This is a genomic window from Agromyces sp. NPDC004153 (assembly GCF_053603635.1).
Map to the genome: position 1 here is coordinate 283197 of NZ_JBSGFY010000002.1, position 56291 is coordinate 339487.

At 70.7% G+C, this 56291-nt stretch carries 54 protein-coding genes, 1 tRNA gene and 2 pseudogenes (2 of these 57 cut by a window edge); 26 read left to right on the forward strand and 31 right to left on the reverse strand.

The window, feature by feature from the left end:
• Nucleotides 1-522 carry the 5' portion of a DUF3043 domain-containing protein gene (locus tag ACWEOH_RS15270; protein WP_452032417.1) on the reverse strand. Its footprint begins 66 nt before the window's first position, so 522 of the gene's 588 nt are visible here — the first part of the coding sequence; its start codon is at nucleotides 520-522; its stop codon lies off the left edge, out of view.
• 36 nt (nucleotides 523-558) lie between these two features.
• Between ACWEOH_RS15270 and ACWEOH_RS15275 the strand changes: the two genes are divergently transcribed.
• From ACWEOH_RS15275 to ACWEOH_RS15295, 5 genes are all read left to right on the forward strand, one after another.
• Nucleotides 559-1983 carry a M20/M25/M40 family metallo-hydrolase gene (locus tag ACWEOH_RS15275; RefSeq protein ID WP_452032419.1) on the forward strand — a complete coding sequence of 475 codons (1425 nt, stop codon included), beginning with the start codon at nucleotides 559-561 and terminating at the stop codon, nucleotides 1981-1983.
• Between the two features lie 98 nt (nucleotides 1984-2081).
• The gene (erpA, locus tag ACWEOH_RS15280; RefSeq protein WP_148735037.1) at nucleotides 2082-2432 is read left to right on the forward strand and encodes an iron-sulfur cluster insertion protein ErpA; all 351 of its coding nucleotides are present in this window, start codon (nucleotides 2082-2084) and stop codon (nucleotides 2430-2432) included.
• 199 nt (nucleotides 2433-2631) lie between these two features.
• Complete coding sequence (gene ctaC / locus ACWEOH_RS15285; protein WP_452032422.1) at nucleotides 2632-3534, forward strand: aa3-type cytochrome oxidase subunit II; 903 nt, start codon at nucleotides 2632-2634, stop codon at nucleotides 3532-3534.
• Nucleotides 3531-5267 (forward strand): aa3-type cytochrome oxidase subunit I, encoded by a 1737-nt coding sequence (ctaD, locus tag ACWEOH_RS15290; RefSeq protein ID WP_452032424.1) that lies wholly within the window; start codon nucleotides 3531-3533, stop codon nucleotides 5265-5267. Before ctaC ends, ctaD begins: the two co-directional genes overlap by 4 nt.
• Complete coding sequence (locus ACWEOH_RS15295; RefSeq protein ID WP_148735034.1) at nucleotides 5268-5690, forward strand: cytochrome c oxidase subunit 4; 423 nt, start codon at nucleotides 5268-5270, stop codon at nucleotides 5688-5690.
• Nucleotides 5691-5798: 108 nt separating this feature from the next.
• Here ACWEOH_RS15295 and ACWEOH_RS15300 read toward each other — a convergent pair whose 3' ends face one another.
• The 6 genes from ACWEOH_RS15300 to ctaE are packed head-to-tail and all read right to left on the reverse strand — an operon-like array spanning nucleotide 5799 to nucleotide 11627.
• On the reverse strand, nucleotides 5799-6488 hold the full coding sequence (locus ACWEOH_RS15300; protein WP_452032426.1) for a methyltransferase domain-containing protein: 690 nt from the start codon (nucleotides 6486-6488) through the stop codon (nucleotides 5799-5801).
• Between the two features lie 55 nt (nucleotides 6489-6543).
• Entirely contained in the window at nucleotides 6544-7389 is an 846-nt protein-coding gene (locus ACWEOH_RS15305) for a methyltransferase domain-containing protein (protein ID WP_452032428.1), read from the reverse strand.
• Nucleotides 7390-7421: 32 nt separating this feature from the next.
• A complete protein-coding gene (gene qcrB / locus ACWEOH_RS15310; RefSeq protein WP_452032430.1) occupies nucleotides 7422-9035 on the reverse strand; it encodes a cytochrome bc1 complex cytochrome b subunit in 1614 nt (537 codons plus the stop codon).
• Nucleotides 9032-10108, reverse strand: a complete 1077-nt coding sequence (gene qcrA / locus ACWEOH_RS15315; protein WP_452032432.1) for a cytochrome bc1 complex Rieske iron-sulfur subunit — start codon at nucleotides 10106-10108, stop codon at nucleotides 9032-9034. The genes qcrB and qcrA overlap by 4 nt, the downstream gene beginning before the upstream one ends.
• A 36-nt stretch (nucleotides 10109-10144) precedes the next feature.
• The gene (gene qcrC / locus ACWEOH_RS15320; RefSeq protein WP_148735029.1) at nucleotides 10145-10939 is read right to left on the reverse strand and encodes a cytochrome bc1 complex diheme cytochrome c subunit; all 795 of its coding nucleotides are present in this window, start codon (nucleotides 10937-10939) and stop codon (nucleotides 10145-10147) included.
• A 49-nt stretch (nucleotides 10940-10988) separates the two neighbouring features.
• Entirely contained in the window at nucleotides 10989-11627 is a 639-nt protein-coding gene (gene ctaE / locus ACWEOH_RS15325; RefSeq protein ID WP_148735028.1) for an aa3-type cytochrome oxidase subunit III, read from the reverse strand.
• A gap of 131 nt (nucleotides 11628-11758) precedes the next feature.
• Between ctaE and trpD the strand changes: the two genes are divergently transcribed.
• On the forward strand, nucleotides 11759-12811 hold the full coding sequence (trpD, locus tag ACWEOH_RS15330; protein WP_452032434.1) for an anthranilate phosphoribosyltransferase: 1053 nt from the start codon (nucleotides 11759-11761) through the stop codon (nucleotides 12809-12811).
• Between the two features lie 91 nt (nucleotides 12812-12902).
• Here trpD and glpK read toward each other — a convergent pair whose 3' ends face one another.
• Together glpK and ACWEOH_RS15340 are read right to left on the reverse strand one after the other, a co-directional pair.
• Nucleotides 12903-14423, reverse strand: a complete 1521-nt coding sequence (glpK, locus tag ACWEOH_RS15335; RefSeq protein ID WP_452032436.1) for a glycerol kinase GlpK — start codon at nucleotides 14421-14423, stop codon at nucleotides 12903-12905.
• Between the two features lie 113 nt (nucleotides 14424-14536).
• Nucleotides 14537-15262 carry an MIP/aquaporin family protein gene (locus tag ACWEOH_RS15340; RefSeq protein ID WP_238476485.1) on the reverse strand — a complete coding sequence of 242 codons (726 nt, stop codon included), beginning with the start codon at nucleotides 15260-15262 and terminating at the stop codon, nucleotides 14537-14539.
• A 288-nt stretch (nucleotides 15263-15550) separates the two neighbouring features.
• On the opposite strand from ACWEOH_RS15340, the gene dhaK reads away from it, so the two are divergent.
• The 3 genes from dhaK to dhaM are packed head-to-tail and all read left to right on the forward strand — an operon-like array spanning nucleotide 15551 to nucleotide 17928.
• The gene (gene dhaK, locus ACWEOH_RS15345; protein WP_452033888.1) at nucleotides 15551-16552 is read left to right on the forward strand and encodes a dihydroxyacetone kinase subunit DhaK; all 1002 of its coding nucleotides are present in this window, start codon (nucleotides 15551-15553) and stop codon (nucleotides 16550-16552) included.
• A gap of 12 nt (nucleotides 16553-16564) precedes the next feature.
• Entirely contained in the window at nucleotides 16565-17212 is a 648-nt protein-coding gene (dhaL, locus tag ACWEOH_RS15350) for a dihydroxyacetone kinase subunit DhaL (protein WP_452032438.1), read from the forward strand.
• Between the two features lie 2 nt (nucleotides 17213-17214).
• A complete protein-coding gene (gene dhaM / locus ACWEOH_RS15355; protein ID WP_452032440.1) occupies nucleotides 17215-17928 on the forward strand; it encodes a dihydroxyacetone kinase phosphoryl donor subunit DhaM in 714 nt (237 codons plus the stop codon).
• Between the two features lie 56 nt (nucleotides 17929-17984).
• On the opposite strand, the gene ACWEOH_RS15360 is transcribed toward dhaM, so the two are convergent.
• Complete coding sequence (locus ACWEOH_RS15360) at nucleotides 17985-18749, reverse strand: SDR family NAD(P)-dependent oxidoreductase (protein ID WP_452032442.1); 765 nt, start codon at nucleotides 18747-18749, stop codon at nucleotides 17985-17987.
• 66 nt (nucleotides 18750-18815) lie between these two features.
• Here ACWEOH_RS15360 and ACWEOH_RS15365 point away from each other — a divergent pair, with 66 nt between their 5' ends.
• Nucleotides 18816-19211, forward strand: a complete 396-nt coding sequence (locus ACWEOH_RS15365) for a hypothetical protein (RefSeq protein ID WP_452032444.1) — start codon at nucleotides 18816-18818, stop codon at nucleotides 19209-19211.
• A 29-nt stretch (nucleotides 19212-19240) separates the two neighbouring features.
• Here the strand turns inward: ACWEOH_RS15365 and ACWEOH_RS15370 are convergent.
• A pseudogene (locus ACWEOH_RS15370) lies at nucleotides 19241-19369 on the reverse strand (AraC family transcriptional regulator); the annotation flags it as partial.
• A 103-nt stretch (nucleotides 19370-19472) separates the two neighbouring features.
• Here ACWEOH_RS15370 and ACWEOH_RS15375 point away from each other — a divergent pair.
• Entirely contained in the window at nucleotides 19473-20117 is a 645-nt protein-coding gene (locus ACWEOH_RS15375) for a patatin-like phospholipase family protein (protein ID WP_452032446.1), read from the forward strand.
• A gap of 33 nt (nucleotides 20118-20150) precedes the next feature.
• Here the strand turns inward: ACWEOH_RS15375 and ACWEOH_RS15380 are convergent, their stop codons facing one another.
• Nucleotides 20151-20783 (reverse strand): TetR/AcrR family transcriptional regulator, encoded by a 633-nt coding sequence (locus ACWEOH_RS15380; protein WP_452032448.1) that lies wholly within the window; start codon nucleotides 20781-20783, stop codon nucleotides 20151-20153.
• A gap of 102 nt (nucleotides 20784-20885) precedes the next feature.
• On the opposite strand from ACWEOH_RS15380, the gene ACWEOH_RS15385 reads away from it, so the two are divergent.
• The gene (locus ACWEOH_RS15385) at nucleotides 20886-21467 is read left to right on the forward strand and encodes a dihydrofolate reductase family protein (protein ID WP_452032450.1); all 582 of its coding nucleotides are present in this window, start codon (nucleotides 20886-20888) and stop codon (nucleotides 21465-21467) included.
• 255 nt (nucleotides 21468-21722) lie between these two features.
• On the opposite strand, the pseudogene ACWEOH_RS15390 reads toward ACWEOH_RS15385, so the two are convergent.
• The 7 genes and pseudogenes from ACWEOH_RS15390 to ACWEOH_RS15420 form a co-directional block, all read right to left on the reverse strand.
• Nucleotides 21723-22274 (reverse strand): annotated as a pseudogene (locus ACWEOH_RS15390) (maleylpyruvate isomerase N-terminal domain-containing protein); the annotation flags it as partial.
• Between the two features lie 109 nt (nucleotides 22275-22383).
• Nucleotides 22384-22812: a cupin domain-containing protein gene (locus tag ACWEOH_RS15395; RefSeq protein WP_452032452.1), complete on the reverse strand. Its 429-nt coding sequence runs from the start codon at nucleotides 22810-22812 to the stop codon at nucleotides 22384-22386.
• A 98-nt stretch (nucleotides 22813-22910) separates the two neighbouring features.
• Entirely contained in the window at nucleotides 22911-23849 is a 939-nt protein-coding gene (locus tag ACWEOH_RS15400) for a hypothetical protein (RefSeq protein ID WP_452032454.1), read from the reverse strand.
• Between the two features lie 26 nt (nucleotides 23850-23875).
• A complete protein-coding gene (locus ACWEOH_RS15405; protein ID WP_452032456.1) occupies nucleotides 23876-24322 on the reverse strand; it encodes a hypothetical protein in 447 nt (148 codons plus the stop codon).
• Nucleotides 24323-24459: 137 nt separating this feature from the next.
• On the reverse strand, nucleotides 24460-26835 hold the full coding sequence (locus ACWEOH_RS15410) for an ATP-binding cassette domain-containing protein (protein WP_452032458.1): 2376 nt from the start codon (nucleotides 26833-26835) through the stop codon (nucleotides 24460-24462).
• Nucleotides 26836-26926: 91 nt separating this feature from the next.
• Nucleotides 26927-27337, reverse strand: a complete 411-nt coding sequence (locus ACWEOH_RS15415) for a VOC family protein (RefSeq protein WP_148735012.1) — start codon at nucleotides 27335-27337, stop codon at nucleotides 26927-26929.
• Nucleotides 27338-27347: 10 nt separating this feature from the next.
• Complete coding sequence (locus ACWEOH_RS15420; RefSeq protein WP_452033890.1) at nucleotides 27348-27842, reverse strand: helix-turn-helix transcriptional regulator; 495 nt, start codon at nucleotides 27840-27842, stop codon at nucleotides 27348-27350.
• A gap of 180 nt (nucleotides 27843-28022) precedes the next feature.
• Between ACWEOH_RS15420 and ACWEOH_RS15425 the strand changes: the two genes are divergently transcribed.
• Both ACWEOH_RS15425 and ACWEOH_RS15430 read left to right on the forward strand, forming a co-directional pair.
• A complete protein-coding gene (locus tag ACWEOH_RS15425; RefSeq protein WP_452032459.1) occupies nucleotides 28023-28925 on the forward strand; it encodes a TerC family protein in 903 nt (300 codons plus the stop codon).
• A 125-nt stretch (nucleotides 28926-29050) separates the two neighbouring features.
• On the forward strand, nucleotides 29051-29668 hold the full coding sequence (locus ACWEOH_RS15430) for an HdeD family acid-resistance protein (RefSeq protein WP_148735009.1): 618 nt from the start codon (nucleotides 29051-29053) through the stop codon (nucleotides 29666-29668).
• Nucleotides 29669-29744: 76 nt separating this feature from the next.
• On the opposite strand, the gene ACWEOH_RS15435 is transcribed toward ACWEOH_RS15430, so the two are convergent.
• A complete protein-coding gene (locus ACWEOH_RS15435; RefSeq protein ID WP_452032460.1) occupies nucleotides 29745-30512 on the reverse strand; it encodes an SDR family oxidoreductase in 768 nt (255 codons plus the stop codon).
• A 142-nt stretch (nucleotides 30513-30654) separates the two neighbouring features.
• Between ACWEOH_RS15435 and ACWEOH_RS15440 the strand changes: the two genes are divergently transcribed.
• The 4 genes from ACWEOH_RS15440 (at nucleotide 30655) to ACWEOH_RS15455 (ending at nucleotide 33296) form a co-directional block, all read left to right on the forward strand.
• A complete protein-coding gene (locus ACWEOH_RS15440) occupies nucleotides 30655-31122 on the forward strand; it encodes an NfeD family protein (RefSeq protein WP_452033892.1) in 468 nt (155 codons plus the stop codon).
• On the forward strand, nucleotides 31119-32087 hold the full coding sequence (locus ACWEOH_RS15445) for an SPFH domain-containing protein (RefSeq protein ID WP_452032461.1): 969 nt from the start codon (nucleotides 31119-31121) through the stop codon (nucleotides 32085-32087). The genes ACWEOH_RS15440 and ACWEOH_RS15445 overlap by 4 nt, the downstream gene beginning before the upstream one ends.
• 5 nt (nucleotides 32088-32092) lie before the next feature.
• Complete coding sequence (locus ACWEOH_RS15450) at nucleotides 32093-32845, forward strand: glycerophosphodiester phosphodiesterase family protein (RefSeq protein ID WP_452032462.1); 753 nt, start codon at nucleotides 32093-32095, stop codon at nucleotides 32843-32845.
• Between the two features lie 85 nt (nucleotides 32846-32930).
• Nucleotides 32931-33296 carry an RNA polymerase-binding protein RbpA gene (locus ACWEOH_RS15455; protein ID WP_452032464.1) on the forward strand — a complete coding sequence of 122 codons (366 nt, stop codon included), beginning with the start codon at nucleotides 32931-32933 and terminating at the stop codon, nucleotides 33294-33296.
• On the opposite strand, the gene lnt is transcribed toward ACWEOH_RS15455, so the two are convergent.
• The 9 genes from lnt to ACWEOH_RS15500 form a co-directional block, all read right to left on the reverse strand.
• A complete protein-coding gene (gene lnt / locus ACWEOH_RS15460; protein WP_452032466.1) occupies nucleotides 33293-34849 on the reverse strand; it encodes an apolipoprotein N-acyltransferase in 1557 nt (518 codons plus the stop codon). The genes ACWEOH_RS15455 and lnt overlap by 4 nt on opposite strands.
• A 30-nt stretch (nucleotides 34850-34879) precedes the next feature.
• Nucleotides 34880-37312, reverse strand: a complete 2433-nt coding sequence (locus tag ACWEOH_RS15465) for a DEAD/DEAH box helicase (protein WP_452032468.1) — start codon at nucleotides 37310-37312, stop codon at nucleotides 34880-34882.
• A 9-nt stretch (nucleotides 37313-37321) separates the two neighbouring features.
• Nucleotides 37322-38074 (reverse strand): twin-arginine translocase subunit TatC, encoded by a 753-nt coding sequence (tatC, locus tag ACWEOH_RS15470; protein ID WP_452033894.1) that lies wholly within the window; start codon nucleotides 38072-38074, stop codon nucleotides 37322-37324.
• 50 nt (nucleotides 38075-38124) lie between these two features.
• A complete protein-coding gene (tatA, locus tag ACWEOH_RS15475) occupies nucleotides 38125-38403 on the reverse strand; it encodes a Sec-independent protein translocase subunit TatA (RefSeq protein ID WP_148735001.1) in 279 nt (92 codons plus the stop codon).
• A 119-nt stretch (nucleotides 38404-38522) separates the two neighbouring features.
• On the reverse strand, nucleotides 38523-39518 hold the full coding sequence (locus ACWEOH_RS15480; protein WP_452032470.1) for a helix-turn-helix transcriptional regulator: 996 nt from the start codon (nucleotides 39516-39518) through the stop codon (nucleotides 38523-38525).
• Nucleotides 39518-40537, reverse strand: a complete 1020-nt coding sequence (locus ACWEOH_RS15485; protein WP_452032472.1) for a helix-turn-helix transcriptional regulator — start codon at nucleotides 40535-40537, stop codon at nucleotides 39518-39520. The genes ACWEOH_RS15480 and ACWEOH_RS15485 overlap by 1 nt, the downstream gene beginning before the upstream one ends.
• Before the next feature lie 49 nt (nucleotides 40538-40586).
• A complete protein-coding gene (locus ACWEOH_RS15490; RefSeq protein WP_452032474.1) occupies nucleotides 40587-41534 on the reverse strand; it encodes an FKBP-type peptidyl-prolyl cis-trans isomerase in 948 nt (315 codons plus the stop codon).
• Between the two features lie 44 nt (nucleotides 41535-41578).
• Complete coding sequence (locus ACWEOH_RS15495; protein WP_452032476.1) at nucleotides 41579-42640, reverse strand: tRNA (adenine-N1)-methyltransferase; 1062 nt, start codon at nucleotides 42638-42640, stop codon at nucleotides 41579-41581.
• Nucleotides 42637-43311, reverse strand: a complete 675-nt coding sequence (locus ACWEOH_RS15500; RefSeq protein WP_452032478.1) for an HAD family hydrolase — start codon at nucleotides 43309-43311, stop codon at nucleotides 42637-42639. The genes ACWEOH_RS15495 and ACWEOH_RS15500 overlap by 4 nt, the downstream gene beginning before the upstream one ends.
• A gap of 76 nt (nucleotides 43312-43387) precedes the next feature.
• Between ACWEOH_RS15500 and ACWEOH_RS15505 the strand changes: the two genes are divergently transcribed.
• The gene (locus tag ACWEOH_RS15505) at nucleotides 43388-44329 is read left to right on the forward strand and encodes a PAC2 family protein (RefSeq protein WP_238476436.1); all 942 of its coding nucleotides are present in this window, start codon (nucleotides 43388-43390) and stop codon (nucleotides 44327-44329) included.
• Between the two features lie 88 nt (nucleotides 44330-44417).
• On the opposite strand, the gene ACWEOH_RS15510 is transcribed toward ACWEOH_RS15505, so the two are convergent.
• Together ACWEOH_RS15510 and ACWEOH_RS15515 are read right to left on the reverse strand one after the other, a co-directional pair.
• Nucleotides 44418-45236, reverse strand: coding sequence for an undecaprenyl-diphosphate phosphatase (locus ACWEOH_RS15510; protein ID WP_452032481.1), 819 nt, complete (start codon nucleotides 45234-45236; stop codon nucleotides 44418-44420).
• 67 nt (nucleotides 45237-45303) lie between these two features.
• Nucleotides 45304-46638 carry a M20/M25/M40 family metallo-hydrolase gene (locus ACWEOH_RS15515; RefSeq protein ID WP_452032482.1) on the reverse strand — a complete coding sequence of 445 codons (1335 nt, stop codon included), beginning with the start codon at nucleotides 46636-46638 and terminating at the stop codon, nucleotides 45304-45306.
• A gap of 106 nt (nucleotides 46639-46744) precedes the next feature.
• Between ACWEOH_RS15515 and ACWEOH_RS15520 the strand changes: the two genes are divergently transcribed.
• The 7 genes from ACWEOH_RS15520 to ACWEOH_RS15550 form a co-directional block, all read left to right on the forward strand.
• A tRNA-Leu gene (locus ACWEOH_RS15520) sits at nucleotides 46745-46828 on the forward strand.
• 268 nt (nucleotides 46829-47096) lie between these two features.
• Nucleotides 47097-47819, forward strand: coding sequence for a hypothetical protein (locus ACWEOH_RS15525; protein ID WP_452032483.1), 723 nt, complete (start codon nucleotides 47097-47099; stop codon nucleotides 47817-47819).
• On the forward strand, nucleotides 47816-49351 hold the full coding sequence (locus tag ACWEOH_RS15530) for a DNA polymerase Y family protein (RefSeq protein ID WP_452032485.1): 1536 nt from the start codon (nucleotides 47816-47818) through the stop codon (nucleotides 49349-49351). Before ACWEOH_RS15525 ends, ACWEOH_RS15530 begins: the two co-directional genes overlap by 4 nt.
• Nucleotides 49351-52794 carry an error-prone DNA polymerase gene (locus ACWEOH_RS15535; RefSeq protein ID WP_452032487.1) on the forward strand — a complete coding sequence of 1148 codons (3444 nt, stop codon included), beginning with the start codon at nucleotides 49351-49353 and terminating at the stop codon, nucleotides 52792-52794. The genes ACWEOH_RS15530 and ACWEOH_RS15535 overlap by 1 nt, the downstream gene beginning before the upstream one ends.
• Nucleotides 52795-52859: 65 nt before the next feature.
• On the forward strand, nucleotides 52860-54083 hold the full coding sequence (locus ACWEOH_RS15540) for an MFS transporter (RefSeq protein WP_452032489.1): 1224 nt from the start codon (nucleotides 52860-52862) through the stop codon (nucleotides 54081-54083).
• A 59-nt stretch (nucleotides 54084-54142) separates the two neighbouring features.
• A complete protein-coding gene (locus ACWEOH_RS15545) occupies nucleotides 54143-55015 on the forward strand; it encodes a DUF3097 domain-containing protein (RefSeq protein ID WP_452032491.1) in 873 nt (290 codons plus the stop codon).
• A gap of 193 nt (nucleotides 55016-55208) precedes the next feature.
• On the forward strand, nucleotides 55209-56291 hold the 5' portion of the coding sequence (locus ACWEOH_RS15550; RefSeq protein WP_452032493.1) for a VIT1/CCC1 transporter family protein. It continues 12 nt past the right edge of the window; only the first 1083 of its 1095 coding nucleotides appear in the window; the start codon lies at nucleotides 55209-55211; its stop codon lies beyond the right edge, outside the window.

Sequence of the window (56291 nt, forward strand, 5' to 3'; positions counted from 1 at the left end):
GCGCATCGCCGCGTACCAGCGGACCTTCTCGACCTTGTTCTCGCCGAACTTCGCCGTGAGCTTGCGGGTCAGGATGGTGCCCAGGATGATCACGTCGACCACGGAGACGAGGAAGAAGCCCCAGAGCGCGAAGATGCCGATGGTCTGCACCTCGTAGCTCGGGATCAGCGTGAGCACGATGACGAGGAACATCACCGGGATCAGGATCTCGCCGATGCTGAAGCGCGCGTCGACGTAGTCGCGCACGAACTTCTTCTGCGGGCCGCGGTCGCGCGCGGGCAGGTACTTGTCCTCGCCCATCGCCATGCCGACGCGGGCACGCTCACGGGCCTCGGTCTGCTTCGCGCGCGCCTGCCTCGCCGCTTCCTTGCGGTCGTTCGGAACGAGCGGGCGCTTGCGTGCGGCCTCCTGGGCGGCACGGCTGGGAGTGGGCGTCCCCTTGCCGACCTTGGGGGTCGACTCGGATGCCGCGTTGTCGGCGCCGGCTTCGGGCGCGGGGGTGTTGGTGGAGTTGTTGGCCACGGGAGTCCTCGGATCGGTTCCCTTAAGATTACCGGCATGACCCAGCCCCCTCCCACCGGATCCACGATCGCGCCCACCGAGACCGCCGCGGCGATCCGCAGCGCCGTGGACGCCGGCTTCCCCGCGACCGTCGCCGACCTCGCCCGCCTCGTTCGGATCCCGTCCGTGTCGTGGCCCGCGTTCGACCCGGCCCACGTCGCCGAGAGCGCCGACGCCGTCGCCGAGCTGCTCCGCGGAACCGGCGTGTTCGAGCTCGTCGAGATCCACCGCGCCGCCGTCGAGGACGGCTCGGAGCTCGGCCAGCCCGCCGTGGTAGCGAGCCGGCCCGCGCGCAACGGACGCCCGACGGTCCTCCTCTACGCGCACCACGACGTGCAGCCCCCCGGCAAGGACGACGACTGGGACACGCCGCCGTTCGAGCCGACGCAGCGCGGCGACCGCCTGCACGGCCGCGGCGCCGCCGACGACAAGGCGGGCGTCATGGCGCACGTCGGCGCCATCCGCGCGTTCGCCGAGGCGGCGGGCGACTTCGACCTCGGCATCGCCGTCTTCATCGAGGGGGAGGAGGAATGGGCGTCGCGCTCGTTCGCGAACTTCCTCCGCGAGAACCGCGACCTCCTCGCCGCCGACGCGATCATCGTCGCGGACTCCGGCAACTGGGACCTCGAGACTCCCGCCATCACCGTCGCGCTCCGCGGCGCGGTCGCGTTCAACCTGCGCATCGACACGCTCGCTCACGCCTCGCACTCGGGCATGTACGGCGGCGCCGTGCCCGACGCGATGCTCGCCGGCATCCGCCTGCTCGACACCCTCTGGAACGCCGACGGCTCGGTCGCCGTCGAAGGCCTGCGCGACGCGGGGCTCGAGACCCCGGCGTACGACGAGGCGCAGCTCCGCACGGAGGCGGGCCTGCTCGACGGCGTCGCGCCGATCGGCACGGGCACCATCCTGTCGCGCATCTGGTCGCAGCCCGCGATCACGATCACGGGCATCGACGCGCCCGACGTGGCGAATGCGTCGAACACGCTCCTACCCGGCATCCGGGTGCGCGTGAGCGCCCGCATCGCCCCCGGCCAGGACGCCGACGAGGCGTTCGCGGCGATCCGCGCCCACCTCGAGGCGAACGCGCCGTTCGGCGCGAAGCTGACCTTCGAGGACGTGGACACCGGGCAGCCGTTCCTCGTGGACACGAGCGGCTGGGCGGTCGCCGAGACGCGCGCCGCCATGGCGGAGGCGTGGGGGCGCGAGCCTGTCGAGATCGGGGTCGGCGGCTCGATCCCGTTCATCGCCGAGCTCGTCGAGGAGTTCCCCGGCGCGCAGATCCTCGTGACCGGCGTCGAGGACCCCGAGTCCAAGGCGCACAGCCCGAACGAGTCGCTGCACCTCGGCGTGTTCAAGCGCGCGCTGCTCGGCGAGGCACTGTTCCTCGCCCGGCTCGAGGCCCGCGGCGACGCGTCCTGACGGCTCGTGCGACTTCCCGAGTCCGAGCGGGGCGGGTATTCAGGATCCGCGGTTACCATGGATGCAGGCTTTGATGTACCTGATGCACGAGGAGTGACATGAGCGACACGATCACCGACACGACGCACGGCGTGAAGCTGAGCGACCCCGCCGCCGACAAGGTCCGCAGCCTCCTCGAGCAGGAGGGTCGCGACGACCTGCGACTGCGCGTCGCGGTGCAGCCCGGCGGATGCTCCGGGCTCATCTACCAGCTCTACTTCGACGAGCGGCTGCTCGACGGCGACGCCGTCGTGGACTTCTCGGGCGTCGAGGTCGTGGTCGACAAGATGAGCGTGCCCTACCTCGACGGCGCCTCGATCGACTTCGAGGACACCATCCAGAAGCAGGGCTTCACCATCGACAACCCCAACGCGCAGGGCAGCTGCGCGTGCGGCGACTCCTTCCACTGAGGGTTCGTCGACTCCGCTCCCGAAGGGAGGCCGCCCGGGCGGCCTCCCTTCGGCGTTTCCGCAGGTGGTTTCGGGAATCCGTGCATCGCCGTCCGACACCGCCTCCGGGTGCACACCCGGGGGGTCGAGTCGGAGTAGGCTAGGGATCGATCACCGCGCTTCGCTGTGAAGCGCCTTCGAGTCTCCCGAAAGGTCACCGGTGCGCCACAATCGCCGTCTCCGATGGGCTGCAATCCCGATCGCAGCGTCGCTCAGCCTCGTCCTCGCCGGATGCACGCAGGCACAGCTGAACGGATTCCTTCCGGGCTTCGAGGAGGGCGAGCCTCCCGTTACCAACCACACCGACCTCGTCTCGGGCCTCTGGGTGACGTCGTGGATCGTGCTGCTCGTCGTCGGCGTGATCACCTGGGGCCTCACCATCTGGGCCGTCATCGCGTACCGCCGGCGCAAGGGCCAGACCGGCCTCCCGGTGCAGCTGCGCTACAACATGCCGATCGAGGTCTTCTACACGATCGTGCCGCTGATCCTCGTGCTCGGCTTCTTCGCCTTCACGGCCCGCGACCAGGCGGTCATCGAGCAGCGCTTCGCCGAGGACGAGATCGACGTCAAGGTCGAGGTCATCGCCAAGCAGTGGGCCTGGGACTTCAACTACGTCAACGAAGACGTCTACTCGCCCGGCATCCAGGGGCAGCTCTCCGACGAGGGCCCCGCCGGCTCGCTCGTCCAGTCCGAGCTCCCGACCCTCTACCTCCCGGTCGGGAAGAACGTCGAGATCGAACTCGAGGCGCGCGACGTGATCCACTCGTTCTGGGTCGTGGACTTCCTCTACAAGAAGGACATGTTCCCGGGCAAGACCAACTACATGTCGTTCGTCCCCGAACGCGAAGGCACGTACGAGGGCAAGTGCGCAGAGCTCTGCGGCGAGTACCACTCGCTCATGCTCTTCAACGTCCAGGTCGTCTCCGAGGCGGAGTACGAGGACTACATCGAGTCGCTGCGCGACCTCGGCCAGGAGGGCCAGCTCTCCAACGAGTACGACCGCAACCAGAACCAGCCCGGCAAGGGCGCGCCCGAACTGAAAGAGGAGCACGAAGCCGAATGAGCACCACGACCGCACCGGCTCGGCCGCAGTCGAGCAGCCTGCCGTTCGGCGCCCCCAAGGTCGAGCGCAAGGGCAACGTCCTCGTCCGGTGGATCACGTCCACCGACCACAAGGTCATCGGGTACCTCTACCTGATCACCTCCTTCATCTACTTCTGCATCGGCGGCGTGATGGCCCTCATCATCCGCGCGCAGCTGTTCGAGCCCGGTCTCGAGATCATTCAGACCCGTGAGCAGTACAACCAGCTGTTCACTATGCACGGCACGATCATGCTGCTGATGTTCGCGACGCCGCTCTTCGCGGGCTTCGCGAACGTGCTCATGCCGCTGCAGATCGGCGCGCCCGACGTCGCGTTCCCGCGACTCAACGCGCTCGCGTACTGGTTCTTCAACTTCGGCTCGCTGATGGCCGTCGCCGGCTTCTTCACCCCGCAGGGTGCGGCGTCGTTCGGATGGTTCGCCTACCAGCCATTGGCATCGACCACGTTCTCCCCGGGCGTCGGCGGCAACCTCTGGATGCTCGGCCTCGGCCTCTCGGGCTTCGGCACGATCCTCGGCGCGGTGAACTTCATCACGACGATCATCACGATGCGCGCGCCGGGCATGACCATGTTCCGCATGCCGATCTTCACCTGGAACACGCTCGTCACGTCGATCCTCGTCCTGATGGCGTTCCCGGTGCTCGCGGCCGCGATCCTCGCCGCCGGCGCCGACCGCATCTTCGGTGCCCACATCTACGACCCGGCCAACGGCGGCGTCATCCTGTGGCAGCACCTGTTCTGGTTCTTCGGCCATCCCGAGGTGTACATCATCGCGCTGCCGTTCTTCGGCATCGTCTCCGAGATATTCCCGGTGTTCAGCCGCAAACCGATCTTCGGATACAAGACGCTGATCTACGCGACGATCGCCATCGCGGCACTGTCGGTCACCGTGTGGGCGCACCACATGTACGTCACCGGCTCGGTGCTGCTGCCGTTCTTCGCCCTGATGACGATGCTCATCGCGGTGCCGACGGGCGTGAAGATCTTCAACTGGATCGGCACGATGTGGCGCGGATCCATCACGTTCGAGACGCCGTTGGTGTGGGCGCTCGGCTTCCTCATCACCTTCGTGTTCGGTGGCCTCACCGGCGTGATCCTGGCGTCGCCGCCGCTCGACTTCCACGTCTCCGACACCTACTTCGTCGTGGCGCACTTCCACTACGTCGTCTTCGGCACGGTCGTGTTCGCGATGTTCGCGGGCTTCTACTTCTGGTGGCCCAAGTGGACCGGCAAGATGCTGAACGAGCGGCTCGGCAAGTGGCACTTCTGGCTGCTGTTCATCGGCTTCCACACGACGTTCCTCATCCAGCACTGGCTGGGCGTCGTCGCGATGCCGCGCCGGTACTACTCGTACCTGCCTGAAGACAACATCACCTGGATGAACCAGCTGTCGACGATCGGCGCGGGCATCCTCGCGGTCTCGCTCATCCCGTTCTTCCTGAACGTCTACATCACCGCGCGCCGCGCGCCGAAGGTGACCGTGAACGACCCGTGGGGCTACGGCCGCTCGCTCGAGTGGGCGACCAGCTGCCCGCCGCCGCGGCACAACTTCACGTCGATCCCGCGCATCCGCTCGGAGGCGCCGGCGTTCGACCTCAACCACCCCGAGGCCGGCATCCCGGTGGGCATCGGTCCGGCGAAGGACGCCCCGCAGGCTCCGGTGTTCGACGCAGCGACGAAGGAAGTCAAGTAGATGCGCGCCAATGTCATCATGTTCTGGATCCTCGCGGTCTTCTTCGGACTCGCGGCGGTCGTCTACGGGGTCTGGAGCGCGATCGACGAGGTGGACCCGGGCATGGAGTGGGCCGGCACCGTGGCGCTGTCGCTCACGACCGTCCTGTCCGCGTTCATCGCCTTCTACCTCGGGCGTGTGCACCGTGCGCAGGGAGCTGAGCTGCCCGAAGACCGCCTCGACGCCAACATCGACGACGGCGACGCGGAGCTCGGCTTCTTCAGCCCGTGGAGCTGGTGGCCCATCATCCTCGCGACGGGCGCGGCGCTCGGGTTCCTCGGCCTCGCCATCGGGTTCTGGATTACGTTCCTCGCGGTCCCGCTCGTGATCATCGCGCTCGTCGGCTGGGTGTACGAGTACTACCGCGGCAACTTCGCTCGCTGAGCGATCCCGTTCGAAGGGCCCGGTACCGATGGTGCCGGGCCCTTCGACATTCGGCACGTGATGCGCTGCGCAGCATGGTGGGGTCGAGCGACGGAGCGGCTCAGCGAATCACCCGACGGCCGAGGTGCCGGCAGGGGCCGGCTCACGCACCGCGACAGCGATGTGCCACCGCTTCGAGCGTTCGTAGGTGCGCAGCGCGAGTCCGTGTGCGCTGAGCACGCCCAGCATGGCCTCGGGGGAGTGGACGAACCCGCGGTAGTCATGTCCGGCGATCGCCATCCGGGCGTTGCTCATGGCCACGACCGCCCGGGTGAAGAGGTTCCGAGCGGGATGGCTGAAGACGACCGCAGACCTGGCATGATCCGCAGCCGCGCCCAGGAGGCCCGCGAAGTCGGGGTAACAGCAGATCACGCGGTGCAGCAGCACGTAGTCCGCTCGGGCGACGTCGGCGTCGGATGCCGCGGCGAGGTCGACGCCCACGATGCGGGTGACGCGTCCGTCGACGCCGCTCGACCGCATGAGCTCGTCGGCCTGCTCCTCGTAGGCGTCGGAGAGCTCGAGGTTCACCGTCTCCGCGGCGCCGCGTGCGAGCAGCTCGAGCTGGAGCTCGCCGATGCCGCCGCCGACCTCGAGCACGCTCGTGCCGCGGAGTCCGAGTCCCGACAGGGCTTCGATGATACGTCCCTCGGGTGCGGTGAGGCCGCGTCGGCGATACCGACGGGCGATGCTGCTGGCGAACCGCTCGTCGAAGATCTCGGAGTACCGGCCGTCCGGCGCCGGCCCGCAGCATCCCGACATGAACCCAGTATGACGCCGACGCCGCGCGACGGCGTCGGTCGATGGTGTGGACGGTTCAGTCGCCCGAAGCGTGCTCGAACACGAGCACGTCGACGGAGACCGTGACCGTGCGTGCGTGCTCGGGCTGGTGCGGCCGACGATCGGCGTGATGGGCGGCCGGCCCCATGTCGGCGATCAGCGCCTGCGTCGCGGCCGTGGCCTCGAGCGGGTACGTCACCGTGGTGCGTGCTCGACGCCTGAGTCCCGCTTCGCGGAAGCGATCGGCGACGAGTTCGGCCTTCTCGGCCGGCACGTCGAGCATCGCGCCCTCGGCGCGAAGCTCGCGCAGGTGTTCGGCGGTCGGCACGACGACGACGATGACGCCGTCGGGTCGCAGGATGCGGGCGAACTCGAGAGGGTTGCGTGGCGCGAAGACGTCGAGCACGACGTCGGCGACGTCATCGCGCACCGGGAGGGGTCGCCAGGTGTCGAGGACGACGCCCGTGGATCGCCCGATGGCGCGGCGGCTCATCCGCACCGCATCGGGGGAGCGGTCGGCGAGGAGGAAGTCCGCTGTCGGGAGCGCGTCGGCCAGGAACGCCGAGTAGTACCCGGTGCCGCAGCCGAGATCGGCGATGCGAAGAGCATCCGTTCCGCGGTCGGTGCCTGCCGAGCCCACCGCGTCCGCGATGGCGGTCGCGATCGGCGCGTAGGCCTCGCTGTCGAGCAGCGCTGCGCGCGCGTCGAGCATCGCACGGTCGTCGCCGACCGTCCGCGGCGCCTTCGGCGGGAGCAGCGTGACGATCCCATGCTTCGAGAGGTCGAAGCGGTGCCCGGTCTCGCAGCCGAGCGTGCGCTCATCGACGGGATCGAGGTCGAGGAGACAGTTCGGGCACCGGAGCCATGTCGTGTCGATCGACATGGGACCGGTGCCCGAATTGACGTGCGGTCGGCTCAGTGGTGCGACGAGTGGTGCGCCGCCTCGAGCTCGCCCTTCGTGACCGGCACGATGCGGTCCTCGAAGAACCAGCGCGACAGTCCGGCTCGGACTCGCTGGCCGACGGTGATCTTGCCACGGGAGTTCGGGCGGATCATGAGCGGCTCGTACGAGTCGTAGCTCACGAGGCGCCAGCGGTCGTACTCGTCGAGCGGCTGGTGGACCTCGATGAACTCGCCACCGGGCAGCTTCACGATGCGGCCCGACTCGTAGCCGTGCAGCACGATCTCGCGATCCTTCTTCTGCAACGCGATGCAGACGCGCTTCGTGACGAAGTAGGCGATGAACGGGCCCACGACCGTCGTGAACTGCAGCGCGTGGATGACGCCCTCCATCGTCAGCGAGAAGTGCGTCGCCAGGATGTCGGAGCTCGCCGCGGCCCAGAGGCTCGCGTAGAACGTCACGCCGGCGGCGCCGATCGCGGTGCGGGTGGGCGCGTTGCGCGGACGGTCGGCGATGTGGTGCTCGCGCTTGTCGCCGGTGATCCACGCCTCGATGAAGGGGTAGGCCACCACCAGCACGATGAAGATGCCGATCGCGATCAGCGGGACGAGGATGTTGAACGACCAGGTGCGGTCGAGCCACACGAACTCCCAGCCCGGCGGGATGAGGCGGAGCGCGCCGTCGGCGAAGCCGATGTACCAGTCGGGCTGCGTTCCGGCCGAGACGGGCGAGGGGTCGTACGGGCCGTAGTTCCAGATCGGGTTGATGGTGAACAACGCCGCGATGAGCGCGATCACACCCCAGATGATGAACATGAAGCCGCCGGCCTTGGCCGCGTAGATCGGCAGGATGGGCGGGCCCACCGAGTTCGTCGTCTGACGACCGGGTCCTGCGAACTGCGTGTGCTTGTGGATGAAGACGTACACGACGTGGATCGCGATGAGCGCGACGACGAGCGCCGGCAGCAGCAGGATGTGCAGCGTGTAGAGGCGTCCGACGATGGCCGTGCCCGGGAACTCACCGCCGAAGAGCAGGAACGAGGTCCACGTGCCGATGATCGGGATGCCCTTGATGAGGCCGTCGATGATGCGGAGGCCGTTGCCCGAGAGCAGGTCGTCGGGGAGCGAGTAACCGGTGAAGCCCTCGCCCATCGCGAGGATGAACAGCGTGAAGCCGATCACCCAGTTGAACTCGCGCGGCTTGCGGAACGCACCCGTGAAGAAGATGCGGAGCATGTGCAGGCCGATGGCCGCCACGAAGAGCAGCGCCGCCCAGTGGTGCATCTGCCGCACGAACAGGCCGCCGCGGATGTCGAAGGAGATGTCGAGCGTGGACGCCATGGCCACCGACATCTCGACACCCTTGAGCGGCACGTACGAGCCGTCGTAGTGGACCTCGGCCATCGACGCCTGGAAGAAGAACGTCAGGAACGTGCCGGAGATGAGCACGACGATGAAGCTGAAGAGCGCGACCTCGCCGAGCAGGAACGACCAGTGGTCGGGGAAGGCCTTGCGGCCGAGGCCCTTGATCGCGACCGCGATCCCTGTGCGGTCGTTGAAGTAGTCCGACGCCGCCGCGGTGAACGTGCGCTTCGCAGGCGTGTCGGTTCGGGTGGGTACGGTAGTCAACTGCGCTCCCAGAAACTCGGGCCGACGGGTTCGGTGAAGTCGCTCTGCGCGACGAGGTAGCCCTCCTCGTCGACCGCGATGGGCAGCTGCGGCAGCGGGCGCTTGGCCGGGCCGAAGATGACCTCGCAGTGGTTCGCCACGTCGAACTGCGACTGGTGGCACGGGCAGAGCAGGTGGTGCGTGTGCTGCTCGTAGAGCGCCACGGGGCATCCGACGTGCGTGCAGATCTTGGAGTAGGCGACGATGCCGTCGTACGACCAGGACTCGCGATCAGGCGCCTGGTTGAGCTCGCTCGGCTCGAGGCGCATGAGCAGCACCGCTGCCTTGGCCTTCTCCTCGAGCCGGCCGTGCTCGAGCTCCGCGAGACCCTCGGGGATGACGTGGAACGCGCTGCCGATGGTGACGTCGGCGGCCTTGATCGGCACGCCCGACGGGTCGAGCGTGAGGCGCGTGCCCTTGGCCCACATCGTGTGGCTCAGGAGCTCGACGGGGAGCTGGTCCTGCGGGGCGAATCCGCGGAACAGGACCACGGCGGGCAGGGGGAAGACGAGCAGTGCGCCGATCAGGCTGTTCCGGATCACGGTGCGGCGCGAGAACCCGGACTCCTCGTCGGCCTGGCGCATCACGTGCACCGCGCCCGCCTTCGTGGGCTCGGCGCCGCCGATCGGGTGGCGGATGTCGACCGACTCCGCGGAGGTCATGAGCGACTTGCCCCAGTGGATGGCGCCGAAGCCGATGCCGAGGAGGGCGAGCGTGGCGCCGAGGCCGATGAACATGTTGTTCAGTCGAACCATCCCGACGTCGTTCGACTCGATCGGGAAGAGCATGTAGGCGGCGATGGCCCACACGCTGCCGAGGATCGACAGGTAGAAGAGCGAGTAGACGGTGCGCTGGGCCCGCTTCTCGCGCTTCGGGTCCTCATCGGTGACGCGAGGACGGTGCGGCTCGAAACCGGGATTGTCGAACGCGTCCTGCGCGACGACCGCCGTGCCGGGCGACCGGGTGTATACGTCTGCCTCGTGCGACGAGTCGGCAGCAACGACGTCCGTGCCGCTGTGGTCGTCCTGGGCCATGGTTCTCCTTCTTGGGTGCTTCGAGCCGAGCGGGCGCTAGTTGGACTTCGCCGTGATCCACACGGTGACCGCGACGATCGCGCCCAGACCGAAGATCCAGATGAACAGGCCCTCTGCGACCGGCCCGAGCGAGCCGAGCTCGAATCCGCCGGGCGAGCGGTTGTCCTGCACGTACTGGAGGTACGTGATGATGTCGCGCTTGTCTTCGGGTGAGATGTTCAGGTCGTTGAACACCGGCATGTTCTGCGGACCCGTGACCATGGCCTCGTAGATGTGCACGCCCGAGACGTCGGTGAGCGGGGGAGCGAACTTGCCCTCGGTGAGCGCACCGCCGGCGCCGGCCACGTTGTGGCACATGGCGCAGTTGATGCGGAACAGCTCGGCGCCGTTCGCGGCGTCGCCGCCGCCGTTGACGAGGTGCTCGGCGGGGATGTCGGGGCCGGGGCCGAGGGAGGCGACGTAGTAGGCCAGCTGCTTGACCTGCTCGTCGGTGAACTGCGGCGGCTTCTGCTGGGCCTGCGGACCCTGCATCTGCATCGGCATGCGGCCGGTGCCGACCTGGAAGTCGACCGCGGCGGCGCCGACGCCGATGAGGCTGGGACCCGTGCCCGTGCCCTGGGCCTCGAGGCCGTGACAGGTGGCGCAGTTCGCCTGGAAGAGCTTCTTGCCCTGCTCGATGGTCTCCTGCGACGTGGGCTCGCTCTCGGCCTGCGCCGCGGTCCCGGTGCTCAGGGCGGCGTACGCGCCACCCGTGAACACGAGTCCGAGCGCGAGGAGCGCGACGGTGGCGAGCGGGTGCCGGCGGCCGGTGCGTCGCTTCGAGCGGTTCATCAGTTTCTTCCTGTTGGCGGTCATGCGGTTCGTGACGCTCCTGCTGGGACTATCTGAGGACGTAGATGACGAGGAACAGGCCGATCCAGACCACGTCGACGAAGTGCCAGTAGTAGGAGACGACGATGGCGCTGGTCGCCTCGCGGTGGCCGAAGTTCTTCACCGCGAACACGCGGCCGATGACGAGCAGGAACGCGATGAGGCCGCCCGTGACGTGGAGGCCGTGGAAGCCCGTCGTGAGGTAGAAGGCCGAGCCGTACGCGTTGGAGTCGAGGGCGATGCCCTCGGAGACGAGCTGCGCGTACTCCCAGATCTGGCCGGCGACGAAGACCGCGCCCATGGCGTAGGTGAGGAAGAACCACTCGACCATGCCCCACTGCGACGGCTTCCACCCGGTGGCGTAGGGCTGCAGCCGCTCGGCTGCGAACACCCCGAACTGGCAGGTGAACGACGAGAGCACGAGGATGATCGTGTTCGTCAGCGAGAACGGGAAGTTCAGTCGATTCGCCTCGAACTCCCACAGCTCGGGCGACGTCGACCGCAGCGTGAAGTAGATCGCGAAGAGGCCCGCGAAGAACATGACCTCGCTGCCGAGCCAGACGATCGTGCCCACCGCAACGGTGTTCGGTCGCTTGATCACGGGCGCGCTCGCCTGATAAGTGATTGAGGTGCTCGTCACGCTCCCCATTATGGCTGAAATCGGGGCTGAGTTTTCGTCATCCGGGGGAGTCGTGTCGGTGCTTCGGGGTTAGGCAACCCTCAGTTGCGGTGTGCGTCAGCCGCGAATCCGCCCTGAATCCCCGTCGATAGGATCGGAGCATGCCCGAGCAACAGAACTGGCCCGCCATCATCACCGCGCTGCTCGACGGCGAAGACCTCAGCGTCTCGGATGCCGCGTGGTGCATGGAGCAGGTCATGACGGGCACCGCGACCGACGCGCAGCTGGCCGCGTTCCTCATCGCGCTGCGGGTCAAGGGGGAGACCGTCGACGAGATCGTCGGCTTCCGCGACGCCGTCCTCGAGCACGCCGTGCCGCTCCACGTCGACCCCATGGCGCTCGACATCGTGGGCACGGGCGGCGACCGCTTCGGCACGGTGAACGTGTCGACCATGGCCTCCGTGATCGCCGCGGCATCCGGCGTGCCCGTCATCAAGCACGGCAACCGCGCGGCGAGCTCGGCGTCGGGATCGTCCGACGTGCTGGCCGCGCTCGGGCTCGACCTCGGCCTGTCCGCCGACCGGGTGGCAGCGGTGCTCGACACGGCGGGCATCACGTTCGCATTCGCCGGCGCGTTCCACCCCGGGTTCAAGCACGCGGGTCCGGTCCGCGCGCAGCTCGGCGTGCCGACGGTCTTCAACTTCCTCGGTCCGCTCTGCAACCCGGCCCGGCCCGAGGCGTCGGCGGTGGGCGTGGCGCACCTCGATCGCGTTCCCCTCATCGTCGGGGTGTTCCAGACGCGCGGCGCGACGGCGCTCGTGTTCCGCGGCGACGACGGACTCGACGAGCTCACCACCACCGGCCACAGCCACGTGTGGGAGGTGTCCCGCGGCACGGTCAAGGAGCACGACCTCGATCCGCGCGAGCTCGGCATCCCGCGGGCGAGCATCGACGACCTCGTCGGCGGCGACGCCGCGCACAACGCCGAGATCGTGCACCGCGTGCTCGCCGGCGATCGGGGCCCGGTGCGCGACATCGTCGTGCTGAACGCGGCCGCCGGACTCGTGGCGTTCGAGCTCGCGAAGGACCCGAGCCAGTTCCAGCGCGCCATCCTCGACCGGTTCCGCGACAAGATGGCGGTCGCCGAGGAGGCCATCGACAGCGGTGCGGCCGCTCGCAAGCTCGAGGAGTGGATCGCGGCGACGAAGGCCTGAGCCGGTCGATCGCTTCGACGATCGGTCACCGGCGCCCGGGCGGCGCACACGAACGGCCCCGCGGATGCCGCGGGGCCGTTCGCCGTTCGGATCACTCGTGCGAGACGTCCTCGTCGACCCAATCGAAGGTCTTCGTGACCGCCTTCTTCCAGAGCCGCAGCTGTCGCTCACGCTCGTCCGCGTCCATCTGCGGCTCCCAGCGACGGTCCTCCTGCCAGTTGGCCCGGAGGTCGTCGAGGCCCGACCAGAACCCGACCGCGAGGCCGGCGGCGTACGCTGCGCCGAGCGCCGTGGTCTCCGCGACCACAGGCCGGACGACGGGCACGCCGAGGATGTCCGCCTGGAACTGCATGAGCGTGTTGTTCGCGATCATGCCGCCGTCGACCTTCAGCTCGGTGAGCTCCACGCCCGAGTCGGCGTTCACCGCGTCGAGCACCTCGCGCGTCTGGAACGCCGTCGCCTCCAGCGCGGCGCGGGCGATGTGGCCCTTGTTCACGTACCGGGTGAGGCCGACGAGCGCACCACGTGCATCGCCACGCCAATACGGCGCGAACAGCCCCGAGAACGCCGGCACGAAGTACGCGCCGCCGTTGTCGTCGACGGTCTTCGCGAGCTCCTCGATCTCCGGGGCGCTCGAGATGAGCCCGATGTTGTCACGCAACCACTGTACGAGCGCACCCGTGATCGCGATCGACCCCTCCAGCGCGTAATGCGCCGGCTCGTCGCCGAGCTTGTAGCCCAGCGTGGTGAGGAGGCCGTTCTTCGAGTGGATGATCTCGGTATCCGTGTTGAAGATGAGGAAGTTGCCGGTGCCGTACGTGTTCTTCGACTCGCCGGCGTCGAACGCCGCCTGGCCGAACGTCGCGGCCTGCTGGTCGCCGAGGTCGCCGGCGATCGGCACCTCGCGGAGGAGGCTCGACCCGTGGGCCATACCGAAGACGCCCGACGAGGGCTTGATCTCGGGGAGCATCGACTTCGGCACGTTGAACGCCGCCAGGATGTCGTCGTCCCACTGCAGGGTCTCGAGGTCCATGAACATGGTGCGGCTGGCGTTCGTGACATCCGTGGCGTGCACGCCGCCGTCGACGCCGCCGGTGAGGTTCCAGAGCACCCACGTGTCGGTGTTGCCGAAGATCAGGTCGCCCGCCTCCGCCTTCTCGCGGGCGCCCTCGACGTTCTCGAGGATCCACACGATCTTGGTGCCCGAGAAGTAGGTGGCGAGCGGGAGGCCCACCTTGTCCTTGAACCGCTCGACGCCGCCGTCGGCCGCGAGCCGGTCGACGATGGGCTGCGTGCGGGTGTCCTGCCACACGATGGCGTTGTAGACGGGTTCGCCGGTGTTCTTGTCCCACACGACGGCGGTCTCGCGCTGGTTGGTGATGCCGACCGCGGCGATGTCGTGCCGGGTGAGCTGCTTCTTGCCGAGGGCCTGGCCGATGACCTCGCCGGTGTTGCGCCAGATCTCCATGGGGTCGTGCTCGACCCACCCGGGCCTGGGGAAGATCTGCTCGTGCTCGAGCTGGCCCGACGACACGATCGAGCCCTTCTTGTCGAAGACGATCGCGCGTGTGCTCGTTGTTCCCTGGTCGATGGCCAGGACGTAGTCAGCCATGACTTCCTCTCAATGTTGCGGATGTCCCGCCGGCGTCCTCGTCGGCGAATGCACGAGCTTGCCCGTGCCGAACGAAGCGGGGCCGGCCCGCATGGGCCGGCCCCGCCGGATGGTCAGGTGAGGACCGGCAGCAGCACCAGGGCTGCCCAACCGGCGAGCAGGCCGCCGATGATGGGGCCGACCACCGGGACCCAGGAGTAGGACCAGTCGCTGCCGCCCTTGCCGCGGATCGGCAGGAAGGCGTGCGCGATGCGCGGACCGAGGTCGCGGGCCGGGTTGATGGCGTAGCCGGTCGGACCACCGAGGGAGACGCCGATGCCGACCACGAGGAGGGCCACCGGCAGCGCGCCGAGCGAGGCGAGGCCGGATGCGTCGCCCTGACGGCCGAAGCCGATGACGACGAAGACCAGCACGAAGGTGCCGATGATCTCGGTGATGAGGTTCCAGGCGTAGTTCCGGATGCCGGGGCCCGTCGAGAAGGTGCCGAGCTTCGGCGCCGGGTCGGGTTCCTCGTCGAAGTGCTGCTTGTACGCCAGCCAGCAGATCACCGCACCGACGATCGCGCCGATGAGCTGCGCCACGATGTACGCGAGCACCGACGTGAAGTCGACCGGGACGGTGAGCCCGAGGGCCGCATTGCCGAACTCCGTCGCGCCGTTGGCGACCAGCCCCAACGTCACGGCCGGGTTGATGTGCGCGCCCGATGCGTAGGCGACGATGACGGCGGCGAAGACCGCGAAGCCCCAGCCGAACGTCACCATGAGGAATCCGCCGTTGAAGCCCTTCGTCTTGGCGAGGGCGACGTTGGCCACGACACCGCAACCCAACAGGACCAGCATCGCGGTCCCGACGAGCTCGGAGAAGAACAACACCCAGAGAGTGTCCACGTTGACCTTCCATCCTTCGTGCTGAGCCCGGGGGCCGCGCCCACGGGCGGAACACCCCACACCATACTCGCGGCGCGTACGCGCAGGGAATGGCCGGGCGCCTTTTTGTGGAGGCGCCTCTCCGATTTCCGGGAAGCTCTTACCTCGGGCGCCGCTTCGGGCGTAGGTTGACGGGGGAGTGCTGCGACGGCGCCGATGCATGGTCGCGCGGTGTTCGGCAGCCATGGTGAAGGGATGCCCGTGAAGAAGATCATCAACGATCCGAAGCGCGTCGTCGACGAATCGGTCGCCGGATTCGGCCTGGCCCACGCCGACATCATTCGCGTCGAGCTGGATCCGATCCATGTCGTGCGGGCGGACGCCCCGATCGCCGGCAAGGTCGGCATCGTCAGCGGCGGCGGCAGCGGACACGAGCCGCTCCACGCCGGATACGTCGGCTTCGGCATGCTGGATGCCGCGGTGCCCGGCGCCGTCTTCACCTCGCCCACACCCGATCCGATCCTCGCCGCCACCAAGGCGGTCGACGGCGGAGCGGGCGTGCTGCACATCGTGAAGAACTACACCGGCGACGTGCTCAACTTCGAGACCGCGGCCGACCTGGCGGCCGCCGACGGCATCACCGTGCGCGCAGTCGTCACGAACGACGACGTCGCCGTGAAGGACAGCCTCTACACGGCCGGCCGCCGCGGCGTGGCGGGCACCGTGCTGGTCGAGAAGATCGCGGGCGCGGCCGCCGAGCGCGGCGACTCGCTCGACGAGGTCGCCGACCTCGCCGAACGCGTCAACGCCAACGCGCGCTCGATGGGCCTCGCCCTGACGCCCTGCATCGTGCCGCACGCCGGCGAGCCGAGCTTCACGCTCGCCGAGGACGAGATCGAGATCGGCATCGGCATCCACGGCGAGCCCGGACGCGAGCGTATCAAGCTCGAGCCGGCCGACGGCCTCGTCGACCGCCTCATCGAGCCCGTGCTCGACGACCTCCCGTACTCGGGCGGCGACCGCGTGCTGCTGTTCGTCAACGGCATGGGCGGCACGCCGCTCATCGAGCTGTACCTCGCCTACCGACGTGCTGCCGAGGTGCTCGCCGAGCGCGGCATCACGATCGCCCGGTCGCTCGTGGGCAACTACATCACGTCGCTCGAGATGCACGGGATGTCGATCACGCTCCTGAAGCTCGACGACGAGATGATCGAACTGTGGGACGCGCCGGTGCAGACGGCTGCGCTCCGATGGGGACGATAGAGGGAGGCATCCGTGGGTCTGGACATCACCTGGGCGGTGGACTGGGTCAGGCGAAGCGCTGACGTGATCTCCGAGCACCGGGTCGAGCTCATCACGCTCGACCGGGAGATCGGCGACGGCGATCACGGCGAGAACATGGATCGCGGCTTCCAGGCCGTGCTCCCGAAGCTCGACGACCTGCCGGCCGGGTCCACCCCGGGCGATGTCCTGAAGCTCGTGGCGACGACGCTCATCTCGACGGTCGGCGGGGCCGCCGGTCCGCTCTACGGCACCGCGTACCTGAAGGGCGCCGTGGCCGCCGGATCCGAGACGTCGCTCGACGGCTCGGCGATCGCCGCGGTGCTCACGGCGGCACGCGACGGCATCGTGATGCGCGGCAGGGCGGAGTCGGGCGACAAGACGATGGTCGACGCCTGGACGCCCGCCGTCGATGCGGCCGACGCAGCAGCGTCGAACGGGTCGGATGCCGCGGCAGTCCTCGCGGCTGCAGCGGCCGCCGCCCGTGAGGGCGCGATCGCAACCGAGCCGCTCGTCGCCCGCAAGGGCCGCGCGAGCTACCTCGGCGAGCGTTCCGCCGGACACCGCGATCCCGGCGCCGAGTCGACCGCGCTGCTGCTGCAGGCCGCGGCCGACGCGGCCTCCGCCTCGGCGGGGGCGTGAGGGTGGCGACCCCGGGAAAGGTCGGCGTCGTCTTCGTCTCGCACTCCGCGCGTATCGCGGAGGGCCTCGTCGAGCTCGCGCGTCAGATGGCGCCGTCGGCGGCCCTCGTGGCCGCCGGCGGCACCGATGACGGCCGCATCGGCACGAGCTTCGACCTGGTGAGCTCCGGCATCGCAGAGGCCGACTCGGGCGCGGGGGTGGTGGTGCTCTGCGATCTCGGCTCCGCGATCCTCACGACCGAGACGGCGCTGGACTTCCTCGACGACGAGGTGCGCGAGCGCGTGCGCATCGTCGACGCTCCGTTCGTGGAGGGCGGAGTGGCTGCGGCCGTCGCCGCCGAGGCGGGCGACGACCTCGCACACGTGGTCACCGCGGCGGAGTCGGCGCGCGGCGGCGCCGAACCCGGCGCCGGCGCGACGACACCCGTTGCCGCATCCGGTGCGGCCGGGGCATCCGGTCATGTGCATGCTCGCACCGTGACGCTCGTGAACGCCGACGGCCTGCACGCGCGCCCCGCCGCCGAGCTGGTGAAGCTCGCGAGCACGTTCGGACCGCGCGTCACGGTGAACGGCACCGACGCGAAGAGCCTGCTCAGCATCATGTCGCTCGGCCTCACGAAGGGCGCGACGGTCGAGATCGCGAGCGACGATCCCGATGGAGGTGCGGCGGTGGCGGCGATCGCGGCGCTGGCCGAGTCGGGATTCGGCGAGGCTTGACCCGGCGGGCAGGGGAGGGGACCCGCGTCGCGCGAAAAAGAACGATCGTTCTCTGCTCAGTTGCCGCCGGCGACCCTGATGTCGGCGCCCGAGGTGTACGAGGCATCCGACGACAGCAGGTAGGCGACCGCGCCGGCCACCTCGTGCACTTCGCCAGGGCGGCGCATCGGGATGCCGGGCGCACGTTCGTCGGGCGCGTTCGGACGCCCGGCGGCCGCGTGGATCTCGGTGCGCGTGGTGCCGGGGGAGACCGTGTTGACGCGCACGCCGACCGGTCCGAACTCCTTCGACGCGCCGGTCGTGAGGGCGTTGAGCGCGGCCTTGCTCATGGAATAGGGGATGTAGGTGTTCGGCGCGCCCGTGGTCGCGGCGCCCGACGAGATGTTGACGATCGAGCCGCCCGCGCCGCCGCGATCGGTGGCCATGTGGGCGATCGCCGCCCGCGTCAGCACGATCGGGGCGAGCACGTTGATCCGGAACACGAGCTCCGACTCGTCGATCGACCCGTCGAGGAACCCGCCGATGCGGCCGGTGATGCCCGCGTTGTTCACGAGGCCGCTGACGGCCCCGAAGTGCACGACGGCCGCGGGCACCACGGTGGCCGCGGCATCCAGGTCGGCGAGGTCGACCTGGAGCAGCAGCACTCGGGCGCCGGATGCCTCGCAGACGCGCTGCACGGCCTCGGCGTCCTGAGCGCGGTCGCGGTAGGTGAGCACGAGGTCGTGGCCGTCGGCGGCGAGCCGTTCGGCGATTGCGGCCCCGATCCCACGGCTGCCGCCCGTGACGATCGTGACCGGGCGGTTCGTGGCATCCGTGTGCATGCCACCACCCTACGAGCCGGCGCGGATGCTGGCGTGCCTCGGGGGAGCGGGCGTACCATCGGGCCCATGACACGCGACGCGGCGGGTCGCCCAGGCGACGGCAACGCCTTCTCCAGATTCTTCGTCCGAGTCGACAATGCGCTCGAGCCCATATTCACGACGACACCGCTCGTCGACGACTCACCGCCGGCCGACGAGCAGGAGCTGCGCTCCCGTCCGTGCCCGGTGTGCGGCCGCCCGATCTCCGAGCATGCGTTCGAGGAGACGAACGGCAACGTCATCATGGAGTGCCCGACCGACGAACGGCTGCCCGAGCCGCTCTCGAACGGACCGCTCAACGAGTTCGGCATGCCCGCGACCGGGCGCCGGCTCGAGAAGTACGAGGAGCGACAGGCCCGCAAGGAGGCGGAACGCGAGGCCCAGCGCGAGGCGCGCGAGGAAGCGGAGGCGGAGCGCGCGTAGTCGGATGCCGGGTCGCCGACGGAGTCGGTCTATTCGTCGCGCTCCACGGGCAGCCACAGCTCGCAGGTCGCGGTGCTGAAGTCGGGGGAGCGGTCCAGCACGGCGACCATCGATGGGCCTGGACGAAGGCGCCAGGGATTGGACGGGGCCCAGTTCGCGGGTGCGACGCCGACCGAACTGCTCGCCGCCGTCCTCGCCGTCGATGTCCGGCCACGGACCGGTCCGAGCGAACCGGACCGAGGACGCAGCGCAGCCGGGTCCGTGGCGGATCACCTCGAGCGCATGCGTGCGCTCATCGCCTCCGCCGAGGATCAGGCCGACCTGCGTCGCAGGGTGGGGGCGAGGGCGCTCGAGCTGGAGGCAGCGTCGCCCGGAGCCCGGCAGGCGCAGTGGCGCGCGACCGTCGCCTCACGCCTGCCCAGTCCCGAGTGGCCCCGTCGACGCATCCTGATCACGGCGGTGGATGCCGAGACCGGCGAACCGATCGTGTTCGATCGCGACAGCGGCATCGACCTCGTGGATGCCGTGGCCGCCAGCTGCTCCAGCGGCGCCACCTACCGGGTCGGCGGGCATGCGTACATCGACGGCGGCTTCCGATCCAACGCGGAGAATGCGGACCTGGCGAGCGGATGCGCACGGGTGCTCGTCTTGTCGCCGTTCGGTGGCAGGTCGCTGGTGCCGGCATCCTGGGGCACGCATCTCGCGACGCAACTCGACGAGCTGCGCGCACGGGGGAGCGGTGTCGAGACGATCGTCCCCGACCGCGAAGCCGAGCACCTGTTCGGCGCGAATGGGATGGATCCGACGCTGCGCCCGCCCGCTGCACGAGCCGGATACGACCAGGGTCGGGCCCTCGCTGAGCGCGTGACCGAGTTCTGGCGCTCAGGCGCTGACCCCGCGAGCTGACGGGATCGCGGTGCTCCGTCGATGCGTCGGGGCCTACGGAGAAACCGGCGTGGCGTAGCGCGCGACCATCGTCCGAGCCGCTTCGTCCACCACCCGCTGGGTCTCCGCCTGGGTGAGCGACCAACCGACGTGCACCAGGCGAGGCCAGAAGACGACGGTGGCGATCATGCCGAGGAACTGCGTCGCCGCCATGTCCGGGTCATCCACCTGTGCGGTTCCCGCAGCGTTCTCCGCACGGAAGTAGCGACCGAGCGCCGCGAGGACGGGAAGGGTTCCGAAGTCGAATGTGCGCGCGCGCAGCTCGGGGAACCTCGGTGACTCGGCGATCACGGTCCGGATCAGCTCGGACATGCGGGGCCTCGACAGCAGCTCCGCATACGCGCGGCCCAGCATGACGAGACCCGCATGGAAGGCTCCGGGTGGCGGGAGCTCGATCGTCTCGTCGGGCGAGTCGCCAGCAGCGAGCACCGTCGCCTCGAACAGGGCCGCCTTCGTCGGGAATTGCTTGAACAGCGTCGCCTTGGAGATTCCCGCACGCTCCGCGACCCGCGCCAGCGAGGTCCGGTCGTAGCCCGACTCGAGGAACAGGTCCGCGGCCGCGTCGAGGATCGCCACGCGGTTCGCCGCAGCGATCCGTCGATGGTAGGCCGAGGGTTCAGGTGACATGGATCAAGTCTGCCATGAGGTGAGTCGGTTGACTCACCACGAAACGCTCGGTAGAGTCAGGAATGGTGAGTCACCTGACTCACCATTACGGAAGGAGGGGTGATGGCACGCGTCATCGTTCACGCGACCGTGACCCTGGACGGCTTCATGGCCGACGCGGATGGGGGGATCGACTGGATGTTCGACATTCCGGCGGCTCCCGAGGACGAAGTGGTCGTACGGCGGGTCATGGACGAGATCGGCGCGGTGGTCGGGGGAGCGAACCGGACGCAGACCATCGAGGACGGCGAGGTGCCGTACGGGGGAATGCTGAAGGTTCCGGTGTTCCTCATGACCCGGAGTGCGCACGATCCCGTGGAGCGGGACGGCATCACGTACACGTTCGTGGTCGACGACATCGTGCAGGCGGTCGAGTCCGCCAAGGCGGCGGCGGGGGACAAGTGGGTCAGCCTCCTGGGCGGCAGCATCTCGAGGCAGTGCCTCGAACGCGGACTCGTCGACGAGCTCCACCTCGACATCGTGCCGATCCTGCTCGGCGGCGGTATCTCGCTGTTCGCCGGCCTGGGTCAGCGCATCGACCTGGAGCGCCTCGAGACCTCCGCGTTCGCCGGCGAGACCCATCTCCGCTACCGCGTGCTCAGCACGGAGGGGAGCGGACGAGCAGCAGTTCCATCCAGGGCGTGATCGGATCGGATGTCGTCGGCTGTCACACGGACGGATCCCAGGCAGCGAGCTGATCGAAGATACGACGCTCGCCTTCGAACTCCAGCGAATCCAGCGGTATGCGGCCGTAGAAGAACAGGACCAGGTCGCTGGCCGTGCCCCAGGCAGTGACGTCGGCCGAGTCGGGGTCACCGCCGGCAGCGGCGTGAGGTGGGCGACCTGTGCGCCGTCCTGCGACAGCCGGAGGCGCCAGGAGCGGCCCTCGGCGGCGTGGTACTCGACGATGGCGGGGTCGTGCGGCCAGGGGACCGTCGTCGCGCAGAGGATGAACTGGCAGTCGTCGAAACCGTCGAAGGCGATCCGCTCCGGTATCGGCTGCGGGGCACCACCGGTGAGTTGGACGTCGTAGGTGTGCACTGCGATCTCGCGGAGCTGGCGCCGCGCCCAGGCCCCGGAGGTCTGCGGTGACGGCGAATCTCCCCACCATGTCCAGCAACCGCGATCCGGGCCCGCCTTGCGCAGCACGCTCCCCAGCTGCTCGACGGACTCGACCCACCAGGCCAGGAGAGCCTCGCGCTCCCGAGGCGCACCCGTGCCGCCTCCCCAGGCGGACTCGTCCGGTGGAGCGTCCGCGGGTCCGGCGGTGACGATGGCGGCTGCCTTGCGACGACCCATGCCCACGTGTTGCACGTGATCGAACAGCGTCCGCTCGGGATGGGTCGGCATCCGAACATCGAGACTGGGTGCCGCGGCGACTGCAGCGTGGAACGCGGCCGACCGTTCATCGATCAACCGCAGCTGATCAGCGAACGTGAGAATCGGGTGCATCCCGCCCTCCTCTCACCGTGCTTCGATGACCGGACAGGCTCAGGAGGGAAGGGGCTTTGGCGGGGCGAACCGACATAATGTGCATTATCGGCGCGTGCGGCGCGCCGCCTCACCACGGCATCGGGCGATCGACGGTCCGCTCCGAGTCATCCGGGAATTCCGGCAGCTCCGTGCCGCCCGCCCGGATGCACAGCCAGCGCAGCAGCTCCGATCCGTCGGGCGCACATCGCCACGTGCGCCAGACGCCTTGGCCGACGCGCACCAGCGTCCCGGCCTCGACGTCGACCACGTCGTCGTCGAGGCCCATCTGGCCATGTCCGGCGAGGAACACGTACAGCTCCTCGACGTGGGCATGCCGATGCCAGTAGCCGGCTTCCTCGCCGGGTTCGAGCGCATTCGCCGTCAGCCCGATGAACTGCATCGTGAGCTCGTGGTCGACGACGCGCCGGCCGTCGCGCGAGCTCTCGGGTCGGAACCCGCCGTAGTGCGAGCGCCAGTCGTCGAGCCCGCCGATCTCCAGGACCTCGTAGTTCGTCACGGCTCCCACGATAGATCCGCCCACTCCCCCCACCGACTCCAACCACTGGGCAAGCGCTTCCCCATGATCACTCCAGATCACGGCCCCGAACACGCTGCTCAGTCGCAGACCGAGCTGATCGCCGGTCGGCAGTCGTCCGGCGTGTTCCCGCTGACGCGCGTCAGTCGCAGCGTCGTGTTCGCGTTCTCCTGGTAGATGCCGCCGCCGGTGGCCGTTCCACCGGGTGCGGTCGCGGTGTTGTGCTGCACCCGGCTGGTGGTGAGCTTCGCCGTCCCGAAGTTCGCCAGGCCGCCGCCGACGGCGACACCACCTGTCGGCCCGACCGACGAATTGTCTCGGACCGCGCTGTTGACGAGCGCCAGGGTCGCCCCGGTGTTGTTCGTGACGCCGCCGCCCACCGCGGCGGTGTCACCGGTCGCGGTGTTGTCGCTCACGATGGTGTTGGTGAGCGACGCCGTGCCGCCGTTGACGATGCCGGCGCCGCCGACGATCGCGCCGCTGCCCGCCGCCGTGTTGTCGACGACGCGGGTGTTGACGAGGGTCACGGTGCCCGAATTCAGGATGCCGCCGGCGCAGATCGCCGCACCGCCATCGGGGCAGTCGACCGCACTCCCGCCGCTGATGCTGCCGTTCACGATCGTCAGCGCTCCCCCACGCACCACGTGGACGATCCGGAACGCCGCGGCATCCGGGGCCCTCGAGATCGTGGCATTGACGATGGTGAGCTCGCTCGTGACGGTGGGCAGGCCCGTTCGGCTCGACGAGCCGACGGGCACCTCGGTGAGCACGAACGTACCCGCCGCCTGCAGCGTGTCGGCGCCGTGCCCCGCTCGGCACGCGTCGCGCACCGCATCGGTGTTCGCCGCGATGATCGCCTCCACCAGCGAGCAGTTGCCGTTGACGAGGTCGTCGACCGCACGCGGCGTCACGCGGATCGACGCTCCCGGCTGCGGGACGGCGCCGGTCAACCCGACGACAGCCGCGGATGCGGCCACCACCGCGAGGAGCGCCCCACGCCACCGTATGCGCGTCTCCACCGCTCGACGGTCGGATCGCGTCGGACTCAGCGGTCGGACCCCTCGATCCGAGCCTTCTTCCAATTGCTCGTGCACTCGAGCGTGACGGTGAATGTTCCGCTGCCGATGGCCCAGTTCGTGAAGGAGCCCTCGATGGACTTCACGGCGACGAACTCCTTCCTCCCCTCGATCCGGCGCTCCGACGAGGTCGCGACCACGAGCGTCGCGACCGAGGACGCCGTGTCGATGATCACGCCCAGCGGAAGGATGCGGTCGTTCGAGAACTTCTTGTCGGTGAGATACGGGAAGTCCGCCGGGCACGCCCCGCTGAACCGGGCGTTGGCCCAGAGCCCCTCGTACCGAACGGAGTAGATCTGCACCCGGATGACCTCGGGATCGCTCGGCGGGTCGGCCGCAGCCGGTACCGCGACGGCTCCGGCGAACAGCATCCCGAGCCCCGCTCCGACCGCCAGCAGTTTCCGATACCTGGACATCGTCGTCCTCCCCCGATGTGAGGGCCCTCCCGTGATCGCCCGGGCAGCGCCCGACCGCCAGTATGCTCCGAGTTCGCGACGTTGTCTTCCCTCGCGTGTCACCTCGGCTGCCGCATGCCGGCGCGTCGGGCGTCGGGTCAGGCGCCCACGTAGTCGGCGAGGTGCTCGCCGGTCAGGGTGGAACGAGCGGCGACGAGGTCGGCCGGCGTGCCCTCGAACACGATCCGCCCGCCGTCGTGACCGGCGCCCGGCCCGAGGTCGATGATCCAGTCCGCGTGCGCCATGACCGCCTGGTGGTGCTCGATCACGATCACCGACTTCCCGGCGTCGACGAGGCGGTCGAGCAGGCCGAGCAACTGCTCCACATCCGCGAGGTGCAGGCCGGTCGTCGGCTCGTCGAGCACGTAGACGCCGCCCTGCTCCCCCATGTGCACCGCGAGCTTCAGGCGCTGCCGTTCCCCGCCCGACAGGGTCGTGAGGGGTTGCCCGATCGTGAGGTAGCCGAGCCCGACATCGGCGAGCCGCTGCAGGATCGTGTGCGCAGCCGGGATCCGAGCCTCGCCCGCGCCGAAGAACTCCTCCGCCTCGTCCACCGACATGGCCAGCACCTCGCTGATGTCGCGGCCTCCGAGCTTGTAGTCGAGCACCGAGGCGTCGAACCGCTTGCCGCCGCACACCTCGCACACCGACGCGACGGTCGCCATAGGCCCGAGGTCCGTGTAGACGACGCCGTTGCCGTTGCAGTTCGGGCACGCCCCCTCGGAGTTCGCGCTGAACAGCGCCGGCTTGACGCCGTTGGCCTTGGCGAACGCCTTGCGGATCGGCTCGAGCATGCCCGTGTAGGTGGCCGGATTGCTGCGGCGGGACCCTCGGATGGCGCCCTGGTCGATCGAGACGACGCCCTCGCGGCCCGACACGGAACCATGGATGAGCGAGCTCTTGCCCGAGCCGGCGACGCCGGTCACGACCGTGAGCACGCCGAGCGGGATGTCGACGTCGACGCCCTGAAGGTTGTTGGCGTCGGCACCGCGCACCTCGAGCGCGCCCGACGGCGTGCGGACCGAGGGCTTGAGCGCGGCACGGTCGTCGAGATGCCGGCCGGTCAGCGTGCCGCTTCGGCGCAACTCGTCGACGGTCCCCTCGAACACGATCTCGCCGCCGCCGGCGCCCGCGTGCGGACCGAGGTCGACCACGTGGTCGGCGATCTCGATCGCCTCGGGCTTGTGCTCGACGACGAGGACGGTGTTCCCCTTGTCGCGCAACTGCCGGAGCAGGTCGTTCATGCGCTGGATGTCGTGCGGGTGCAGCCCCACCGTCGGCTCGTCGAAGACGTACGTGACATCCGTCAACGACGACCCGAGGTGCCGGATCATCTTCGTGCGCTGCGCCTCGCCACCCGACAACGTGCCCGATGAGCGATCGAGCGAGAGGTAGCCGAGCCCGATCTCGACGAACGAGTCCATGAGCTGCTGCAGGTTCGCGAGCAGCGGCGCGACCGTCGGCTGGTCGAGGCCGCGCACCCACTCCGCGAGATCGCTGATCTGCATGGCGCACGCGTCGGCGATGCTGATGCCGTCGACCTTGGAGGAGCGGGCGCCCTCCGCGAGCCGCGTGCCGCCGCACTCGGGACAGGCGGCGAACGTCACCGCCCGCTCCACGAAGGCGCGGATGTGCGGTTGCATGGCGTCCAGGTCCTTGGAGAGCATCGACTTCTGCACCTTGGGCACGAGGCCCTCGTAGGTGAGGTTGATGCCGTTGATCTTCACCTTCGTCGGCGACTTGTACAGGAAGTCGTGCAGCTCGGCCTCGGTGAACCGCTCGACCGGGGTGTCGCCGTCGAAGAACCCGGACTCCGCGTACAGGCGGGTCGACCAGCCGTCGGCCGTGTACCCGGGCACCGTGATCGCCCCCTGGTTCAGCGACTTCGTCGCGTCGAAGAGCTGGCCGAGGTCGATGTCGGAGACCGTCCCCATGCCCTCGCATCGGGGGCACATGCCGCCGAGCTGGGTGAAGTCGATGGACTTCTGCTCGCCGCCCTCCACCGTGATCGCGCCGCTCCCCTGAACGGTCGGGATGTTGAACGAGAACGCCTGCGGCGAGCCGATGTGCGGGCGCCCGAGGCGGCTGAACAGGATGCGCAGCAGCGCGTTCGCGTCGGTCACCGTGCCGACCGTGGAACGGGCGTTCGCGCCCATGCGCTCCTGGTCGACGATGATCGCCGTCGTCAGGCCCTCCAGCACGTCGACGTCTGGCCGGGAGAGGCTCGGCATGAAGCCCTGCACGAACGCGCTGTACGTCTCGTTGATCATGCGCTGCGACTCCGCGGCGATGGTCTCGAACACGAGGGAGCTCTTGCCTGAGCCCGAAACGCCCGTGAACACGGTGAGCCGGCGCTTGGGAATGGCGACGCTGACGTCCTTGAGGTTGTTCTCGCGCGCACCCTGCACGCGGATGAGGTCGTGGCCGTCGGCCGCGTGCGACCCGTTCGTCGCGTGGTCGGTCGTGATCGTCATCGGTTCTCCAAGCGGGGGACGTGGTCGGTTGCATGCGGGAGGTCCTGCACGGCGGCGTCCGTGCAGGACCTCGAGTCGGAGCCGGCAGTGCTCAGCGCGGCTCCTGGATCCTGACCATGTTGCCTGCGGGGTCGCGGAACGCGCAGTCGCGTACGCCGTAGGGCTGGTCGATGGGCTCCTGGGCGACCTCGGCGCCGCTGGCCTGCACCTGCTCGAACGTGCCGTCGACGTCGGCCGTGGCGAGCACGATGCTTGCGAACGTGCCCTTCGCCATCATCTCGGCGATCGTGCGTCCCTCGTCTTCGGTGACGCCGGGGTCGGCCGTCGGCGGATAGAGCACGACTGAAGTGCCCGGCTGGCCGCTCGGGCCGACGGTGATCCACCGCATCCCTTCGTATCCGACGTCGTTGCGCACCTCGAACCCGAGGACGTCGCGATAGAAGCCGAGGGATGCCTCGGGATCCGTGTGCGGGAGGAACGTGTACTGAATCGTGATGTCCATGTGCGCCACGCTACTGCCGCCGCTCGGCGGCCGCTTCTCGATTCCTGACCGGTCGCGCCACCCGCTTCGCCATGACCGACGGCACCCCCGCCATCACGGACGACACGCCCTCGATCGGCTGGCGTGCCTCGCGCTGGTAGACGCTCGGCGGCACGCCGACGAGCTCGGTGAACCGGGTGCTGAACGTGCCCAGCGACGAGCAGCCGACCTCGAAGCACACCTCGGTGACGCTCAGGTCGCCGCGCTGGAGCAGTGCCATCGCGCGCTCGATCCGCCGGGTCATGAGGTAGCTGTAGGGCGATTCGCCATAGGCGCGCTTGAACTCGCGGCTCAGGTGCCCGGCCGACATGTTCACGCCGCGGGCGAGCGCATCGACATCGAGCGGCTTCGCGTACTCGCGGTCCATGCGGTCGCGGACACGCCGCAGCAGCGCGAGGTCTCGCAGGCGCTGCTCGTCGGCGGGACTGCTGTTCACCCCTCGATCGTGCCACGCCCCGGCGACCATGCCCACCCGTCGCGGACCCGCCGGCTGGGTCACGTCGGTGCCGTCCCCGGTGGGTGGCGCGGCCCTCCTGCACCGAACGCGCGGTGACGATGCCGCGGAACCCGAGACGGATCGCGTCGGCGACGCCGCTCATCCGCGCGGTGGAGGTGTCGACCCGCCGGCATCCGCTAGGCATGGAGGATGGAGTTCTCCCTCGAGTTCACGCCCGACCTGCTCGCCGTCTTCCTCACGCTGTTCGTCCTCGAGGTGGTGCTCGGCGTCGACAACGTGATCTTCATCTCGATCCTCGCGTCGAAGCTGCCGGTGGAGCAGCAGGCGCGGGCGCGCAACCTCGGGCTCACGCTGGCGATGCTCATGCGCGTGCTGCTCGTGCTCTTCGCCGGCTGGATCATCACGCTGAAGGCCGACCTGTTCGTGATCGCCGGCATCGGCTTCTCGGGACGCGACCTCATCCTCATCGCGGGCGGGCTCTTCCTCGTCTACAAGGCGGTGCACGAGATCCACCAGAAGCTCGAGGGCGTCGAGGAGCACGGCGCGGGCGGTGCCGCACGCGCGACGTTCGGCTCGGTGATCTTCCAGATCCTGCTGCTCGACCTCGTGTTCTCGCTCGACTCGGTCATCACGGCCGTCGGCATGACCGAGAACCTCGTCGTCATCATCACGGTCGTCGTGCTCTCGTTCGGCCTCATGCTGTTCGCCGCGCGCTACATCTTCACGTTCGTCAACCGTCACCCGACCGTCAAGATGCTCGCGCTCGCGTTCCTCCTGCTCATCGGCGTGTTCCTCATCGCCGACGGCTTCGGGGTGAAGATCGACAAGGCGCTCATCTACGGCCCGATGGCGTTCGCGATCTTCGTCGAGGCGCTGAACCTCCTCGCCGCGTCGCGCCGCGCCAAGCGGCTCGGCGCCGTCAGGGAGCCCGTGCGGCTGCACACCGGGTACCCCGTCGAGAACGAGGTCGAGGCCGTGCACGCGGCGACCTCGACGGGCCCCGAAGCGGGCGCCGTGCACCTGTCGCGCCGTCCGGTCAGCGGCGCCGTGACCGACCACGACGGGCACGAGGAGCCGCGCGGGCTCGGCTGATCGCTACTCCCCGTCACGCGACGACACGGGAGGACGCGCGCACTCACATCCGACACTCAGGCACCGGCGAGGCATAGCCTGACCCTTGCAACGCCCCTCAGTCGTCGCCTCAGAAAGGACATCCCATGTCGACGCCGCAGTCCAGTACGGTCTTCGCCGCCTTCTCGCTCGACTCAGCGAACCTGTCGAAGTCCGCCATCAACACCGTCCGCGCGACCCTCGGCATCAGCGGGGTCATCGCCCTCATCGTGGGCATCCTCATCACGTTCTGGCCGAAGAACTCGGCGCTCGTGCTCACGGTCATCCTGGCCATCTACTTCGTCATCGCGGGCCTCGCCTACCTGGGCCTCGGCATCTTCTCCAAGGGCATCTCGGGCGGCGCCAGGACGCTCGACATCATCCTCGGCCTGCTGTTCCTCATCGGTGGCGTCATCGCCCTGTTCAACGTCCAGACGGCGGCGGCGGCCCTGGCCGTGTTCCTCGGCATCCTGATCGGAATCCTGTGGATCGTCGAGGGCGTCGTGGCGCTCGTCCAGTCGGGCGACTCGCCGTCGCGCGGGTGGACGATCTTCTTCGGCATCCTGAGCGTCGTGGCCGGCATCATCGTGCTGTTCTCGCCGCTCTGGGGCGCCGTCGTGCTGTTCGTCATCGCGGGTATCGCGCTGATCGTGCTCGGCATCATCCAGATCGTGCGCGCGTTCACGTTCGGTCGTGGCGCGGGCGGAGCGGCCGCGACGGCGTAGCGCCGCGGCATCCGACGATGAAGGCCGGTCCGGAGCGCACAGCGCTCCGCGACCGGCCTTCATCGTGTCGTGCGGCTCAGGCCTCGGGCGCGAACCCCGAGGTGTCGCCGACGTAGCGGGTGTTGCCGGCCGGGATCGGCTCGGCGACGGCGGCCGCGACCTCCGCGGCGAACTCCGAGACGTTGTAGAGCCGACCCGCGTCCTCGCGGCGCGCGGCGATCGCGCCGGGGTTGGCGCGCTCGAGCAGCGTGGCGGTGATGGTGCCCTCGATCATGTCGCCCGACACGACCACGAACTCGATGCCGGATGCCGCGAACTCGGGCAGCTTCGCCCGCAGCGCGTCCTCGCCGGCGCGCTTCGAGAGCGCGACGGGCTCGTACTCGGGCATCGTCGGCGTCGTGCGGATGAAGTGCGCCTGGTGGCTCGTGACGAAGACGATGCGCGCGCCCTCGGCGAGGTGCGGCAGTGCGCCCTCGACGACGTTGACCTGCGCGTCGCGGTTGAGCCGCATGGCGTAGTCCTCGCCCATGCCCGACTCCATGCCGCCCGACGCGTTGAGCACGAGGATGTCGATGGGACCGAGCTCGGCGACGGTGCGCTCGAACATCTCGGCCACGGACGCCGGGTCGGTGAGGTCGGCGCCCACGGCGATCGCCCGGCCGCCGGCCTCGGCGATCTCGGCGACGACCTTCTCGGCGCGCGGCGCCTTGCTGCGGTAGTTGACGACCACGGCGGCGCCGGCCGCCGCGAGGTAGCGGGCCGTGTCGGCGCCGATCCCGCGCGACGAGCCCGTGACGAGGGCGACGCGACCGTCGAGCGATCCGGGGGCGAGTGGGTTGGTCACGGCGGGGACTCCTCGTGGCTTTCTGGGACGGACCGATGGGTCCTGGCGATGCGCCGAACCGAGACTATCAACTCACCCGTCGCGGCATCCGCCCTGCTAGTTTCGAAGCGGGGACGCGTGCGAAGGAGACCATGACTTGGATGTGCTGACGCAGTACGCATGGATCGTCTGGCTCGTCCTGATCCTCGTGTTCGCGACCATCGAGGTCTTCACGCTCGAGATGACGTTCCTCATGCTCGCGCTCGGCAGCGTCGCCGGCCTGCTCTCGGGGCTGTTCGGCATCCCGTGGTGGGCGCAGTTCATCATCGCCGCGGTCGTCGCCGTCGCGCTCATCCTGACCCTTCGACCATCGCTGCTGCGGCTGCTCAGGCGCGGCGGCGATCCCGCGCGCAGCAACATCGACGCGCTCATCGGCGCCGACGGCGCGGTCGTGCGCACGGTGACACCCGCGGGTGGCCAGGTCCGCCTCCAGAACGGCGAGGTGTGGACGGCCCGCCTCTCCCCCATCACCGAGCAGACGGATGTCGCCGTGGGCGAGCGCGTGCTCGTCACGGGCATCGATGGTGCGACGGCCGTCGTCGTGCCCGTTGAGAGGAGCACCCCGCAGTGATCGACTCCGGCACCATCATCATCGCGGTCGTCGTCCTGGCGATCGTCATCTTCGTCATCGTCGTGCTGGCGAAGTCGATCCGCATCATCCCGCAGGCCTACGCGGGCATCGTCGAGCGGCTCGGCCGCTACCACAAGACGCTCATGCCCGGCCTCAACGTGCTGGTGCCCTTCATCGACCGGCTGCGTCCGCTCGTCGACATGCGCGAGCAGGTGGTGTCGTTCCCGCCGCAGCCCGTGATCACCGAGGACAACCTCGTCGTCTCGATCGACACCGTGGTCTACTTCCAGGTCACCGACGCGCGGGCCGCGACCTACGAGATCGCGAACTACCTCGGCGCCGTCGAGCAGCTCACCACGACGACGCTGCGCAACGTCGTCGGCGGGCTGAACCTCGAAGAGGCACTCACCTCCCGCGACAACATCAACGGCCAGCTGCGCGTCGTGCTCGACGAGGCCACCGGCAAGTGGGGCATCCGCGTCTCGCGCGTCGAGCTGAAGGCGATCGACCCGCCGCTTTCCATCCAGGACTCGATGGAGAAGCAGATGCGTGCCGAGCGCGACCGCCGCGCGCTCATCCTCACCGCGGAGGGCACCAAGCAGTCGCAGATCCTCACGGCGGAGGGCGCGCGGCAGGCGGCGATCCTCCAGGCAGAGGGCGACGCGAAGGCCGCCGTGCTCCGCGCGCAGGGCGAGGCGGAGGCGATCCTCACGGTGTTCGACGCCATCCACAAGGGCGACCCCGACCCGAAGCTGCTCGGCTACCAGTACCTGCAGATGCTGCCGCAGCTCGCCGAGGGCGCCTCGAACAAGCTCTGGATCATCCCCAGCGAGCTCACCGAGGCGCTGAAGGGCATCGGCAAGGCGTTCACGCCGCCGGCAGCGCCGACGGACGCCGCACCGACCAGGTCGACGGATGCCGCGACGACCCGGCCGCCGGGTGCGCCGTCGCCCGAACAACCCTGAGCCGCGTGGCCTCGACCTACCTCGATCCGCCCGCGCCGCGGGTGCTCGCGCACCGCGGGCTCGCACTCGATGCACCCGAGAACACGATGCTGGCGTTCTCGAAGGCGGTCGAGATCGGGGCGTCGTACCTCGAGACCGACGTGCACGTGTCGCACGACGGCGTCGCCGTGATCTCGCACGACCCGAGCCTGCGGCGCGTCGCCGGACACGACCTCCGGGTATCCGACCTCACGATGGACGAACTGCGCCGGATCGATCTCGGGCACGGCCAGGCGTACTGCCCCCTCGAGGAGGCGCTCGACGCCTTCCCGCAGACGAGGTTCAACATCGACATCAAGGTGGAGGGCGCGCTCGCACCCACCGTCGACGTGCTCCAGCGCACGGGAGCGGGGCCGCGTGTGCTGCTCACGAGCTTCACCGACGGCCGGCGGCGCCGCGCGGCGCGCCTCGTCGTCGACGCCGTGAGCTCTCCCGGCCGTGCCGGGGTCATCCGCTCGCTGTTCGCCGCACCCTTCGGCCCCGCGGCGCTCGCCTGGGCGGTGCGCGGTGCCGTGGCGCTGCAGGTGCCCGAACGCGTCGGACCGTTGCGAGTGGTCACGCGCGCCTTCGTGGAGCGCGCGCACCGCGCCGGCCTCGAGGTGCACGTGTGGACCGTGAACGACCCCGCGATCATGACGCGACTGCTCGATCTCGGCGTCGACGGGCTCGTGACCGACCGCGCCGACCTCGCCCTTCCCCTCGTCGAGGCGCGTACCTGAGAATTCCCCGGCAATCCCCCAGTCGGTGGCAAGGGAATGCCCAGCTTGGTCGTTTATACAGGTAGACGATCGAGAGGAGTACGCCATGGCGGACCGGAGCCTTCGGGGCATGCGTATCGGCGCCCAGAGCCTGCAGAGTGAGGACGGCGTGGTCTTCGCCGACCGTGCCGACTACACCTACCGCTGCGAGGCGTGCGGTCGCGAGACCGTGATGACCTTCTCGACCGAGGCGGAGCTCCCCGAGAGCTGGGAGTGCCGCTACTGCGGCGCCGCCGCGACCCTGCTCGTGGACTCGAAGCCGGTCGAGATCGATCGCTCGGGCGAGAAGGTCGCCCGTACCCACTGGGACATGCTGCTCGAGCGCCGCACCCGCGCCGAGCTCGAGGAGCTCCTCGAGGAGCGCCTCGCCTACCTGCGAGCCCGTCGCGGCCAACAGAAGATCGGCGCCTAGCCCTCGCCGTCGCCCTCCTCGACGACGTCGCGACGTGAACGTCGTGCGATCACGCCTGCGGCGATGAGTCCGCCGAGCGATCCGGCGACGATGAGCAGCGGGACCGCGCCGCCGAGCACGACTGAGGGTGTGAGGCCCTCGCGCAACTCCACGTCGGTGACCATGGCGCCCGGCTCGTAGGCCGGCAGCGCGTCGATGGTGCGGCCGGTCGGATCGATCACCTGGCTCGTGCCCACCGTGGAGATGTTCACGACCGACCGGCCCGTCTCGATGGCGCGCAGGCGCGCGATCGCCAGCTGTTGCTGGTTCTCGTCGGTGCCGCGGAAGTCGGCGTTGTTCGTCTGGAACATGTAGAGGTCGGCGCCATCGCGCGCGCCCTCCCAGATGAGCTCGTCGTAGATCACGTCGAAGCAGATCGCCAGGCCCGTCACCGCGTCGCCGAGGTCGAACACCGGCGGATTCGTGCCCGGGGTGTAGCCGCGCTGGATGAGCCCCGTCAGGTCGCCCGCGATCGCGTCGTAGAACCAGCGGTCGGGGATGTACTCGCCGAACGGCACCGGGTTGCGCTTGTCGTAGCTCGCGACCGCGCCCTCGTCGGCGCGCCAGAGCAGGGAGGTGTTGAAGAACTCCGCGCCGTTCGTGGTCACCGTGTTGAGCACGAGGGGCGCGTCGAGCTGCTCGCTGAGGTCGTCGAAGATGTCGGCGACGTCGGGGCTGCGCGTCGGGTCGATGTCCGACCCACCCTCGGGCCAGAGCAGCACGTCGATGTCAGGCTGGTCGAGGATCGGCTCCGTCGCCTCGAGCTGCGCCTCCAGCACGTCGCCGGGTTCGCGCTCGTCGAAGTACCCCGCTGGGCCGTTGCCCTGCACGCTCGCCACGCGGAGCTCCCCGGTCGTGGTCGTCGGCCACGCCGGCACGAGGAGCGCCACGAGCGCCAGCGCAGCGACCGGGACAGCCGAGCGCAGGTCCTGCCACCCACGGAGGCGAACCCACTCGATGACGCCGGCGACGAGCGCGACCATGATGAACGAGAGGCCCGTCGACCCGACCCACGACACCACGTCGGCGAACGGGCTCTCCGACTGGCTCTGCGCGGCACGCCCCCACGGGAATCCGCCGTACGGCAGGGTGCCCGTCGCCGCCTCGCGCACGCACCAGAGGCCCGCCACGAGCAGCGGGAGCCAGATGAGCCGCACCCACCGCGACGAGCTGGCCCGCGGCACCCAGCGGTACGCGAGCGTGATGAGCACGGCGCCGCCCGCGACGAAGAACGATTCGAAGATCGACAGGGCGAGCCAGGGCACGGGCCCCAGGTACAGCGCCGTCCACGACACCTGCTGCAGGTAGAACGCCACGCCGAAGGCGAAGCCGACCAGCGCGGCCGACCATCCGCTGCGGCCGATCAGGCTGACGAGTGCGAGCCCGATGCCGACGAAGGCGAGCGGCCAGATGCCGGCGCCCGGGAATCCGAGGTCGTACACCAGCCCGCCGGCGATCGCCGCGAGGAGTGCGACCCACAACGGCAGCAGCGGACGCGGGTCGTTCTCGGGCACCAGATCAGCCTAGGCGACGATTCCCGGCGTTCACGCGACCGACCCGTAGGCCACCACGCCGCGCCGCACGGCGTCGATCGCCGCCCGCGCGGTCGCGCCGAGCTCGGCGTCGGCGACGATCGAGACCTGGTCGAGCAGGTCGACCACCTGCTTGGTCAGGCGCACGAAGTCGCCGGCCGCCAGCTCGGTTTCGGCGAGCACGGTGCCGAGGCCCGCCCCGCCCGCCCAGGCGTGCATGGCGAGGGCCAGTGCGGGCGACGGCTGGTCGCTCCCCGTGAGCCGGTGGTCGCGTTCGAGGTCGTCGAGTCGGCTCCACACGTCGGTGGTCGCCTCGAACGCCGCACGGAATCGGCCGCGGGGCATCCGGTAGTCGACGCCGCGGTCGTCGCGCCGCGGCTCGTAGACGAGCGCCGCCGCCATCGCGGCGATCGACGGCACGTCGAGGCCGTCCCACAGCCCCTGCCGCAGGCACTCGGCGACGAGCAGGTCGCGTTCGCCGTAGATGCGCTTCAGGATGCGACCCGCCGACGTCGAGACGAGCGATCCGTTCGCGTCGCGCTCGAGGTAGCCGAGCTGCTCGAGCACCTCGGTCACGCGGTCGAACCGCTTCGCGACCTGGCCGGTGCGGGTGCGGATCTGCCGCGAGAGCTGGTCGTGCTCCTGCTTGAGGCGCCACCACCGCTCGGCCCAGCGCGCATGCTGCTCGCGCTCGGCGCAGCCGTGGCACGGATGCGCCCGCAGCTGCTTGCGCACCGCGACGAGCTCGCGCTGCATCCGCTCGCGCTGCGCGTGCGTCGGGTTGCCCTTCGACGACTGGCGCTCGAGCTCGCCGATCCGCCGCCGGATCGCGGCGTACTCCGCGAAGTCGCCGAGGTGGCACCGCATGGCCTCCTCGTAGCCCGCCATCGACTCCTCCTGCTTGCGGAGGGTGCGCGCGAGGTCGACGACCGCGCGGTCGGCCTGGAACTGCGCGAACGACAGCTCCAGGATCTGGCGCGTGCGGTCGCGCCCGAACTGGTCGATGAGGTTGACGGCCATGTTGTAGGTCGGCTTGAAGCTCGAGTTCAGCGGGTAGCTGCGACGCGACGCGAGCGCGGCGACCGCCTCGGGGTCGAGCCCGTCGGCCCACTGGATCACGGAGTGGCCCTCGACGTCGATGCCGCGCCGTCCGGCGCGGCCCGTGAGCTGGGTGTACTCCCCCGGCGTGATCGGCACGCGCGCCTCGCCGTTGAACTTCTCGAGCTTCTCGAGCACGACCGACCGGGCGGGCATGTTGACGCCGAGCGCGAGCGTCTCGGTGGCGAAGACCACCTTCAGGAGCTTCAGCTGGAACAGCTCCTCCACGACCTCCTTGAAGGCGGGCAGCATCCCGGCGTGGTGCGCCGCGACGCCGCGCTGGAGGCCCTCGATCCAGTCCCAGTACCCGAGCACGGCGAGGTCCTCGTCGCGCAGCATCCGGGCCCGCTCCTCGACGATGGCGCGGATCTCGTCGCGCTCCTCGGCGTCGGTGAGTCGGATGCCGGAGCGGAGCACCTGGCGGACGGCCTGGTCGCAACCAGCCCGCGAGAAGATGAACACGATGGCGGGGAGCAGGTGCTTGCCGTGCAGCAGGTCGACGACGTCGGGACGCTCGATCCGCCCGCTCGGCTGCCCCTGCTGGTGGAACCGGCCCCGGTCGCTCCCGCGTCGCCCGCGCGCGGAGCGCGACGAGATCGACCGTCCGCCGGTGCGCGCCAGGCGCTGCAGCTCGGGATTGACCCGATTCGTGGCCGCGAGGCCCGACGAGTCGAACAGGTCGAGGAGCTTGCCCTTCACGAGCACGTGCTGCTCGAGCGGCACGGGGCGCTCCTCGGAGACGATCACGTCGGTGTCTCCGCGCACGGCCTGCAGCCAGTCGCCGAACTCCTCGGCGTTCGACACGGTCGCCGAGAGCGAGACGAGTCGCACCGCCTCGGGGAGGTGGATGATGACCTCCTCCCACACCGCGCCGCGGAACCGATCGGCGAGGTAGTGCACCTCGTCCATCACGACGTAGGCGAGGCGGTCGAGCAGCGGCGAGTCGGCGTAGAGCATGTTCCGCAGCACCTCGGTGGTCATCACCACGATGCGCGCACCCGAGTTCACGTTCGTGTCACCCGTGAGCAGGCCCACCTGGTCGGCGCCCCACTCGTCGGCGAGCTCTTGGAACTTCTGGTTGCTGAGCGCCTTGATCGGGGTCGTGTAGAAGACCTTCGCCTTCGGCTCCTGCATGGCGAGGAACACCGCGAACTCGGCGACCACGGTCTTGCCGGCGCCCGTCGGCGCGGCGACAAGGACGCTGCGGCCCTCGTCGAGCGCGGCGCACGCGGCCTGCTGGAAGGGGTCGAGGTCGAACTTCAGTCGTGAGGCGAACTCGGCGAGGCGGGGCTTGCGGCGCTGCTCGCGCGAGATCGCGTACCGCTCGGCCGGGGAAAGGGTCTCCACCCCTCCAGCCTAGACAGCGGCTCCGAACTCCACGCGGTTGCGGCGCTCGACACGGCGGTCGTGCAGGTGCGCGATGAACCACGCGCCGAAGTACAGCGCGATCATCGGGATCGCGAGCATGAACATCGAGATGATGTCGGCCGAGGGGGTCGCGATGGCCGTGAACAGCACGATCACGAGGATCGCGATGCGCCACGACTTGATGATCGCCTTCGCGCTGATGATGCCCGCGAAGTTCAGCAGGACGATGAACACCGGCACGACGAACGCGATGCCGATCGCCACGACGAGCTTCAGGACGAAGTCGATGTACTCCTTCGCCGTGAGCAGGGACTCGGCGCCGTCGGGCACGAAGCTCGTCATGAGCTTCACGATGTTCGGCAGCACGAACCACCCGGCCGCGCAGCCGGCGAAGAAGAGCGGGATCGCGGTGGCGAAGAACGCCAGGGTGAACTTGCGCTCACGCGTGTTGAGCCCGGGCACGAGGAACGCGAAGATCTGGTAGAGCCAGACGGGGGCCGAGATCACGATGCCGAGCGTGAACGCGATCTGCAGGCGCAGGTCGAACGCGCTCGAGATCGTCGGGAAGATGATCGCCGTGTCGCTCCCCTGCGCCTCGGCGACCCGCTCGACCGGCTCCTGGATGGCCTGCCAGACGAAGGCGTCGGTCAGCCACCATCCGAGCGCCATGCCCACGACGATGGCGATGGCCGAGATGAAGAGGCGCTTGCGCAGCTCGATGAGATGCGCGCCCAGCGACATCCGCTTCTCGCGGTTCTTCTCCCCGCGATCCTTCACCGCGGACATCGGGGTCAGCGGCTCTTGCCGGTATCGGCCTCGTCGGTCTTGGCCTGGCCGCCCGCGACGTCGGACGTCGCCGGAGTGCTCGTCGCGGTGGTGCTCGACGTGGTGCCGTCGGCCGCCTCCGCGTCAGTCGCCGCACCGTCCTTCTCGGGACGGACCTCGCTCTTGAGGATCTTCATCGACTGCCCGAGGCTGCGGGCGAGCGCCGGGAGCTTCGGCGCGCCGAAGAGCAGCAGGATGACCACGAGGATGATCAGCGCGTGCCAACCAGTGAAGCCTTGCCACATAGGTGTTCGTCCGTTCTCGGGGGGATCGTGCGGCCAGTCTACCTGCCGAATCCCGCGGGCGAGACAATCGAGGGCCGGGCGGCTCCGGGCCGCCCGAGGCGCGGCACTCGAGCATCGAGTCAGCGAGGGCCGGCGGATGCCTCGCGGTCGCCGTATCCCGCGAGCCCCGCCGCCGCCCATTCGACGACCGCCGCCCGCGCCTCGGCCGGGGCGACGACCGTCACGAGGCCGGGCAGGCCGGCGACGAGGCGCTTCAGCCCGTGGACATGCGCGAGCCGCAGCGTGACGCGCAGGCGCCCGTCGATCTCGCGGGTGCTCGAGTCCGCGAGGTAGTCCGCGAGCAGCGGCAGCGCCGACGGCTCGACGTCGACGATGACGTCGAGATCGGACTCCGAGCCCTGGAAGAGGGTGTCGGGCACCGCGCGACCCGAGTGGTCGCCGATCGGCTCGTCGGTGAGCACGAGGTCGCTCATGCGGTCGACGCGGAAGTTCCGCACGTCCTCGCGGGTGTGGCAGAACGCCTGCAGGTACCAGTCCGCGTCCTGCGAGATGATCCGCAGCGGATCGGCACGGCGACGGCCGCGCTCGCCCCTCGCGTTGAGGTAGTCGAACTCGAGCTGCCGGCCCTCGGCCACGGCCTCGCGGATCAGCGCGAGCGACGCATCGGCCTCGGTCTCGGCGACCGCGAGCCGGCTCGGCGCAGCGGAGGCGCCCGCGGTCAGCTTCGCCATGAGCGAGGCGAGCGACGCGCTGCCGGCGTTCTCGGGCGAGGCCGAGAGGTACTGCAGTCCGGCGATGAGCGCGGCCGCCTCGCGCGCGGAGAGCCGCGGCGCGTCGTCGATCGCGACGTGGTGCACGACGATGACGACGTCGTCCTCCTCGAAGGAGTCCCAGTCGATGTCGAACAGGTCGTTCGGCTGGTACGTGCCGGTCTCCCCCGGCAGACCCGAGGTCGCGATGAGCCGCACCGCGTCGCGGATCTCCTCCTCGGTCATGCCGAAGTGCTGCGCCGCCTCGGACACGTCGACGACCCGCCGCTCGAGCAGGTACGGCACGAACGAGAGCAGGAAGACGAGCTTGTCGGGCGCCTTGAGCGGCTTCTGGCGCTTCGCCATCACGCGACTCCCCCGTTCCGGTGCGCGGCCACGACCGCCTCGAGCCGGGCGCGCACCGCCTCGCGCAGCGGTACGGGACCGATGACGCGCACCTCGGGGCCGTAGGCGGCGAGCTCGTCGGCGAAGACCGCGGCATCCGTGTAGTGCAGCCGGATGACCCCGGCGTCCTCGTCGCGCAGCACGGCCCGCTTGCCGAGGCGCACCTCGGCGTCGCTGCCCGCGGTGACCGCGAGGTCGGCGGCGTTCTGCAGCCGGAGCTCGTCGAGCTCGGCGAGGATGCGGTCCTGGATGCCGGGTGGCGGCGCGTCGAACGTGAGGCCAGGCACCGGCTCGACGGCGCCGACGATGCGCGAGAGCAGGAACGTGCGCGGGCCCTGCGCGTCGCGGTCGAACGCGTGCAGGTGCCAGCGGCCCTCGTGCAGCACGACCGCGAGGGGGTTCACCGTGCGCTCGCGCGGCGCGGCCTCACCCGGCTTGAAGTAGCGGAAGCGCACGACCTGCCGGCGGTCGAGGGCCTGGCGCAGCGGCTCGAACGCCGCATCCCGGACCCGAAGGCGGGGTGCGTAGCCGATGACGGGTTCGCGCGGCTCGATGCCGAGCGACCGCAGCTTGGTGAGCGCGCGCTGTGAGTCGGCAGAGAGCGACGCCTCTCGCCAGACCTCGGCGGCGAGGCCCAGCAGCGCGAGCTCGTCTGGCGTGAACCGCACCTCGTCGGGCAGGTCGTACTGGCCCTTCGGGATGCGGTAGCGCAGGGCCTGGTTGTCGCCGGGGCGGTCGGGCGACTCCACGGTCTCGAGCGGGATGCCGAGCTCGCGGATGTCGTCCTTGTCGCGCTCGAACTGCCGCTCGAGGTTGGCGTTCTGGCCGGACTCGTCGTACCGCTCGGCGTAGCCGCGCACGGTCGAGAGGATCTCGGACTTCAGCAGCCCGGTCTCGGTCGCGAGGAGCGCGAGCACGAGGCTGAAGAGCCGATCTTCGACGGGGATGCGCTGCTCGCCCGTTCGTCCTCCACCAGCCACACGAGCGATCATACTGAACCGCGGGCGGCGTCAGGCCGCCGTCGCCGGCTCAGATCACGCCCAGGATGTCGATCACGAAGAAGAGCGTAGAATTCGCCGGGATCTGGGAGTTCCCCTGCTCGCCATAACCCTCGGACGGCGGGATGATGACGCCGACCTGCGAGCCCACCTGCTGTCCGATGAGCGCATCCGCGAAGCCGGGGATGACCTGGGCGTCCTCGCCCTTCGTCACGACGAACGTTGCCGGGGCGCCGTTCTCCCAGGTGGAGTCGAACACCGTGCCGCCGTCCCAGAGCACGCCCGTGTACTGCACGACGACCGAGTCGCCGTCTTCGATCGTCTCTCCGTTGCCCTGCTTCAGGACCTCGACCTCGGTGTGGTCCTTCGCGGGCGGGTCATTGTCGGGCACCGTGATGCCGGGCCGGCCGTCGGGCGCGAGCACGACCGCCGGGAAGCCGTCGCGGCTGAGGCGCGGCGCACCGTCGGCTCGCGACCTGAACGCGCGGTCCACGTCGACGACGAGCACGAGGCTGTCGTCGGGCGAGATGTTCAGCGACGGGTTGCCCTCCTCGCCGAACCCGTCTGCGGGCGGCACGACGACGGCGACGCGGGAGCCGACCTTCGCGCACGACAGCGCCTTGTGCAGGCCGGGCAGGATGGCCGTGGAGTTGGTGACCGAGATGGGGTCCTCGTCGCCGAAGCCGGCGACCTGCAGTTCCTCGCCCGTCGCGCCGTTGTAGACCGCGAGGCCGACGAGCGCCTGCTGCCCCTCCTGCAGGTACTCCCCCTCGCCCGCGATGACCTCGGTGCACTGCGTCTCCTCGGGCACGAGCGGCGTGGGGAAGTCCACGCGCGGTGCCGTGCCGAAATCGCCCTTCACCACGACGGCGTCTGACGACTGCCCCGGCGCCGCGTCGGGCGCGGGTGCGGTGGCGCAGCCGGACAGGGCGACGGCGACCAGGCCGGCGGTGGCGATGAGCGCGAGTGACGAGCGCACTGATCCTCGTTTCTTCGAAGGGGGAGCTTCGGGGCGTAGGTAGCCTACCCGCCGTTCCCGGTGGGTTCGGTGTCGGTGGTTGCGGCGGGGTCTGCCGGCTCGGCGACGTCGGCCTCCGCCTCGCCGTCGGCGCGCGAGCGCTCCGCCGCGGCATCCGCTGCGCGAATGCGCTTGCGCAGCGCCTTGTCGCTCACGACGCGTTCGCCGAGGGCGCCGGGCGTCCATGCCTCGACGTCCTCCTCGCTGAAGTCGGTCTTCGACGGGCGGCGCTTGAGCTCGGGCAGCACGGTGCCCGGCGCGAGCCGGCGCGCCGTGATGAGGAACCCGGTGTGCGCGATCATGCGATGGTCGGGGCGTACGGCGAGGCCCTGCACGTGCCAGCCGCGCACCATGGTCTCGTTCGACACCGGGTCGGTGTAGTCGCCCGTCGCCCGGATGGCCTCGGCCACGCGCGAGAGCTGCGTGACGGTGGCGATGTAGCAGAGCAGCACGCCGCCGGGCTTCAGCGCCTCGGAGACGACGTCGATGCACTCCCACGGCGCGAGCATGTCGAGCACGACGCGGTCGACGGATGCCGCGGCGGCCTGGCGGGGCAGCTCCTCAGCCAGGTCGCCGAGCGTGATCGACCAGTTCTCGGGGTCGTGGCCGTGGAACGTCGCGACGTTGCCGCGGGCGACCTCGGCGAACTCCTCGCGGCGCTCGAACGACATGAGGCGGCCCTGCGGCCCGATGGCCCGCAGCAGCCACAGCGAGAGCGCACCCGAGCCGACGCCGGCCTCCACGACCGTGGCGCCTGGGAAGACGTCGGCCTGCGCGAGGATCTGGGCCGCGTCCTTCGGGTAGACGATGGCGGCGCCGCGCGGCATCGACATGACGAAGTCGCCGAGCAGCGGCCGCAGCGCGAGGTACTCGACGCCGACCTGGTTCGCGACGACCGAGCCGTCGGGCAGGCCGATGAGGTCGTCGTGCGCGATGGGCCCCTTGTGGGAGTGGAACAGCTTGCCCGGCTCGAGCGTGATCGTGTGCATCCGGCCCTTCGGGCCGGTGAGCTGCACGCGGTCGCCCGGACGGAAGGGCCCGCTGCGCTCCCCGCGGCTCTCGGTCATGCGCGGCCCTCGCGGACGGCGAGGAGCTCCGCGACATCCGACACCGTCTTGTCGGCGAGCGTCGGCCAGAGCACGTGGGCCGGCGCCTCGTCGAGGGCGAGGAAGTTCGGGACGCCGACCGTGACGGCGCCGGCCGACCACGCGGACGTGAGCCCCGCGGGCGAGTCCTCGATCGCGACGCAGTCGCGCACGTCGACCCCGAGCTCGGTTGCGGCGACGAGGTAGGGCTCGGGGTGCGGCTTGGGGTTCGCGACCACGTCGCCCGTGACGATCACGTCGAACGCCTCGAACGGGATGGCCGCGATCACGTCGTCGGCCATCGAGCGGATCGACATGGTGACGAGCGCTGTGGGCACGGATGCCGTTCGCAGCGCCTCGAGGAGCTCGCGGGCGCCCGGGCGCCACGGCACGCCCTGCTCGACGAGCTGCTGCTTCACCCGGCCCGTGAGGCGGTGGACGATCGTGTCGGCGTCGAGGTCGACCCCCGCGGCCTGGAACACGCGGGCGGACTCCCAGAGCCCCATGCCGACGAGGCCGAGGCCGTCTTCATGCGTCCAGCGACCGCCGAAGGACTCGACGAGCTCCACCTCTGCCGCCATCCAGTACTGCTCGGTGTCGACGAGGGTGCCGTCCATGTCCCAGAGGACGGCGGCGGGAAGGCGAGTGGTCACAACCCGCAAGTCTACGGCCACGGCCTATTGTGGAGGGGACCCCGGTCCACCCGGGGCGGAGAGCGGGGCACCTTTGGTGGATCAGCGGGCCGGTTTCGAGGGCGGAAGGCTCCTCGTCGTCGCCTTCGAGGGCTGGAACGACGCCGGTGAGGCCGCGACCGGTGCCGCGAAGCTCCTCGCGGAGCGCCTCGGCCTCGTCGAGATCGCCGCGGTCGATCCCGAGCTGTACTTCGACTACCAGTTCACGCGGCCCACCGTGGCGGTCGGCGACGACGGCACGCGCCGGCTCGAATGGCCCGGCGCCGCGATCCTCGGCCCCGGTGGCCGCCCGGCGCCCGCCGACGAGGACCGGGTGACCGGCCCCGGCGCCGCCGCGCTGCACGTGCTGCTCGGCGCCGAGCCGGCACGCAGCTGGAAGGGCTTCGCCGCCGAGCTCGTCGACGCGGCGCTCGCCGCCGACATCGAGGGCATCGTGCTGCTCGGCGCGATGCTCGCCGACGCCCCGCACACGCGCCCGCTCGCCGTCTTCGCCTCGAGCGAGAACCGCGAGGTGCGCGACGAGCTCGGCGTCGACCGCTCGAGCTACGAGGGGCCCGTCGGCATCCTCAGCGTGATCGCCGACCAGGCCGAGCGGGTGGGCATCCCCACGGTGTCCCTGTGGGCGTCGGTGCCGCACTACGTGCACAACGCGCCCTCGCCGAAGGCCGTGCTCGCCCTGCTCGCGAAGCTCGAGGAGCTGACGGGGCTCAGCATCCCGCGCGGCTCGCTCGAGACCGAGGCCAAGGCGTGGGAGGCCGGCGTCGACGCCCTCGCCGCCGACGACGAGGACATGGCGGGCTACATCGCCCAGCTCGAGCAGGCGCGCGACGCGGTCGACGCGCCCGAGGCGAGCGGCGAGGCGATCGCGCGCGAGTTCGAGCGCTACCTGCGGCGTCGCGGCGACGGTCCCGAGGGCGGCCGGGCCGACGGTCGCGAGGGCCCCCGCGACGAGCCCTGGCGGCCGCGCGACGGGTCCTGAGCCGAGCGGATGCCGCGGCGGCATCCGTCATCTGAACGCGTGCCATCGCGGCATCCGCTCATCGCCTGAGGCCGCGGCGCGGCATCCGTCACGCGTCGATGGTGCCCGTCGCGAGGAGCGCGAAGATCGTGCCGCCGAGGACGATGCGGTAGATCACGAACGGCAGGAAGCTGTGCCGCGAGATCCACTGCATGAAGAACGCGATGACGAGGATCGCGACGACGAACGCGACGAGGGTCGCGGCGGCCGTCTCGATGGGGCCGTACACCGCGGGCTCGCCCCAGCTCTTGAACAGCTGGTAGAAGCCCGAGCCGAACACGGCGGGGATCGCGAGCAGGAACGCGTAGCGTGCGGCGGCCGCGCGCTCGTAGCCGAGGAACAGGCCCATCGTGATGGTGCCGCCCGAGCGGGAGACGCCCGGGATGAGCGCGAGCGCCTGCGCGAGGCCGAACAGAATGCCGTGCGGCACCGTGATCTGGTCGAGCGTGCGGCGCTTGGCGCCCGCCCAGTCGGCGAGTCCGAGGATGAGGCCGAACACGACGAGCATGGTCGCGACGATCCAGAGGGAGCGGAACACGGTCTCGATCTGGTCCTGGAACAGGATGCCGAGCACGACGATCGGGATCGAGCCGATGATGATCAGCCAGCCCATCCGGGCGTCGGGATCGTGCCGCGGGACGCGCCCGAACAGCGAGCGGAACCAGTGCGAGATGATGCGCACGATGTCGCGCCAGAAGAACACGACGACGGCCGTCTCGGTGCCGATCTGCGTGATCGCGGTGAAGGCGGCGCCGGGGTCCTGCGCGTTCGGCAGGAACTCGCCGAGGATCCGGAGGTGCGCGCTCGAGGAGATCGGGAGGAACTCGGTGAGGCCCTGCACCAGGCCGAGGATGATCGCTTCGAGCACGTTGGGGAATCCGCCTTCCGCCGGCTCTCGCTGAGCGCCGGGAGTCGTCGTCGGTGGGCCGTCGAGGTCAGTAGTCGAGGAGCAGGTCCTCGAGCACCCGCCTTCCGAAGGATAGTGCGTCGAGCGGAACGCGCTCGTCGACGCCGTGGAACATGGCCGGGAAGTCGAGGTCGGCGGGCAGGCGCAGCGGCGAGAACCCGTAGCCCGCGATGCCGAGCCGATGGAGCGACTTGTTGTCGGTGCCGCCCGAGAGGAGGTAGGGGAAGACGGGCGCGCCGGGGTCGTGCCGGCCGAGCGATCGCGTCACCGCGTCGACGAGGGGTCCGCGGGTGGATGCCTCGAGCCCGACGTCCTTGTGCACGAACTCGATCTCGATGTCGTCGCCGATGATCTCGCGCACCTCGGCGAGCACGGCCTCCTCCTGCCCGGGGATCGTGCGGATGTCCACGAGCGCCTCCGCGCGGTCGGGGATCACGTTGTGCTTGTAGCCCGCGTCGAGGACCGTCGGGTTCGTCGTGGTGCGCAGCGTCGCGGTGATGAAGCCCGACGCGGATCCCGTCGCGAGCGCGAGCTCGTCGGGCGAGACCTGCTCGGGGTCGACGCCGAGCGCGCCGGCGATCGCGCCCAGGAGCTCGCGCGTCGTGTCGGTGAGGTGCAGCGGCCACTCGGTGCGGCCGAGGCGCGCGATCGCCTCGGCGAGCCGCGTCACCGCGTTGTCGCGGATCAGGCGCGACCCGTGCGCGGCGACGCCGCGGGCGATGAGCCGGACCCAGATGAGCGACTTCTCCCCCGTCTGCAGGAGGTACGCGCGCGTGCCGCCCACGGTGATCGAGTAGCCGCCGACCTCGCTGATGGCCTCGGTGGCGCCCGCGAAGAGCTCGGGGTGGTGGTCGACGAGCCAGCTCGCGCCGCGTCCGCCGCCCGCCTCCTCGTCGGCGAAGAACGCGACGACGAGCTCGCGCTCGGGCAGCGACCCGTTGCCGATGATGTCGGCGAGGGCCGTGAGGATCATGGCGTCCATGTCCTTCATGTCCACGGCGCCGCGGCCCCAGAGCATGCCGTCGCGGATCTCCCCCGCGAACGGGTCGACGCTCCAGTTGCGCGGGTCGGCCGGCACCACGTCGAGGTGCCCGTGCAGGACGAGCGCCGGCTTGTCGGGGTTGCGGCCGGGCACGCGGGCGACGACGCTCGTGCGGCGCGCCTCGGGCTCGAACATCCTGGGCTCGAGGCCCAGCGCCGCGAGCCTCGCCTCGACGTACTCTGCGGCCTCCCGCTCGCCCTTCGCGCGCCCCTCCCCGTGGTTGGTCGTGTCGAACCGGATGAGGTCGCGGGCGACCACCGCGGTCTCGTCGAGCTCGGTGCCGGAGTGGGTCGTCTGCGGGGCTGCGGGTGACTCGGCCATGCGTCTCACCGTAGCCCGCCGCCGTGGCGGCGCGTGTACGAGGCGCCCCGGATTCCGTGCTAGTGTCTTCTCTCGGGCCTGCGGGAGACTGCGGGGCCGACACAACGCGCGGGTGGCGGAAATGGCAGACGCGCTAGCTTGAGGTGCTAGTGCCCTAACGGGCGTGGGGGTTCAAGTCCCCCCTCGCGCACGCGTTGTGCAGAAGGCCGGATCATTCGTGATCCGGCCTTCTCTCGTCTCCGGGCGGATGCCGGGTGCCCTGGCGTTTCTCAGGAGTTTCCGGCCCGGCCGGCGCGGATTCGCGGCGTGTCGCCCTGAGGACGGCACCGTTCGCGCGGCGCCGTCCTGAGAAACGATCGTGGCGGGCGCGACACGCCGTCGGGCCCCGAACGCGGGGTGGACGGTCGGCTCTGCGGACTTGCCGGATTCGAACGTATGTTCGAAACTGGAGCATGACCATGACCGCTCCCCTCGTCGCCCCAGCGCCCCGCCCGGCGCGCGTCGAGGAGCTGCAGGCCCGCATCCGCGGGATGCAGGCGACGCGGCTCGACTCGAAGGCCGTGCCGACGCATCCGGCGCTCGAGTCGGTGCTGCCGGGCGGCACGCTCCGCGAGGGCACCGTGGTGCAGGTCGAGGGGTCGACTACGCTGCTCATGGCGCTGCTGGCGGGGCCGAGCGCGAGCGGTCGCTGGGTCGCCGTCGCGGGCATGCCCGAGTTCGGGGTCGAGGCGGCCTCGCGGTTCGGCATCGCGCTCGAGCGGCTCGTGCTCGTGCCCGATCCGGGGCGCCAGTGGCTCACGGTCGTCGCCGCGCTCGCCGACGTCATCCCCGTGGTCGCGGTGCGGCCGGCGGGGCGGGTCTCTCCCGCAGAGACGAGCCGCCTCCAGGCCCGGCTGCGCCAGCGCGGCACCACGCTGCTCGTCGCGGGCGAGTGGCCCGGCAGCGACGCCCGCCTCGGCGTCGAGGCGAGCGAGTGGCAGGGGCTCGAGCGCGGCCACGGGCACCTCGCCGGGCGCGAGGTCGTGGTCAGCGTCGCGGGCCGCGGCGAGTTCGTGCGCCGCACGCAGTCGCGGCTGCGGCTGCCCGGGCGTTCGCTCGAGTTCGCGCCCGTCGAGGCCGCCGCCGCCCCGCCCGTCGAGCCGATCCGCCTCGACGACCTCGAGCGGAGGGCCACCGGATGACCGTCGACCCCGGTCGCACCATCGTGCTGTGGTGCCCCGACTGGCCGATCCTCGCGGTGTGCCGCGAGCTCGGCCTCGACCCCGACGCGCCGCTCGCGCTCACCGAGTCCGGCCTCGTCTTCGCCTGCTCGGCCGCCGCCCGCCGCGACGGCGTCGCCCGGGGGCTGAAGCTCCGCGAGGCGCAGTACCGCTCCCCCGCGCTCACCGTGCTCGACTACGACATCGCCCTCGACGTGCGCGTCTTCGAGCCCGTGGTGCGCCGGGTCGAGGCCACGGTGCCGGGGGTGCAGCTCATCCGCCCCGGCACGCTCGCCATGCGCGCCCGCGGGCCCGCGCGCTACTACGGCGGCGAGGAGGCCGCGGCGGCGGCCCTCCTCGAGACCGTCGGGGTGCCCGGCGCCAGGGTGGGCATCGCCGACGGGCCGTTCGCGGCCGAGCAGGCGGCGCGCACCGCTCGCACGTCGTCGGTCGCGATCGTGCCGCCCGGGGCATCCGCGGAGTTCATCGCGCCGCTGCCCGTGGGCCTCGTGGTCGACGCGCGCACGACGACGCTGCTCACCCGGCTCGGCGTGCGCACGCTCGGCGAGTTCGCTGCGCTCCCCGCCGACGACGTACGGCGCCGCTTCGGCGCGGCCGGGGCGCTCGCGCACGACCGGGCGGCCGGCCGCGAGCAGGCGCGGGTCGTCGCGCGCACGCCACCGCCCGAGTTCGAGGTGGAGCAGCACTTCGAGCCCCCGCTCGACCGCATCGACCAGCTCGCCTTCGCGTTCCGCGTGGGCGCCGAGGAGTTCATCGAGCGCATGCGCGCCGTGCGACTCGTGTGCACGGGCCTGCGCATCGAGCTCGACGACGAGGACGGCGGCCACTCGAGCCGCAGCTGGCTGCATCCGCGGTGGTTCACGCCCGCCGACGTCGTCGACCGGGTGCGCTGGCAGCTGCAGGGCGCCGGCACCGCCGACAGCGGGCTCGCCTCGCCGATCGTGCGGCTGCGGGTCGTGCCCGAGCGCATCGACTCGACGGGCAACCACGAAGAGGGGCTCTGGGGCGGCGGCCCCGACGAGCGCGTGCACCACGGGCTCACGCGCGTGCAGAGCATGCTCGGGCACGAGGCCGTCGTGACCGCGGCGATCGGCGGCGGCCGCATGCTCGCCGACCGGCAGGTGCTCGTGCCGTGGGGCGACCGACCGCCCGAGCGCGCGGGCGACGCGCCGTGGCCCGGCAGCCTGCCGGCGCTGGCACCCGCGAGCGTGTTCCGCGAGCGGCTGCCGATCGCGCTCCTCGACGCCCGAGGCGAGCTCGTCGCCGTCGACGGCCGCGGTGCGATCTCGGCCGCGCCCGAGCGGTTCGCCGTGGGCGGCGGCGAGTCCGCGCCGGTGCGCGCCTGGGCTGGTCCGTGGCCGGTCGTCGAGCGCTGGTGGGACGCCGAGCAGGCCAAGCGCGTGCACCGGTTCCAGGTCGTCGACGACGACGGCTGCGCCTGGCTCCTCGTGCGCGACCGCGAGGGCTGGTGGGCCGAGGCGAGGTACGACTGATGGGCTGGAACAACCCGTCGATCCCGTGGTCGGAGCTCGAGCAGAAGCTCTCCGACCGTCGGCGCCCGGGCGGGCCCCCGATCATCGCCGACGGCGGCGACAGCCCCGCGTGGAGTCGCAAGCGGCATCCGTACCGCCCATCGGAGGGCCTCGAGGCGCCCGCGGGTCCGATCGTGCCGTACGCCGAGCTGCACGCGCACTCCGCGTTCAGCTTCCTCGACGGCGCCTCATCGCCCGAGCAGCTCGTCGAGGAGGCGCACCGGCTCGGGCTCTCGGGTCTCGCGATCACCGACCACGACGGCTTCTACGGCATCGTGCGGTTCGCCGAGGCGGCCGAGAGCTTCCCCGAGCTCACCACGGTGTTCGGCGCGGAGCTCTCGCTCGGGCTGCCAGAGCCGCAGATGGGCGTCGCCGACCCCGAGGGCGAGCACCTGCTCGTGCTCGCCCGGCAGGAGGCGGGCTACCACCGCCTCGCGAGCGCCATCACCGCGGGACAGCTCGCGGGCGGCGAGAAGGGGCGCCCGGTCTACTCCCTCGAGCAGCTCGCCGCGCAGTCGGGCGGCGAGTGGGTGATCCCCACTGGATGCCGCAAGGGCGCCGTGCGGCGCGCGCTGGCCGACGGCGGGGCGGATGCCGCGTGGCGCGAGCTCGACCGGCTGGTCGCGCTGTTCGGCCGCGACCACGTCGTCGTGGAGCTCTTCGACCACGGGCACCCGCACGACCAGGATGCGAACGACGCCCTCGCGGCGCTCGCGGAGCGCGCCCGCGTGCCGCTGCTCGCGACCAACGCGGTGCACTACGCCACGCCCGGCGAGCACCGCCTCGCGTCGGCGCTCGCGGCGGTGCGAGCCCGGCGCAGCCTCGACGAGCTCGACGGATGGCTCCCCGCCTCCGACGGGCTGCACCTGCGCTCGGGCGCCGAGATGATTCGCCGCTTCGACCGGTACCCGGGCGCGGTCGCTCGCTCGGTCACGCTCGCCGAGGAGCTCGGGTTCCGGCTGCGCAGTGCGCGCCCGCGGCTGCCCCGCCAGGAGGTGCCGGAGGGGCACACGCCCATGAGCTGGCTGCGCGAGCTCGTGTGGTCGGGCGCCGAGCGACGCTACCCCGGGCTCCCCGACCACGTGTGCGAACGGCTCGCCCGCGAGCTCGACGTCATCGAGCAGAAGGACTTCCCCGGGTACTTCCTCATCGTGTACGACCTCGTGCGCGAGGCGCGCAGTCGCGGCATCCTGTGCCAGGGTCGTGGCTCAGCGGCGAACTCGGCGGTCTGCTACGTGCTCGACATCACTGCGGTGGACTCGATCTACTTCGACCTGCCGTTCGAGCGCTTCCTCTCGGCGCTGCGCGACGAGGAGCCCGACATCGACGTCGACTTCGACTCCGATCGGCGCGAGGAGATCATCCAGTACGTCTACGGCAAGTACGGCCGTCACAACGCCGCGCAGGTGGCGAACGTCATCAGCTACCGGCCGAAGGTCGCGGTGCGCGACATGGCGAAGGCGCTGGGGTACTCCACCGGGCAGCAGGACGCCTGGTCGAAGCAGGTCGAGCGGTGGGGCGCCGTGGTCTCCACCGACGACCACGACATCCCCGCCCCGGTCGTCGAGCTCGCCGAGCAGCTGCTCACGTTCCCCCGGCATCTCGGCATCCACTCGGGCGGCATGGTGCTCACCGACCGACCCGTCGGCGAGGTGTGCCCCATCGAGCACGCCCGCATGGAGAACCGCACGGTGCTGCAGTGGGACAAGGACGACTGCGCGTGGATGGGCCTCGTGAAGTTCGACCTGCTCGGCCTGGGCATGCTCGCCGCGCTGCAGTACACGTTCGACCTCGTGCGCGAGACCACGGGCGAGGAGTGGGAGCTCGCCACCATCCCGAAGGAGGAGGCGGCCGTCTACGACATGCTCTGCCGTGCCGACTCGGTGGGCGTCTTCCAGGTCGAGAGCCGGGCGCAGATGGGCACGCTCCCCCGGCTGCAGCCGCGCTGCTTCTACGACCTCGTGGTCGAGATCGCGCTCATCCGGCCCGGCCCGGTGCAGGGCGGTGCGGTGCACCCCTACATCCGCCGGCGCACGGGCGAGGAGCCGGTGAGCTACCTGCATCCGAAGCTCGAGCCCGTGCTCGCCCGAACCCTCGGCGTGCCGCTGTTCCAGGAGCAGCTCATGCAGATGGCGGTCGCGGTCGGCAACTGCAGCGCGGCCGACGCCGATCTGCTGCGCCGGGCGATGGGCTCCAAGCGCGGCATCGAGAAGATCGAGCGGCTCCGCGAGAAGCTCTACGCCGGCATGGCCGAGAACGGCATCGCCCTCGACGTGGCCGACTCCATCTACGAGAAGATCGAGGCGTTCGCGAACTTCGGCTTCGCCGAGAGCCACGCGCTGAGCTTCGGGCTGCTCGTCTACGCGAGCTCCTGGCTGAAGCTGCACTACCCCGCCGCGTTCCTCGCCGCGCTGCTGCGCGCGCAGCCGATGGGCTTCTACTCGCCGCAGACGCTCACCGCCGATGCGCGACGGCACGGGGTGCGGATGCTGCGGCCCGACATCCTGCGCTCGGGCGTCGACGCGCGGCTCGAGGCGATCGACGCGGCATCCGATGCGGTCGGCGACGACGATGCCGCCGGCGGCAACCGGCGCGCCCCGACCGGCATGGACGCGTGCGTCGACGCCGTGCAGCCGTCCGTCGACCGCTTCGACCGGGAGGCCCCAGACCGCTCCGCCGAGCACCGGCGCGACGACGCGTTCGCCGTGCGGCTCGGGCTGGCCGACGTCTCGTCGATCGGCACGGCCGTGGCCGAGCGCATCATCGCCGAGCGCGCAGCCCGCGGCCCGTACCGCGACATGGCCGACGTCTCCCGGCGGGCCGGCCTCGACGCCGAGCAGCTCGAGGCGCTCGCCGCGGCCGGCGCGTTCTCGGGCTTCGGACTCGAGCGACGCGAGGCGCTCTGGCTCGCGGGCGAGGCCGCGCAGGACCGCGAGGAGTACCTCGCCGGCTCGGTCGTCGTGGTGCAGCCGCCGCTGCTGCCGATGCTGAGCGACGCCGAGCAGGTCGTGTACGACCTGTGGGCCACCGGCATCTCCCCCGACGACCACCCGATCCGGCACATCCGCGAGCAGCTCGACGAGCGCGGGGCGATCCGCATCGACCGGCTGCGGCAGACCGAGAGCGGCCGGCGCATCGAGGTGGGCGGCGTCGTCACGCACCGGCAGCGGCCGGCGACGGCGAGCGGCATCACGTTCATGAACGTCGAAGACGAATCGGGCACGCTCAACGTGATCGCCGGGGTCGGCGTGTGGAACCGGTACCGGCGCGTCGCCCGAGAGGCGCCGGCGATGATCGTGCGCGGCATCCTCGAGCGCTCGCCCGAGGGGGTCGTCAACCTCGTCGCCGACCGGTTCGAGCGCCTCATCGTCTCGGCGCCGAGCCGCTCGCGCGACTTCCGCTGATCCCGAACGAGGCGCCCGTCCGCCGACTCGCCCGCAGCGTGGCCGCCGGGCATACAGTGAGCCCTGTGGGGAACCGCGGTCGACGAGCCCACGCCGACGAAACCGAGATCACGACGCGCGAACCGGCGGAGCGCCTGTTCACGTCCGCGTTCGTCATGCTCGCGGTGGCCGAGCTCGCCTACTTCACCGCCGCGGGCGTCGCGATCTTCGTGCTTCCACTGCACGTCACCGGGCCCGTCGGCGGCGACGAGGCCACGGCCGGCCTCGCATTCGGCGTCTTCGCGGTGTCGGCGCTGGTGCTCCGGCCGCTCGCCGGCCGCCTGGCGGACGTGTACGGCCGGCTCCCCCTGCTCCTCGGCGGCGCCCTGCTCGCCGCGGCCAGCCTCGTGCTGCTCGCGCTCACCCGCGATCTCGTGTCGGTCGTGGTGCTCCGCCTCCTGGCGGGAGTCGCGGAGGCCGCGTTCTTCGTCGCGGGGTTCGCCGCGCTCGCCGACCTCGCTCCGCCGTCCCGGCTCGGCGAGGCGCTCTCGTACAACTCGCTCGGCCTCTACCTCGGCATCGCGCTCGGGCCCGTGCTCGGCGAAGCCCTCACGCAGCTCGGCGGCGCCACCCTCGAGTGGTGGGGCGCCGGCGGACTGGCCGTGCTCTCGGCGGTCCTGGCCCTCTTCATCGGCGAGACCCGGGAGGGCCCACCGCCCGAACCGGGCGATCGCCACCTCGTCCATCGTCCCGCGCTGCCGATCCTCGTCGGGTTCCTCGCATCCCTGCTGGCGATGGGCGGGTTCCTGGCCTTCGTGACGCTCCACGGCACGCGTGTGGGCTTCGAGCTGCCGAGCCTGGCGCTCTTCACCTACGGCGCGGTCGTCGTGGTCTGCCGGGTCGCCTTCGCCAAGGTGCCCGACCGCCTTCCCGCCCTCCCGCTCGGCGCCGCCGCGCTCATCACGATCGCGCTCGGCCTCACCGTGGTCGCCGTCTGGGCGTCGCCGATCGGCCTCGTCGTCGGCGCCGCGATCACTGCGGTCGGCGTCGCCTTCTCGACGCCGGCATTCTTCTCCGCCATCTTCGCCACGGCATCGCCCTCGCAGCGCGGTGTCGCCTCGGGCACCGCCAGCGCGGCGATCGACCTGGGCCTCGGCCTCGGCCCGATCGCGCTCGGCCTCCTGGCGCAGCCGTTCGGGATCCCGTGGGCCTTCGCGGCGGGTGCGACGATCGCGGCGCTCGGCGCGATCTGGACGCTCGCCCTCTCCCGGCGGACGGCGGGCCGCGAGCGTCGACCGGCGTCCGCTTGATTCCCCGATCGGCCGTGTCGACGCGCGGCCGTCCGCGCCGCGTCCGCTAGCCTCGACCGGTGCCGACCCCGACCCACGACCCGAACGGACCCGATCGCTACGGCGCGGACGTGCTCGCGGGCGACTGGCGGGCTCGGGGACGCCGCACGATCCCGACGCTCGAGGCCGAGCGCGACCTCGTCGTCGAGCTCGCCGCCGACGGATTCTGCGGGGCGGTCGTGGCGGTCGACAAGCGGCACGTGACGCTCGAAGATCGCTTCGGCGCGAAGCGCGTGTTCCCGCTCGGGCACGGCTTCCTCGTCGACGGCGAGGCCGTGCAGCTCGTGCTCCCCGCTCCGAAGGCTCCGACCGGGCGGCTCCGCACCGCGTCGGGCTCGTTCGCCGTCGAGCAATCGCCCGCCCGCGTCGCGCTGCCGAGCCGCATCTTCGTCGAGGGCCGGCACGACGCCGAGCTCGTCGAGAAGGTCTGGGGCGCCGACCTGCGCATCGAAGGCGTCGTGGTCGAGTACCTCGAGGGCGTCGACGTGCTCGCCGCGCAGCTCGACGAGTTCCGTCCGGGGCCGAGCCGCCGCGCGGGCATCCTCGTCGACCACCTCGTGCCGGGATCGAAGGAGCAGCGCATCGCCGACGCGGTGGCGCGCGGCCCGCACGGTCGGCACGTGCTCGTGGTGGGACATCCGTTCATCGACGTGTGGCAGGCCGTCAGGCCCGCGCGCCTCGGACGCGACGCGTGGCCCGTCATCCCGCGCGGCACCGAGTGGAAGCACGGCGTGTGCGAGGCGTTCGGGTGGCCGCACGCCGACCAGGCCGACATCGCACGGGCGTGGCAGCACATCCTCGGCCGCGTGCGCGGCTACGGCGACCTCGAGCCCGCGCTCCTCGGTCGCGTGGAGGAGCTGATCGACTTCGTGACGGCGCCCGCCGAGGGCTGATCCGGCCGGTTCCTCCGGCCCGGCCGTTCGGCAGTCCGAAACCCGTTCGGCGCTCCGAAATGCTGCCAATCCGGGCCGATCGGCCGGTTCGCGCCCGGCGCGCCGATATCGTGGCTGAGGCCGCGCGAGCGGCGAGGACGTGACGGAGCGGGAGCGACCGGACGTCGGCTCCCCGATGGGATGTGTGGAGCGGATGAGTGACGATCGGCCGGGAACGGCGGCGGAACGGGCACGTTGGCGGCGCTACCTCGCGGACGAGCGTGCGGAGGCGGCCGTCTATCGCGAGCTCGCCGCGCGACGCGACGGCGAGGAGCGCGAGATCCTGCTCGCCCTCGCCGCGGCCGAGGGGCGGCACGAGGCGCACTGGCTCCGGCTGCTCGACGGCGACGACTCCGGCGTTCCGCGTGCCGACGTGCGCACCCGGATGCTCGGCGGACTCGCGCGCCGGTTCGGCTCGATCTTCGTGCTCGCGCTCGCCCAGCGCGCCGAGGCCCGCTCCCCCTACGCCACCGACCCCGACGCGACCGCCGCCATGGCGGCCGACGAGCGCATCCACGGGGAGGTCGTGCGCGGGCTCGCCGCGCGTGGCCGGCGCCGGCTCGCGGGCACCTTCCGCGCTGCCGTGTTCGGCGCCAACGACGGCCTCGTCTCGAACCTCGCGCTCGTGCTCGGCATCGGCGCGACGGGTGTTCCGGCGTCCGTCGTGCTGTTCACCGGCATCGCGGGCCTCCTCGCGGGCGCGCTCTCGATGGGCGCCGGTGAGTACGTGTCGGTGCGGTCGCAGCGCGAGCTGCTCGAGGCATCCGCCCCCGACCCGACGGCGCGCGAGGCGCTCGTCGACCTCGACCTCGACGCGAACGAGCTCGCCCTCGTGTACCGCGCCCGCGGCATGGAGGAGGGCGACGCCAGTGAGCACGCGGCGCTCGTGATGGCCCGGGTGCGCGCGGCCGAGCAGCTCGCGGCGCCGACCGACGCGCTCACGGTGTCGGCGGCGCACGACGACGAGGCCGTCGGAACGGGCCTGTCGGCCGCGATCTCGAGCTTCCTGTTCTTCGCGTCGGGCGCGCTCATCCCCGTGCTGCCGTGGATCTTCGGCCTCAGCGGGGCCGCCGCGATCATCACGGCGACCGTGCTCGTGAGCATCGCGCTGCTGGCCACGGGCGCCACGGTCGGTCTGCTCTCTGGCGCGTCGCCGATGAAGCGGGCATTCCGCCAGCTCGCGATCGGCCTCGGCGCGGCCGCGGTCACGTACGTGCTCGGTCTCGCGTTCGGCACG

Excerpts from the sequence above, each read along its gene's own strand:
- ACWEOH_RS15275 (WP_452032419.1), top strand. The coding sequence starts at position 559 with ATGACCCAGCCCCCTCCCACCGGATCCACGATCGCGCCCACCGAGACC.
- erpA (WP_148735037.1), top strand. The coding sequence starts at position 2,082 with ATGAGCGACACGATCACCGACACGACGCACGGCGTGAAGCTGAGCGAC.
- ctaD (WP_452032424.1), top strand. The coding sequence starts at position 3,531 with ATGAGCACCACGACCGCACCGGCTCGGCCGCAGTCGAGCAGCCTGCCG.
- ACWEOH_RS15295 (WP_148735034.1), top strand. The coding sequence starts at position 5,268 with ATGCGCGCCAATGTCATCATGTTCTGGATCCTCGCGGTCTTCTTCGGA.
- ACWEOH_RS15300 (WP_452032426.1), bottom strand. The coding sequence starts at position 6,488 with ATGTCGGGATGCTGCGGGCCGGCGCCGGACGGCCGGTACTCCGAGATC.
- ACWEOH_RS15305 (WP_452032428.1), bottom strand. The coding sequence starts at position 7,389 with ATGTCGATCGACACGACATGGCTCCGGTGCCCGAACTGTCTCCTCGAC.
- qcrA (WP_452032432.1), bottom strand. The coding sequence starts at position 10,108 with ATGGCCCAGGACGACCACAGCGGCACGGACGTCGTTGCTGCCGACTCG.
- qcrC (WP_148735029.1), bottom strand. The coding sequence starts at position 10,939 with ATGAACCGCTCGAAGCGACGCACCGGCCGCCGGCACCCGCTCGCCACC.
- ctaE (WP_148735028.1), bottom strand. The coding sequence starts at position 11,627 with ATGGGGAGCGTGACGAGCACCTCAATCACTTATCAGGCGAGCGCGCCC.
- trpD (WP_452032434.1), top strand. The coding sequence starts at position 11,759 with ATGCCCGAGCAACAGAACTGGCCCGCCATCATCACCGCGCTGCTCGAC.
- glpK (WP_452032436.1), bottom strand. The coding sequence starts at position 14,423 with ATGGCTGACTACGTCCTGGCCATCGACCAGGGAACAACGAGCACACGC.
- ACWEOH_RS15340 (WP_238476485.1), bottom strand. The coding sequence starts at position 15,262 with ATGCTGGTCCTGTTGGGTTGCGGTGTCGTGGCCAACGTCGCCCTCGCC.
- ACWEOH_RS15360 (WP_452032442.1), bottom strand. The coding sequence starts at position 18,749 with ATGCACACGGATGCCACGAACCGCCCGGTCACGATCGTCACGGGCGGC.
- ACWEOH_RS15365 (WP_452032444.1), top strand. The coding sequence starts at position 18,816 with ATGACACGCGACGCGGCGGGTCGCCCAGGCGACGGCAACGCCTTCTCC.
- ACWEOH_RS15380 (WP_452032448.1), bottom strand. The coding sequence starts at position 20,783 with ATGTCACCTGAACCCTCGGCCTACCATCGACGGATCGCTGCGGCGAAC.
- ACWEOH_RS15385 (WP_452032450.1), top strand. The coding sequence starts at position 20,886 with ATGGCACGCGTCATCGTTCACGCGACCGTGACCCTGGACGGCTTCATG.
- ACWEOH_RS15405 (WP_452032456.1), bottom strand. The coding sequence starts at position 24,322 with ATGTCCAGGTATCGGAAACTGCTGGCGGTCGGAGCGGGGCTCGGGATG.
- ACWEOH_RS15410 (WP_452032458.1), bottom strand. The coding sequence starts at position 26,835 with ATGACGATCACGACCGACCACGCGACGAACGGGTCGCACGCGGCCGAC.
- ACWEOH_RS15415 (WP_148735012.1), bottom strand. The coding sequence starts at position 27,337 with ATGGACATCACGATTCAGTACACGTTCCTCCCGCACACGGATCCCGAG.
- ACWEOH_RS15420 (WP_452033890.1), bottom strand. The coding sequence starts at position 27,842 with ATGGTCGCCGGGGCGTGGCACGATCGAGGGGTGAACAGCAGTCCCGCC.
- ACWEOH_RS15425 (WP_452032459.1), top strand. The coding sequence starts at position 28,023 with ATGGAGTTCTCCCTCGAGTTCACGCCCGACCTGCTCGCCGTCTTCCTC.
- ACWEOH_RS15430 (WP_148735009.1), top strand. The coding sequence starts at position 29,051 with ATGTCGACGCCGCAGTCCAGTACGGTCTTCGCCGCCTTCTCGCTCGAC.
- ACWEOH_RS15455 (WP_452032464.1), top strand. The coding sequence starts at position 32,931 with ATGGCGGACCGGAGCCTTCGGGGCATGCGTATCGGCGCCCAGAGCCTG.
- tatC (WP_452033894.1), bottom strand. The coding sequence starts at position 38,074 with ATGTCGCTGGGCGCGCATCTCATCGAGCTGCGCAAGCGCCTCTTCATC.
- tatA (WP_148735001.1), bottom strand. The coding sequence starts at position 38,403 with ATGTGGCAAGGCTTCACTGGTTGGCACGCGCTGATCATCCTCGTGGTC.
- ACWEOH_RS15480 (WP_452032470.1), bottom strand. The coding sequence starts at position 39,518 with ATGGCGAAGCGCCAGAAGCCGCTCAAGGCGCCCGACAAGCTCGTCTTC.
- ACWEOH_RS15495 (WP_452032476.1), bottom strand. The coding sequence starts at position 42,640 with ATGACCGAGAGCCGCGGGGAGCGCAGCGGGCCCTTCCGTCCGGGCGAC.
- ACWEOH_RS15515 (WP_452032482.1), bottom strand. The coding sequence starts at position 46,638 with ATGGCCGAGTCACCCGCAGCCCCGCAGACGACCCACTCCGGCACCGAG.
- ACWEOH_RS15525 (WP_452032483.1), top strand. The coding sequence starts at position 47,097 with ATGACCGCTCCCCTCGTCGCCCCAGCGCCCCGCCCGGCGCGCGTCGAG.
- ACWEOH_RS15530 (WP_452032485.1), top strand. The coding sequence starts at position 47,816 with ATGACCGTCGACCCCGGTCGCACCATCGTGCTGTGGTGCCCCGACTGG.
- ACWEOH_RS15535 (WP_452032487.1), top strand. The coding sequence starts at position 49,351 with ATGGGCTGGAACAACCCGTCGATCCCGTGGTCGGAGCTCGAGCAGAAG.